This window comes from Spirosoma migulaei (genome assembly GCF_054776855.1).
In genome coordinates this window covers 1-56,780 of record NZ_BAAHBG010000003.1, presented here as the reverse complement: position 1 = coordinate 56,780, position 56,780 = coordinate 1, and the positions used below count along the sequence as shown (strand labels likewise).

Here is a 56,780-nt window from a genome sequence, read left to right as displayed (position 1 = left end):
CGAACGGGTGTCAGGAGATGGCTATGTACGACTACACTATTTGAGTCTGCCCGTATTAGTCGATTTTAGAGTAGCGAGGAAACTAGCTTTTGAAGTGGGTCCCGAATTAAATTACCTGATCAGTACGCCCCAATCTTTATACAATAATCCCGTTGATGTGGGGATAGACGCGGGGCTTCGCTACAGTTTCACTACAGCTTTTGAGCTAGGTCTGCGTTACAACTATGGTCTAGCCAGTGTGGCTACGCTGAATCTGGTCAGTGGTAACGGAGGATCGACACCGGTTCGAAATCAGGCGCTTCAAGTGTCATTAGCCTACAGTCTGTCTCGCCAATAGCACCCGTCTCCCAAACGGCGTAACTGGTTTTAAGTCTAGAAAAGGGACAATGTTTATCGAGAAATGGCTAAGATTGGATAACATCTGAACCATTTTATGAAAGCCACCTAATATAAAGTGTTTTAAGTCACTTATACGAGCCTTTTTGACACACCTTAGATTTTACTTGCCTTTGGTGGGTTCTCTTATTTTTGGGCAAAGAGCCAGTCTAACAAACCAGGCGTCTTTATGACTTCCTCCCAAATGCCGTGAGCGGCATCAGCATATTCTGTATAGTGGGGAGTACCCCCCGCCTTTTTTAGCGCAGTAACCATGTTGCGTGAACCGCTGACCGGTACATTCATGTCTTTAGCCCCGTGAAAAGCCCAGACCGAGATCCCAACCATACCAGGAGCCTGGCTAGGGTCGCCTTCTCCACAGACCGGAATGGCTGCCGCAAACAACTCCGGGTGCGTGCCAATCAGATGCCAGGACCCATAACCACCCCGAGACACCCCCGACACGTAACGCCTTTGGGCGTCAATTGAAAACGCCTTGTCCAGAGAACGAATGGCCTCAATGGCCAGTGGCGCTACGGAAGGGGTATTGGCTACGCCACCCCAGCCCGTATGGGGTGGACAGCGGGGCACAAAAACAAACGCAGCATACGTTCGCCTGTTTTCATCCGTGGCTAACCATTTGGCTATGGGACAGGCATCAATCTGGCGGGTATTGTCCGACCAGCAGGTGTAAGGCAGACCAACCACCAGCGGATAGCGTTTACGGGGATCGTAGTGAAGCGGCTTCATGATCCGGTATCGCAACGTATCGCCCTGGGGACCAATATAGCTTCCCTCCTCAAACGGCTTTGCCAAAGCCGTTTCTCGAGTAGAAGCATGCGTATGGTTGTAGTTATCTCCGATTAGCTGTATGGCGAGTACCGTGGTACAAATGGCCAGAATCGCAACCATCGCTTTGGCAATCAGTAACCCAGTTGGTAAATTGATTGGCTCCTTATCGCTGGAAACGCTGTTTAACTCATCGATAAAATTAAACAGCAGTAGAACCGGAACGATCCGGTCAGCCAGGCCCAGGTATTGCTGCATTAAATCGAGCGTGGCGTTTGGGGGATAAGGGGGTATATCCTTAAACCACATCAGGGCTGCCACCTGCGCCCCGGATAGGATAGCCACGACACTACCTGCCCACTTAAGCCAGGGTCTGCTCCCGGCGGGCGAAGTAGCTAGGGTTACCCCATACACCCCAAAAGCTAAAACCCCCATCCATATAGCCACTCTGAGATACTGACCAAGCAGCGGGTAGAGGGTTGCCAGTAGCAGATAGAGAAGCGTTGCCAGGGAGATTACGGTAGACACCAGCCCAGCCCAGAAAGCCGCTTTAAAGCGTTTTTGGTGATAATAGGTCAGGAGCAGACTAGCCGTTATGAGGGCAATGAAGTCGCCCACTAAAACCAGCTCCGAAACGAGGCTAGCCTATATAGATCAACGCCCCGCTGAACATGGAGCCAGCTTTGAAACAAGCCAGCCGCCAGGGAGAGCCCTAAGCTAGCGCAACTGGTTTGGTAGAAGGACTTTGTCATAAAGCCAGGTGTTGATCCACAAAGGCTTTATCCCAGAAGCTTTACTAGTAGTGCATTTATAAACTAGTACCGGACCGCCGGCGCGGAGCACGAGTTAGAATAGCGGTCATGCCCGGTTGGCCGACGTTCATCCCGCACCGGCGGACCGGTTGCTGTGCCATTCGCTATAGCTTTATGACTCCAAACCTGATCGACTATCGCTAATTGTGGGAAGCTATGTGAATCTTGCAGAAAGAGCGATTTTTGAGACGTATTTTCTTTACTATCTGTCCAACACTATCCGGAGCATACGCCTTACCAGCGAACTGTTTTTGGATCAACTCTCTGGTCAGAGTTGGTTGGGATTATACTGAAGTAGCACGGTTCCGCAGGGAAAAGGCATCGATTTTATAAGCGTGAATACTTGGACATCGTCGTTTGCTTGAAATAGGGTTACCCCCTTGCCCAAACGAAACGGATTCAGCAGAAAATAAAACTCATCGACCAACCCGGCCTGAATTAAAGAAGCCGCAAAAGAGGCTCCGCCATAGACCAAGATAGCGTTGCCTGCTGATTTTTTGAGCTTGCTTAGTTCAGTAGGCATGTCGCCACGGATTAGTGTGGTGTTTTTCCAAGGAAGTTCGGTGAGGGTATTTGAAAAGACGACTTTTGGGAGTTCCGAAATTCGTTGGCCAAGCGCAAAATCAGGATGACTTGAATCGGTCGCTACGTTATCCCAGAAGGGTATTAAATCCTGGGCGGTTTTACGTCCGAGTAAAATGGTGTCCACATTGTCGAGATTGGCAACACAGAATTTGATCACTTCATGGTCCCATTTGAAGTTTTTGCCGCCCCGCTCCATGTTTACGTAGTTGTCTAGGGACAGGTGCATTTGAAGTTTGATCGTTCTCATTTGCTTTTTTGATTTAGAAAACTGACTGATTACAAATTCCCTTTCGGCTTTCACAAGTTTGGATTTTCGAGCAAATCGGTCAGCGTTTTCGGCTTGGCAGAGACTTTTTGACAATACTCACTATCGACTTACGCATTACGATGGCCCCTGCTTGCGGTACTGCGCCGGACTCCGCTGGTAGCGGTGCCGGAACGCCGTGATAAAGTATTCGAGGCTGTTGAACCCCGACGCGAAACCGATATCCGTTACAGGTAGGGCTGTGTCGAGCAGCAGCCGTTCGGCGTGGGCCAGCCGGATGCTGATCAAATAGTGGTATGGCGTATATCCCGTGTGCGCTTTGAATAGCCTACCCAAGTGAAACGGGCTCACACAGCAGTGATCCGCTAAATCCAGCAGCGACAGGTCGCGGTTAAACTCCCGATGCAGATACGCCTTTGCCTGCTCGATGGCATGCAGATGAAAGCGTTTGTAGGGGGTTATCGGTTCATTCGGGTGGTGGTTTTCAATCCGCCCAACGACTTCCTGCACTAGATGCAGCACTACTTGGTCGCGGCCTAGTCGACTCATCTCCCCGCCCGGCTGCCCAAGCTGATAAAACAGGTAATCGATGACGGGTGTTGTTCTCAACCCCAGAGTGAGTGCGTTCGGATTACCGAAAAAGGAACTATGACGCAGTTGGTATTCATCGAGTAACTGTTCGTAGAAATCATCGGTAAAATCAATGATCGAAAAACGGCCCGTTGCCGGGTACAGCCGAAAATCATAGGTATGGCCTTTTTCAACCACCACATAACCGGTGTGGAGTTCATAGGGTTTGTTAGCTAAGTCGAATTTTATCTGACCTGAATTACTAAACACCAGACTAAAACAGGAACTGTCGCCTGTGTAGGGCAACCCCGCGCCCTTTGCGTCCAGGGTCCATTGTTTAAACAGATAAAAATCAGCCTCGAAAAGATATCGTTTCCAGACGGGATGATCAGGGTTTGGATCGAGGATAAGAGCGGGCTGTTCCACAACGAATACTACGGTTGTCCTTCCGCAAAGGAACCGTTTTTTCGCTGGGTAAACCTTAGAAATCCTGCTTTCTTTGTTAATGGTAATTGGTAAAAGCTAGCGAGTACGAACCAAACGCAAGATTCCTACCCCTATACTTGATTCATTCTACTTTCACGTAACGATTGGCAAATAGGGCCTCCCATTTCTCCCCACGAACCCTGGCTGCTTGAAACGATCAGGTTCGGATTACTGACTTAAAGTTTGCCGTTCGGCCATTGATCCCAATCTGGTTTATGGCTAACAACCGCCACGCCGGTCGGAATGCCAATCCAGGCCGGGCCGCAACACCGCCCGTGCGAGACCGTTTATTTTTAAGACCAGGCAACGGTCAACATTTTTCTTGCCAGGCCAGGCCTTTGTTTCGTCTCAGGAGGGAGTGTTTAAAGAGATTTAGTAATTAGCCATTTCAGCCAGCTAATCAGTCCGATTAAGTTGCATTCGATACGTTTACCCTGCAAGAATGATTCATTAAGGCCGTTGATTGGAGCGAGCATCCAGACGCAGGAATCGTGCTGCATTATTGTAAAAAATATCTCGTTTTTGGGCTGGGCTTAAATATGGAGCTTCCTCAATCGCTTTGATGCCCACTTCGATGGCCCCAGGCCAAACCATCTGATCAGAACCAAACATCACGCGCTTGCCAAAACCAGCATCCATAATCCGTTTTAAATATGAGTAAAACTCCACCCGGGGTAGAATAAAACAGATGACGCCTAAGTCCACATAGGCCTGAGGATGACTATAGAGTGTCGCTAACAGATCATCCAGCAGTGGCCAGCCAGCATGGGCAATCGCAACCCGTAGTTTAGGATGACGAATCATGGCCTCTTCCGCGGTAAAAGCACTGTGTAACCGTGCCCGATACTTGGGGGCACCAAAGTAGGCCACTCCAGGAGGCCCCGTGCCAATATGCACACTAACGGGCACATCAAATTCTTCGGCTAGGGCCAGGTAAGGGTCCACGATTGAATCCGACAGAGTGATACCTTGATACTGCAAACACAGCTCGCCAAATACCTTGACGGCTCCCGTCTGAAAATAATGTCGCATCGAGTCCAGGGTGAGGGTTGGGTCACCGATGGTGAACAAAACCCCGGGAATTATTCGGTCGGGGGCTTGTTGCTGCCAGCGTCGCACATAGGCTATGGGACCGCTGGCCACCCCGACAATATTAAGTTTTTTGAGCAGGCTGATGGTTTGGTTGCGTAAGGCATCATCGGAGGGGGCCGAGGTCAAGCAGTTCACACACATAGCAGATGATTTCAGTAACTGGTTCATATAGCCCATGCCCCCACCTTGTTTGGGGTCCTGAGCAGACCAGTCTCGATAGGGGGCACCAATCGTAACCGGTGGCGGTCCCTGATCGGTGTAGGGGATAGCATGCAGATGCATGTCAATAATGGGTAAGCGTTTTTGAGCCACCTGTGCCCATAGCTGGCCATTACCAGTGATTAGCAAGATTCCTATCGCGATTAGCCTCATAAATTAGGGGTTGGCTGAGGAATTAGCCAATCGATTAAATCTACTTAATGATAGCAATATAGAGGTAAAATTAATCCCTTCCACAGGGCTTTATTTATCGGAAAATGGGCGAGAAGGATGTAGCCTCAAGATACTGCATACGAGTCCTATCTGATTAATTCCTTCATGAATTGCCCACTGTGCTATCAAATTAAACGTCCCTTACCTCAAGAAGATACCTGAAGACTCCTTCTTCTCAGGTAGGAGCATTTTTTGAGACTCTATAACTTTGGGAACCCGACCCTGTAAGAACTACTGTCAATTAAAGTTATGACTTATTTTGCCCATACAGGCTAACGATAGATTTCGACTACCAAAAGCACGGGTTGGAATTTCCAACTGGAGTTGCCCCCTCGCTACGGCTCAAAAGACTCTGGTCAGTCGCTCCTGGTATAAAGCCAATCGAACTTCCTGATGTCCACCTCTACCCAACATTAAGTCCATTTGGGCAGCCCAATCTCGATTCTGGGTGGAGGCTGCGAAGGCTTCAAACCGGATCTCATCTACTAGCCAACTGAACCCATACCGGTTTGGCTCCCGGAAGGCTTTCACCACCAACGAGCCGTAGACCAGGCGGACCTGGTCTTTATCGGGGATCGAAGCCTGTAAATGAGTGAACGCTTCAAGTAGCTCATCTACTTGGCCAGTCATGGCTCCAACTAAGCAGATCAGTGGCTGGCTTAAGGAAGCCAAAGCGATATACCTTCTTTTTCTCAATCTCACTAGTACTAACTTTATCCAATCTCTTACTATCTGGAACCTAAGGAGCCAATTCACGTGTATCAGGATCGTATTGGGCTGACTTAAGGCAAAGCTTACGGACAAGCATTTACCAGTAGCACCATTTTGTTACTATAATAGTATATAGTATAAATATAACCAACTTATTGTATTAATCAGTAAACTACTACTTAATTAGATATTTTTTAACCGATAGATTAGGCAAGCTCTTTTTTCTCTATCCTAATTTCAGTCTATTTGGTCCCAACTTATTGAGTTGCCAACGGATTAACAGCTGACCTATACATTTCGGATAGATTTAACTAAAATTAGAATAAATGTTCTCAAAAAGAGATAGTCAGCCACGACTAGCGGTGGCCAACAGCGTCAACCAATAATTCGGGTGTTTAAACTAGATATTTTACTTATTATTGTCAAAACTTAACAATAAGTAACACCACCGAACTAGACTAATGTCGATTATCACTCGAAATAATGTGCACGTGCTTGGCAACACCTTGTCGGAGAAGACAATCATGTTTGCGCATGGATTTGGTACTGATCAGCAAGCCTGGCACGAGCTTATGGCGGCCTTTGTAGACGACTATAAAGTGGTGTTATTCGATTATGTAGGAGCCAATGAACTCACCACCCCCTTTTTTACTGCCTGGAAATATCAAAATCTCCATGCCTACGCCAGTGATATTCTAGATATTCTTGAAGCACTTGATCTCCAAAATATTACATTCATTGGCCACTCAGCAGGCGGCATGACCGGCGCGTTGGCCGCTATGGAAGAACCAAGCTGGTTTTCTCGACTTATCTTACTAAATGCTTCGCCCTGCTACCTCGATCAGACCAACTATACGGGTGGCTTCAGTTCGGCGGTATTAAGTGCTATTTTTGACCAGATGGAGACCAACTTCCACGCCTGGGCTAGCGGCTTTGCCCCCCTAATTATGGCCAACCCAGATCGTCCCCATCTGGCAACCGCTTTTTTTAATACACTTTCCGCCATGCAACCTGATGTAGCCTTAGCCATTGCCAAAGTCATTTTTCATTCCGATCACCGGCTTGATATCAGTCGGCTGACCCAGCCGACCCTGTTGATTCAGGCAACAGATGATGTGGCCGTTCCCCATGAGGTAGGCTACTTTATGGAAAAACACATCCCCCACTCCAGCTTAACATTTTTAAATACCCAGGGCCACTTACCTCATATCAGTAATACGGATCAGGTACTTAAGGCGATTAAACCGTTTCTACATTAATGGGCACGATCGACCATGATCGATTTAGCGAATCTTGAAAAACGACTACGGGTGATTTCTCAGCGCGGACTTAGTCCAACCCTATTGCCGGCTTACGTTTCCGAACTACTACCCGTACTGAGCGCTGATGGCGGCTATCTGATCCAGGAACGTGACGAATGGACGGCTTCGGTACTGTACTCAACCAATACCGAACTGGCCTTGACCCATTTTAATCCTGATCAAGTTAATCACTTAACGCGGTTATCCCCCTTCTTTTGGGAACTCAATTTCGTTGCCCGCCGGTCGTTAAAAGGATTACTAGGCCACTATAGCCACATCGCGGGTTTGCGGCTAAGTACTACCAGCTTTAAAGGCTGGCTTATCGTAGGATGGGGAGAAAAGTCAGATTTGTTCGTCGAGGAGGTCGAGCATGTCCTTTACCGCATTGGTGATAAAGTCTTACTTGTTACACTTTCGTATCAGCAAATCGCCTTAGATCAACAATACCAGTTTCTTTTCGGAGTAGTTCCGCAGGCAGTCGTATTGATCAATGAAGCCGAAAATACCAACTGGATCAACCAGGCTGCTCAGGCCTTATTGAATCTGAAAGCCAGTGGGCTTCGTACCTCGACCGCTAGCTTATCGGCGGGCATGCTTCAGCTGCGAAATCAGGCGCTTAATAAGGAGGCCATCAATCAAACCGCTTCCGAACTGATCCATAATCCAACCTTTGTCAGTAAAGAATGGATCTGGACCTTTCCTGACAAAGTGTTATCGGTGTTTACCAAACCTATTCTATCCACTTATTTTAAGGGCCGGATTTGGTTATTCACTGATGTGACAGAATTCTACGCCAAACACCAGCAACTGGCCGAAGCCCATCAGGAAATTGAAAACTTACTGAGTGTGATTGCCCATGATCTAAAATCACCCTTATCGACCATTAGCTTCGTTTTCAGCTTCTTACCGATGATTGGGCCGTTGAATGCGGAGCAAATTGAAAGCATTGAGCACGGCCAGAAGACCATCAGGCGGGGCTTAGACCTGATCGATAGTATTGTTTATTTCAACAAGCTAGCGAGCGCTACGGATTCCTTGGACACTGAAGACATCGACCTAACTAGTTTTATTCAAACCCTGGTCGATAGCTTTGCGGCCCAGGCTTATCAAAAAGAAATTTCAATTCAGGTTAAGCACAACCATCCCCCGCTTTATCTGCATACAGACCCAAAATCACTGGCTCGTATTCTGGATAACTTAGTCAGCAACGCCCTAAAGTTTTCGCCTTTTGGTCGGCGTATCTATGTGCAAACCGCCTTAAACGACCATCACCTCAGCATTGGAGTTCAGGATGAAGGGCCTGGTATTTCGGCTGAGGATCGTCTCAAGCTGTTTAAGCGATTCCAGCGCTTATCGGCCCAACCGACCAATAACGAAGGTTCATCGGGCTTAGGCCTCTCCATTGTGAACGTACTGACTCAAAAATTGGGCGCTACCATCGAGGTGGCAAGTACCTTACAGCAAGGTACCACTTTCCAGGTACAATTTCCCCTTGCCCTGATCCGACTAAGCCAGCAGGATAAAGTCGAGCAGGAAACTGTTACCCAATAAGAGGAGATGTATGGGCAAATAATGTAAAAGTCACGAGAGGAAGATCAGCCCCCTATCTGGAACTCGTTCACCGCTAATTATCTTCGGAGTTACTTTCACTTAATAGGACCGCTTTATAGGCTATCTCAATAGTCTCACTTTGGGGAGGGATTTGTTAGAAAGAAGCAAACGAGGCAACCAAAAGTAATAGGCTGATTGATACTTACCCAACCAACTGACTAAACGAGTTGCTTTTTAAACCCGAGCGGGCTGAGTACAACTTCTTTTTTAAAGAGTCTTGAAAAATAAGACGGATTGTCAAACCCCAGCGTAAAGGCGATTTGGGAGATACTCAGTTCGTTTTGCTTTAGCTGGTTTTTGGCTTCGCCCATCAGACTAATGTGAATCAGCTCGATGGCCGTTTTGCCCGTTTCCTGCTTCAACAGATCGCTCAAGTAACGCGGAGATACATTTAGTTGGGTGGCCAACTGGTGAACCGTAGGTAATCCGGTGGTCTGTAGTAACCCATCCTTGAAATAAACTGCTAAAGCTTGATTAAACTTAGATACTGTTTTGCCCGACAGTTCGGCACGGTTGACAAACTGACGTCTATAAAAGCGTTGACAATACGTCAGCAGCGAATCTAAGTGAGTCAGAATAATCAACCGACTATATTCGTCTGGATTACTGTAATACTCGTTCTCGATCTGGGTGTACAAGCCCCAACTAATTTGTTCTTCCCGTGGAGAAAGATGCAACGCTTCGGCTACTTCGTAATCGAAGTAAGAAAAGTGGCCAATCTGCTCGTGCAGTGGATGGCCGTGGAGGTAATCTTCATGCCAGAACAAAAGGAAACTGTCTTCCTCCACCTCCAGGTTTCGGAACTCAATCCGTTGGCGGGGTTTGACAAAAGATAGTGAGCCGTTGGTATGGTCGTAGGGTGTACGGCCGTACAACATGACACCCGCTTTAAGTTTTTTGAACATAACTCCGTAACAGTCCGTACTGAAGGCCTCCCCATCCAGGGGGCAGCTTTTTAGACCCCGCTCCAGGGATAGTTGGGGATGCTCGGGTGGAGACATGCCCAACTCCCGGCGCATGGTACTGAGGGTGTTGAAATGACGCATGAGTTCGCAGAAGGAGCTTGAGTTGGTAGACCGGGTAAATCTACACCCAAAAGCGATGTAGATTTACCTGGTCTCGTTTGTTAGACGCCCTGAGCAGCTGTCGTGACTCCCTCCCAGGCATCCCACTCGGCAAACCGGCTGTTATAACCTTGTTTGATTAAGGGATAAGCCAGCTTGCCCAGTAGCAGACGGAGCGGGGGCTGTTCACTTTCAATGAGTTGGAGTATCGCTGCGGTAGTGGCTTCGGGCTGCCCGACCGGCAGGTCAGCATAGCCAGCTTGCAGACGCGCCTTTAGAGGCTCATAAGCGGGTAAGGGTTGGGTGCGTACCGCCGAGGAGCCAGCATAGTCGGTGGCGTAGGGAGCAGGCTCCACCAGGCTGACATGAATGCCAAGATCGGTCACTTCCGATGCCAGCGTTTCACTCAGCCCTTCCACGGCAAATTTGGAGGCATTGTAGAGGCCCACATTAGGCCAAGTGATCAGGCCCAGCACGCTCGATACCTGAATGATGTGTCCTGATCCTTGTTCGCGCATGATAGGTAGGACGGCTTGGGTCAACCAGAGCAGGCCAAAAAAGTTGGTTTCCATAAGATCGCGCGCCTGTTGTTCGGAGGTTTCTTCGACGCTACCAAAGAGGCCATAGCCGGCGTTGTTGATCAGCACATCCAGATGGCCAAACTGCTGGTGGACTTGTTGAACGGCCTGGATAGCGGCCTCTCGGTCGGTCACATCCAGTTGAAGGGGCAGCAGTTGGGGCCCAAACTCGGCTTTCAGTTCCTTCAGGCTGGCCAGATTTCGGGCAGTGGCAGCTACCTGATAACCTTGTTGCAAAAAGGCTTTAGCCCACAGTTGGCCAAATCCGCGGGAGGCACCGGTAATCAAAATAGTTTTGCTCATGACTTTTTTATCGTTAAAAATGATGAGGCAAAGTTGGGGCTGGGTCGGGGATCTGGACTACAACAAAAGTGGGGAAAGCTACCACATTTTGACGTATCACACGGTTGGAGCGGTTCATTTCCTTTGATACGCGATCGATTGATTAGTAATCTGGTTGAAGCTCCCCCACTGGTGGAATAGGCCCAGTTGGCCGGTATGAGCCTGTCCAAGCTCAATAGGTTGTGCAAACAGTTCTTTGGTTGTGGCCCTTGCAGCTACTATCAAACGATGCGCCTGAAAAAAGCCGCTTCTTTACTGCGAGAGAAACAGCTCTCCGTTAGTGAAGTAGGTTATGGTTTAGGTTTTAGTAACCTAAACCATTTCATCCCGATGTGTTTGAAGATCACATCGGGATGAAATCCAAGAAATTTTCAGCCTCCTAGACAGGTAAAGCCTTCTTTTTTAACGCCCGGATTACGGGCACGCCAATCTCTCATCGTCTCAGATGGGAGGGTTTTCTAAGCCAATGCTTTTTTTACTAGTTTTCAACTACTGTACGTAGATACGATAAACTAAAGACTATAGAGGGCAAATTACCCCCTTATTTTGTCGTAATAGAACCCCTCGAGTAGGCGAAAGACTCCTAGATTTACGCTGGTTAATAAACAAATGCACGACCTCTACCAAGCAGTATGCAAAAACTAGTTCTTCTTGACATGTTAGCCCAAAACCAGACGACTTGTTCGTTTGCCTTCGATCAGATTACACCCCAAAATGCCACGCTTCGACTCAATCCCGATACAGCTTCGATCGGCTTTATCTATCGGCACACGGGCGAAATGATGCATCTGTTTGGCTTGTTTTTTGGTCTTCCTGTAGCGGTGCAAAATACGACCATGGGTCACACCGATACGGGCCAAGGCCAGGATACCGAACTCAGTAAGCGATTGATCGACGAAGGGTATCACCTGTTTAAAGCCTATATTGAGACGACTGCTGAGGATGCCTGGCAGGATTCAATTGAAACGCCTTTCTTCGGAACCGTCTCCCGAACCAGACTGTTGGGTCATGTGCTGTTTCACACGGCACATCATGCGGGGCAGATCTCGTTAACCTTAAGTAGAGGCCACCAATTTGACTAAGGCTTGTCGTAGGGGAGTGAGCTGTGTGCGACTGACAGGAGTAGACCGATCGTAAACCATCCGTGTCTGATATGCTCCGAGTATAGACGCAAATACAGGTACGGCTCTTCGTCTCATGTGGGAGCCTTTTTTGAGACTTAGTTACTTTTAATGTCTATCAACTACAGTTAGTAGCATATGACCTAACTTTGAGTATCCTGGCTTGTCTCGTCAAGAAACGGGGAAACGTAAAAAATCTGATCAAATCTCAAGAATTCGAAAGAACGCTTCCTCTCATAAAACTACGGACTCAGTTGGGGTAGGGCATCAGATTAGCATCTGACAAAGACGCTAAAAAGGCCAATTGTCGTCGGGCTGTTTACTACTGAATATTCCGGAGGCTTATTAAATTGTCGACTAGTTTAATTTTAAACTAGGTTAGGCCTGAAACAAACCGTACATTTCAACTCTGATTATCAGCCACTACATATAATAGCACGGATAGTTCAGTTCAGCCTGTATCAGCCATTTATTTGACCAGGGACATTGACCCGGTAAGTCCCCGCTCAACAACGATTCGACTAAGCATCTATTTGTTCGTCAAGGCGAGCAGGTCAAAAGTCGATACGAATCAAATTAAGTCCTCCAGGAGGCATCAAAGGTCCACACAGTTTCCCAATAGCCTGGCTATCGGGAAACTGAATTACGAATTGGTAGATAGGTCCCCTCTTTCCCTAAAAACGCTTATGCCAAATGACCTCTTCACTAATCCATATGCGTCTGACAGTCGTATTATTCGGCTAAATCTAGAGAATAAAGAATCATCTATTCTAGTCATAGACCGAAAAAATCCCTCGCATATTATGGAAGCTAAAGCTTTCGTCATGGAGGTAAACGGATCAACCAACTGCCTGAATCAAAACCGGGTTGTGTGTACCACATTTGGCAACGAGCGGGAGCGGTACGAATATAATATCGATGACATAGCGATTTATCGAAGCTTATAGTCGCAGCACCTATTCATTACCTTCGTTTAGCTTTTCGCTTCTTTCCATTTAGTCACACTTAGAACAGACCCTGGGAGGGTATTTTAGAGTACGAATACAAGAATTTCGGGTATGACCCGTGTGTAATTGCTGACTTATAAAAGGTCACCAATTTTTGACTTTTTCATGTCATTCTTCATCCCTGTACTCCTATGACACCTTTCGAAGAGTTTGAAGCGCTGAACCGAATATTTCAGGTAATTAAGGGGTATCGTCAGCAGCAGGCAGACAACCTTGATCCGCTAAACAGTGCCTTGGTCAAGGACTACATGGCCAAACATTTACTCAGTCAGGATTTACAACTCTGGCTTCGGTTAGAGCGCCAGGATAGTTTAGCGGACTTTTTACAAGGGGCTAATCTTAACTGGAGTCTTGAGCATTTATTATGTCAGTTTAAACGCGCGGCTCATGGCTTAAGGGAAGCTTGGCAGCAGTCACATAGTCTAAATTGAAAAACGTACTGTAGCGGGATGTGTGGCAAAAGTCGGTGAGGGTTTAACTAACTCTGCTTAACATCCACCTACCCTAACGGAAAAAATGCCATTCGGGAGAGTGACAACAGAACAGATAGTTCAGAGTCGGTCGAAGCCCAGATAGTCCAGGGTTTATAGGAGCATGATGCGTTACGTGCTGTCAACGACGATCTGTTACTTATGATGAGTTAACCAAGGAGCTGGTTAAGCTATCAGCTAAAAAGCGTTCCTTAAAGCTTCCCTTTTTTTGATATGACAACTCCCTGTAGTCGCTTAGTGAGTAATCTCGAAGAGTTAATTCAACTAACGCCCGTAACCCTACTTAGCTATTCCGTATCGGGCTTGCTTGTGGCTAAAGGCCAAGCGAAAGAATGGGTTTTCAACGACCCATTCCTTCTGATTGATTTGCGTGCTTTGGACATGCATCAGCTTGAAAGCTATTCGATAGACGCCACTGTTTTATCACTCTATTTTAATCCATAATCCCTTTACCCCGAGGTCAACTTGTTAACAGCTCTGCCTGTGAGTAAGCTGGGTAAGTTGATCTAGTAGCTCCCGATGAAATGTTTCCATTCGATCTATGGTTGCAACTACCAAAGCGGTACAGATTTTAAATGAAACTCGGTAATCCACCGCCCATTCAAGAAGTAGATAGATGAATGTTCCATCGTCTCAGATTGGAGCGTTTCTTGAAATTGAGTGAACAACCATTTACTAGTTAACCAGCTATCTACAATTTTCGTACTTTGTGAAGTAAAGTACGAAACCAAACTGCTCTGAAACAGCAAAATTGTCTCTAGTGGAATAGGTGAGTTTATTTTTTGTATTTTGTTGATTATCAGCAATATAGGCACGTTATTTGCACATACAATTAATGCTAATTGCCCTCAGGCATCTCTACATCGTTTTCTTACAATGTCATACGGGGCTGTTAGTCTACCTCATTCACTAAAAAAGCTATGAATACAAAGGAGTATGAAGACGAGCAGCTTATTCAATCAAATCGGCATCTGGGGGAATGGGCTAGTAACACTACCCTAGAGATAGAAGCCAGATATGTTATGGGTGGTAAGCATCGGGATGAACACCGTTGCCTGGCGTTAGAAAAAGATGATCCTAGTAAACGGGGGGTGCTATTAGCACGACATTTAGCGGAAATTCTAGGCTTAAAACTGAGTAATAGTACAATGCGCTTAGCTATTGAGGAACGTCATAGCCAAGAAAGGTATCATCTTAATGAACTCTTTGTTTAAAGATTTGTCACCACTACCGCGTTCAACGATTTGTTACCAGTACAATCTCTATTTTAGACTTGAAAAAGCATCTTTTAAGGTGCTTTTTTAATAGCCTGATAAACCTGCTTGAGGTATTTGACAATCATTAAATATAGCCAGTTTCGTTTAAATGCCTCTACTTCATTGTCAGGAAGCCTCAGTTCAATTGTTATATCAATCTCCTTAACCCAAATCGTAACAAAATATGCTCTTCTTCAGAAGATCCAGCATAGAGGCCGATCACATAGCCATAAGGCGTGTTTTGGCGAAATCCCCCCATAGGTTCACCATTACTAACCAGCCTGAGCACATCAGCCCGCACGGGCGGTCCCGTTGAATTCGGCGGTATACTTTCTTTTGGGGGGTTGGGATTGATTCATGGTTCACGAAGTTATGCAAGTTTCGTGTCCGGACTTTTAGGCCCATATCAAGTAGCCTAAAGATAGGGCGTTGAGCTACTCAAATCGGGATTTGAGAGTTCTTTATGTGAAGTTAGACCGCCAACCAGGCACTGTCATTAGCACAACTTTACCCTATGGGAGTTGCACAACAGCCGCGCCCCATTTTTGAAGCAGATGGATGACGATTCTATCGTCACATTTGGGAGCGTTTTTACGAGGCACTAACTTTTAATACCTGTAAAACTCAATCAGTCGCATACGTTATCTTTACTTACCGTTCCAGCGGCACAGTAACTTTTTTTTGATTTACCCAAAAGTCTCCAGTACGAACTCAGACCCCACTAAAAACCCGACTCTCCTTGCTTTAAAAGCAAAAAGAGCCGGGTTAAAGGAAAGGCGAGGGCCGCCGTGATTTGACCCTGCGTATTGATTACCAAGCCAACTAGAGACCGCCCATTATACAGCTTATCTTATAAAGCCAGAAAGGCTGATGGGGACTACCTAATAGCCTACTTTTCTATTACTCTTCCTGAGGGAAGCTTGTATAATGGCCCATGCTTTAATCTTTAGCTGCTGGTGTAGTTCTTTATCTCTGGGTACAAACTTGGTGCTGCGCACATTGCCAGGCTCAGACTTTGTTGCCCAGTATTTGTTATCCGAGGTATCAGGGATAGCGGTATATGTAGATTGACTCATAGTCAAAGGTAGCCTTTAATCGATGGCTAACCTACTGGGGTACTGGTTGAGGTCAATCTGGCAGGCCGTGGCCAAGGCTAAACGATGGCATTACCTCTGCATTTCCTGCACTGGCTACACTGATCCACAAAATAGGGTACCATAGTCGTTTCGTACACAATCCGTCACTTGACTTTGAAAAGTCCCTTTAGCAATAATGGACCGTTTCAGGAGACGGACAAAAAAATCGGCTCGATTAGAGACCCGATTTTTTAAATTTCCACCATTCACGACACAACTATATTCATGGGAACAGGGATACCGTTTTGTTCGTCTTTTCATTTTTTGGCCACGCCTGGAGTGGTCCATGTTAAGAAAATCCTGTAGTTTGGGGCATGACGCCTGTATTTAATTGTGCCTTCACCCTAGCCTGCAGCTCTCGTAGATTAAAGGGTTTTGTAATGAAGTCATCGGCCCCATGTTCTAAACAGTCAATTCGAACACTACTTTCTTCATTTCCAGATAGGATGAAAAAAGGGATGTACTTGCCAGAGGTACTCGTTCGTACATGTTTAAGTAAGCCAAGACCATCGCAGAAAGGCATTGATAAATCACTAATGATTAGGTCCGGATACGAATTTTTTTCTAACCCTCTAATAGCTTCTAAGCCATTCTTGTAGAGACTTAATTGGTAGTCTTGGTGAAAGGTTTGATTTAATAGGTTTAGGAGAAAATCGTTATCCTCCACGAGCATTAGATGCTTCATAGTATAAGTGAATAAGCCAACTTATGTAGAAGCTGTGAGTGTATTCCTTCAAATTAACCAACAATATACCTTTTTTAATTAATTATTGTACGAAAGGGTAACTATAGATCTACTTATTTTTATTAAATAAATCAGATCACGGACAACCGTGTGGTCCCACCTGGATAGCTCGAAGCCAGGTTGGGCTTTTTGTCGGGAATGAATTATCAGGAACCCAAAACTGGGCTGATCCATCCGGATTTGCCTATTTTCGGGTCCTACGGCCACCGAATTATCTGCGGTATGGACCACCCCACGTTTTATTAAACGCCCGAATTATCGACACTCCATCGTCTCAGTTGGGAGCATTTTAAGAGACTTTGTATTGATGGTTCACATAGCCGAATTTACCCGTGTGCCTAAGCATTTAAACTTGCAATTAAATGTTAAAAGCGCTCCGAATCAGTTCCGCTCAATATTGGATAGACCCATTGCTTTGACCGACTTCACCGTTGGATTTCCGCTATACCTTAGTTCACTGACCCCATCAGTCGTAGCCTTTAAGGTCCCACTTACCCTAATGTTTGCCTCACTAGCCCCATTCAGATCAATGGTTGCCCCATCTATGGTCAGTTCGCTACCCGTTAGGTGACCGGCTCCGCTTACCGTTAAATCAGCCCTGCCCGCCACCGAACCCTTCAGCGTAGCCCCTGAAGCAGCGTCTAATTTCAGTTTTGAATACTTCTATCTGCTGGATAATCAGATCATCGCTGGGTGTAGTGAGTTTGCCTCCATACTCTTTAATGGCGGTTTCTTTGTAGTCTGGTTGCATATTTTGCTCATAAGCTAACTCGGCCAAAGCAATGTATTTGTTTTGGGATAACAGAAGCAAAATAGTTTTTAATACGGGCCGTAACCGTTCTTTTTCCATAAACTACAAGAAGAAGCAACAAAAATATTCTCTTTAGACAACAACAGTGGCTAGTAATATCCGGAGCGGATCACTTTTGCAACAGCCACTATATTTATGTAAAGAGATTATAGTAAGTCCCTCGCTGATTTTATTAAGAACGCATTCAAGAAATAAGTCAATGAATGACTTTAGTTTGACTGTATTCTTCCGGCCCTTTTACAGAGTTAATCGTAGCAGTTAAAACAAATTCTCGTTCTGATTTTTCAGTCATCACCGGTCGAGAACCATAGCTAGTCTGGATCACAAAGTAATACTGCTTACCAGATTCAAAATGAATTGAGTGAGACTTACCATCAACCTCCAGCTCTAAGCTATCACCCACTGTTTGAACGACGACCCAAGTTCGTGCCTTGAGTATTATCGGTTTCTTCTCATCAAAAGTTGTTTTCACCACAGCATTCGTTCCTACTACTAAATTTAAGAAATGAACTTTAGCAGGCTGCAACGACTGAGCCTTACTTTCTAAACTTACAAAGCAAATAAAGGCCAGTATTCCGATTAGAGCTTTCATGATATTTCTGTTGTATAAGTGGCAATATGTTAGCCTAGGTTAAATGTAAGTTCCTGTCTTTGCTCATCAGGGATAAGATTTACTAACTCCTGAATTAACCGACAATTCTGTTCATACCAAGGCGAAATGATGCTATTACAATTGGCAACATACCATTTTGCCTGAGTAGTTAGGAAATGAATATCATGATCGACAAAGTCAGATTCAAATAATCAAACGGGGAGGTTATGAACTAATCCAGCTTCATAATAGCAGCTCCTATCAAGTCCTTTTCCTATGAATCCGTTCGTCTGCACATTGCGAATCCACGGTAAACTATCTCGCATCAACTCCAGATAGATGAGTTGCTTTCTACTGAATTTTTCTGTCTTTTCACCTAGCATTTCAGTTGTATAATTTGCGTGACTGTTGCAAAAGTCGGAACCAGCCTAGGCTTTAGGATTCTACCGGTCATTTTGGTCCCTAATTACGTGAAATAATGCCTTTTGGTAGGACAAAGAGAACGTCTTTAGACTTTTTGCCACTGCTATTAGGATACGTAAAGCCTCCGGGAAGCCTCCTTGGAGCCATTAAAAAGCCTATAAGGCCACTATGTTCTCTCATCCTGTAACATTGTTTGTCAATTCTTCAGGATGACCTTAAAAAACCAGTTCACTCAAAGCCCCTCGATAGGTGTTAATGACGTAAACATGATTACCGGCGACCAGCGTTTTGTAAAATAGAATGCCGTTGCGGTCATTCTGAGTGGCCGGACGTACCTGCCGACTCCAGTAATCATCATTTAAAGTTACGATTGAATAGCGGGCAGTAGTCCGGTTGGCGGTTGTCGAATAACGAACCAACTCGTCGCTCAAGGCCGAAATGGTCAGTGCCGGATTCTGATCGCTTGATACAAGGGTAGTTAGGCCTGACCCAAATAACACATCATTTCCTATCGTGGTCACAACGTGTTGCAGTGGAGCTGGGTTGATGAGCCCCGGCAATAACAGCTTTCCGTCGACAACTGACCCCTGGTTAATTGCATAAAGGCCAATATTGATACCCGCGCTACTCGAGTAATAAGCTACCGGCTGCGTGGCACCCGGTACAAAGAAGATGGAGTTAGTAGGCACCGGGGTAAGGGGCTTAAATGTATTGTCACTACTGTTGAAGGCCAGAATCTTCTGCGAAGATGAATTATACAAATACGTCTGATTACTGCTGGTAAAAACCTGCGGGTAACTCGGCAGACTTACCTCAAAATGATCGCTCAGGAACGTCCATTTATCCGCCGTTGGGTCATAAACCCATAAATTGTTCACCATCTCTGAGTTGCCACTGGTAAAATGCACGTATTCTTTGCCATTCGCGGCAAAGGCTACAGGCGGGAGTCCATTAAAATGAGGGGTCATGTCTACGCCAGATACCCGCGCTTTTACGTCCTGTTTGTGCACCCACTGATCGGCTATGGCATCGTAGGCAAACAGAGCACCCGTTGGATTAAGTACATACAGGGTGTTATTGATGGAAAACAAGGCCGAAAAATAACTGTCAAAGCCGGTCGGCAAGGTGGCCTTGTTGACAACCTGCATAGGGTTGTAGGTCGTCGTGTCGGTAGCCGGTACGGTGAATGAACTGACTCCAATATGGCGATTCTTACTCACAAACGCCCCTGCGTTATTACGGCCATAGTATACCCGACCGGAGCGAAAAATAGCGTAGGCGTCAATGTAATAGCGTTTACCTGCCTGTAATGCGGGTAACTCGGTCCAGAACAGACTCGAATTTATAAGCGCCGACGGGTTGACTTTAACGCGTTGCTGATTTGCATCGAGAATTGATAGCAACGTGTCGGAGTCGGATAGACAAAAGCCCACTTCTGTGATCGAATCCAGCGCTGCCGACCCGAAACCGGATAAGGCATAAGCCTGACTTTTTCCCGTTCGGAAGGTCAGGTCGATTCCATCAAAACTAAGAAATGGGCTAGTCTTGATGGTTTCGGTCAGAACCGGAGTGGTAGGAAGCGGAGTGGGAACAGGAGTCGTTTCGTGCTGGCATGCCGCCAGCCCCAGGCCAGCCAGTAAAGATAGGATCGCGAGTTTCATGTCCCAATAGGTCAAATGAACTAACTGCCTATTAACGAAAAAACAGGATTAGGGTTCCTAAAAATTGGTTAAACCCCAATTAAAAACAAAGGAATGATAGTAGGTGGTTGTCTATGAAAATAGTGGCTTCCTCGCTCACCAAGCGTCTGACAAACGGACTTTTGCAACAGCCACGCCCTTTTCTAGATACAGATGTATGAATACTGCTTCGTCTCAAGTTGGAGGGTTTCTTGAGAATAAAGACCCTTAGTTTCGGCTAAAACAATCTGAGATTTGGTGATGAGGGCTTAGCTATTGCTTGAGACATTTGTCGTATCAAAACAATAGCACAAAGTATTATGAAAATTATAATAACTGGTTCATTAGGCAACATCAGCAAGCCGCTTGCCCAGGAAATCATTGCCAAAGATCATCAGGTAACAATCATCAGCAGCAATGCTGATAAACAACAGAAAATAGAAGCGTTAGGGGCAATCGCAGCCATTGGATCGGTAGAAGATGTGGCGTTTCTGAAAACCGCATTCGCCGGTGCGGACGCCGTTTATGGGATGACGCCACCCAATTTTGGCGCTACGGATATGATCGGCTATTACCGCAACGTGGCCAATGCTTATGCCGAAGCCGTAAAAAGCGCAGGTGTTAAACACATCGTTTACCTGAGCAGTTATGGCGCCGATCTGGAAAAGGGTTCAGGCATTATTGTAGGATCGCACCAGGCTGAGGATATTTTGAATGAACTGGATGGTGTCGCCGTTACCTGCCTCCGCCCTGGCTATTTTTACTGTAACCTGTACAATTTTTTGGGTATGATAAAAAGGCAGGGGGTTATGGGAACCAACTTTGGTGGCGATGATAAACTGGTAATGGTTTCTCCACTGGATATTGCAGCAGCAGCTACCGAAGAACTGACAGAAGTGTTCCCTCAAAATAAAGTACGCTACATAGCCAGTGACGAACGCACCTGCAGCGAGGTAGCAAAATTAATTGGCGAAGCCATTGGCAAACCTAACCTGCAATGGGTAACGTTTACCGACGAGCAGGTAAGAAACAGCATGTTGGAGCAAGGCAGACCGCCGGTCATTACCGATCTACTGGTTGAACTGGGCGCTGCCATCCATACTGGTTTATTACGCGCTGACTATGAAAAGCACAAGCCTGCGCTTGGCGAGGTAAAATTACCGGAGTTTATCACAGAATTTGCCGCAGCTTATAACCTTAATTAAGTCCATTACATTATGCAGCTCATACGCATTAAAACTATCAGCGAGTATCACCAGTTTATGGAACTGTCTAAGCCGGAACATCCGCTGGTGAGTGTGACCAGGTTTGAGGATAGTAAACGACAATGCACTGCGCCGTTTAGCCGGATCATGGATTTCTATTCTATTGCCATTAAACGGAATTTTAATGTGAAGCTGAAATACGGGCAGCAGGACTATGATTTCGATGAAGGCATCCTGTTCTGCATGTCGCCGGGCCAAGTCCTGAGAGTGGAGACCGATCACACACAGGCACAGAAGCCTACGGGATGGCACTTGCTTATCCATCCCGATTTCCTGTGGAATACGTCGCTGGCCAAAACCATCAAAAAATACGCGTATTTCGACTATTCGGTAAATGAGGCATTGTTTCTGTCGCCAAAAGAGGAAGAGCTCCTGATCGGCATTATGCAGCATATCGACCAGGAGTGCCGCTCTAACGTGGATACATTCAGCCAGGCTGTCATCATCGCGCAGATAGAACTACTGCTTACGTATACCGAGCGTTTTTATCACCGCCAGTTCATCACCCGTAAGATGGCTAATCACAAGGTGCTGGACCGGTTGGAACAAGTACTTTCCGACTATTTTAACAGTGACGATTTAGGCAAACATGGCTTACCAAGTGTAGTCTACATTGCCGAAAAGCTGAATATTTCGCCCAATTACCTGAGTGGATTGCTAAAAGTGCTCACTGGACAAAGCACTCAGCAACATATTCACGCAAAGCTGATCTCAACCGCGAAAGAAAAGCTGTCAACCAGCGCTTTATCGGTCAGTGAGATCGCTTATGAGTTGGGTTTTGACCATCCCCAATCGTTCAGTAAGTTGTTCAAAACCAAGACTAATCTATCGCCGGTTGAGTTCAGGCAGGCGTTTAATTAAAAACGTGTAAGAGACTGTCATACTGGTTTCTGAAACATTAAGATAGATTCCCTGTCTCATTAATCACCCGAAGCGTTGGCCCGTCCATTTAAGAAGCAGATGCATGAAAGCTCCTTCGTATCAAGCTGAGAGCCTTTTTATAAGACGGTAATCTTTTAGTAGCTGTTCAAAACAATCCGTCGCATACGCCACAAACCGGCAAACTTAGTAGGCTACCGTGACCTAAAGAACCCAGCAGGGAAAATCAGGTAGTCAACTGTTAAAACAAAAACCCCTACGCGTCAGGTTGGAGAACCGCTACGTAGGGGACGCGTGGACAAGGTTACCAATCAAGCCCACCGAGGTAAAGGTAAGCCCATTCTAAACAACATCTAGTCTACATGCCAAAAACACCACTCTACCTCCAAGGGGTTCTATGCCACTTATTCGTCTCGGGTGGGAGGGTTTTGTGCGATTGAACTATTAAAACCTTTGGATGAGAATCTAGTTGTGTTGAGCGTCATCCCCTAAATGCACCATTGCCTGTCCAGGATCGTACAGAAACTGTCCAGAAACGGACAGTAGTCTGTGGTTAAAAGGGCTATTTCTGAGCGGAATAGCCCTTTTTCTATTTGGCAACAGATTTGTACGATAAAATGCAAACTAATGGGACAAGGCAATGCGTCGAACGTATTTGGGCGAGTTTGAAGAGGTGGTGCTCCTGATGGTAGCTATCCTTGACGGGGACGGCTATGGCGTAACGGTCAGTCAGGCTTTGGAAGAACATACGGGCCGACTCGTCACCTTTGGTGCGGTGCATAATACGCTCATCCGACTGGAAGAAAAAGGCTTTGTACAGTCTGAATTGGGTGGCGCTACTACTGAGCGGGGTGGTCGGCGCAAGCGGCTGTTTCGGGTTACGGCGCTGGGTAGCCGAGCGTTGCAGGAGATTCAGCAGCTTCGTCAGGAGCTTTGGCAACTGGTTCCGCCCCACTCAATCCGACTCGGGGGCTTATGAATGCGCCCCTCCCTACCCCTCCGCGCTGGGCACAATGGCTGCTTCGGTGGCTGCACCCTGCTGAAACCCTCGAAGAAGTAGAGGGCGATCTGGACGAATTGTATGCTCACGCATACCATCGGGTAGGCAAGACCCAGGCCACTCTATGCTACGTGCTCAATGTGGTATCGGTGCTACCCCCTTTTGTGCGAAAGCGAGAAAAAAAACGACAACTTCAGCAATACGCCAATCCAACAAATACGACTATGCTCCGCAACTATTTAAAAATCGCTTTTCGCAATCTGGTCAAGAACAAGGTTTATTCGGCCATTAATATTGGCGGGCTAGCCGTGGGTATGGCCGTGGCCATGCTCATTGGCTTGTGGATAAATGACGAGCTATCATTCGATAAGTTTAACTGCAACTATAATAGCGTTGCCAAAGTAATGCTACATCAAACGGTTGATGGCACAACTACTACCAGTGAAGCTATTGCCCTGCCGCTGGGGAAGGCGCTAAAAAACGAATATGGCACCGATTTTAGCCACGTCGTACTGACGCATGGTACAGGCGAGCAGATTCTGGCTCACGACACCAATAAATTCACGAAACGGGGCTATTACGTTGAGCCTGAATTTCTGAAAATGCTGCCTCTTAAGCTCTTGGAAGGCACATCGACCGCCCTGAACGACCCCACGTCTATGCTGCTTTCCGCCTCTGTAGCTAAAAACCTTTTTGGCGATACCGATCCCATTAACCAGATCGTGAAAGTCAATAATCAGCTAGCCGTTAAGGTATCCGGTATTTACGACGACTTTCCAGCCAATTCGGAGTTTAAAGACGTGACCTACCTGCTGCCTTGGGCGCAATTTGTTGCCGATCAGGGGTGGGTGAAACGGGCGCAGGATGAGAATAATTGGACCTTGAACGCATTTCAGCTTCTCGTCCAGATTGCGCCTAACACCGATTTTGACAAAGTCTCGTCCAAAATCGAGCGAGTTAAAGCGACTCACGCCAAAGACGAAGCCAAATTCAAGCCCAGGGTATTCCTGCATCCCATGAGCCGCTGGCATCTCTATTCGGACTGGGAAAACGGTTTACCAGTACGGGGACGTATCCAGTTTGTCTGGCTGTTTGGGATCATTGGTGCTTTCGTCCTGTTGCTGGCCTGCATCAACTTTATGAACCTCTCAACAGCTCGATCCGAAAAGCGAGCTAAAGAGGTAGGTATTCGCAAGGCCGTTGGATCGGTGCGAAGTCAGTTAATTAGTCAATTTTTTAGTGAGTCGTTTCTGGTTGTGGCTGTGGCTTTTGCCTTGTCATTGCTGCTGGTGCAACTAATGCTACCCTGGTTCAATGAAATTGCCGACAAACAGATGGTTGTTTTATGGGGTAATCCGTTGTTTTGGGCACTAAGTCTGAGTTTTAGCTTACTGACAGGGTTAATTGCAGGCAGCTATCCGGCCTTTTATCTATCTGGTTTTCAGCCAATAAAGGTACTCAAGGGCACATTTAGGGTAGGTCGTTTAGCGGCTCTACCACGCAAGGTGCTGGTGGTGGTTCAGTTTACGGTGTCGGTCACCATCATCATAGGTACCATCCTTGTTTTCCGGCAAATTCAATACGCCAAAAACAGGTCTATTGGTTATGATCGGTCTGGGCTGCTGAGTATCCGTATGAACACCCCTGATCTAACAGAGCATTACGAGATTATCCGCCATGACCTCTTACAAACCGGTATGGTCAGTAACGTAGCGGAATCATCGATGCCAACAACCGGCGTTTTTTCGAGCGACTACCGACTAGACTGGAAAGGCAGAGACCCTAACCAACCGGTCGATTTTGACGTGGTGGCCTGCACCCATGATTTTGGCAAAACGGTAGGCTGGAAAATAAAGGAAGGGCGGGATTTCTCCCGCGAATTCAAGACCGACTCCGTTGGTCTGATCATGAACGAAAGTGCTATTAAATACATGGGGCTAAAACATCCGATTGGCGAACGAATAAAGTGGGCGAACGAAGAGTATACCATTATTGGCGTCGTTAAAGACCTGGTAACGAACTCGCCTTTTGAGCCCGTCAAACAAACGGTTTTCAAGCTAAATTATCAATGGACCAATTTCATTACGATTCGGTTAAATTCGCGGGTAAGTGCCAGCGAGGCTCTTGCAAAAATGGCGCCCATTTTTAGGCAATACAACCCTGGCGGTCCATTCGATTATAAATTCGCCAGCGATGAACATGACCAAAAATTTCGGGATGAAGAGCGTATTGGCCAACTCGCCAGGTTGTTTGCCATCCTGACTATTTTCATCAGTTGCTTAGGCTTATTCGGATTGGCTTCGTTCATGGCTGAGCAGCGTACGAAAGAAATTGGCATGCGGAAAGTGCTGGGCGCATCAGTGTTGAATCTGTGGGGGTTACTCTCGAAAGACTTTGTGATTCTGGTAGTCATTGCCTTTGCTATCGCAACACCCATTGCTTATTATTTCCTGAATAACTGGCTCCAGAAATACCAATACCGCACTGAGATGTCGTGGTGGATCTTTGTCGCTTCGGGCGCGGGAGCTTTGCTAATTACGTTGCTGACAGTGAGCTTCCAAAGTATAAAAGCGGCCCTGCTGGATCCCGTCAAAAGTTTGCGAAACGAATAAGGGAAGGGCATTCCGTTTTTAAAAGCATCGATTAAATTTCAATTTTTTGTTCTTGTCTAACTCATAAAACGCCCGAATTATAGATACTCAAATCGCTCTTTGTCTCACTGGGGAGCCTTTTTGTAAGATCATGTAACCGAAGTCACCTGATTATGGTGAGAAAAACCAATGTCTGGTAAGATCATTACCAATACATTGGTTAAGCCTTTAGGAGGATTTTTTGGGCAGACTGTTCAGTAAGCTCCTGAACCGTGGCTTCTGAGGGCGAAGCAAATTCGGTGATCCCTTCCAGAGACTCTGCGAGTAGAATGACAGCTCTGGCCCGCATTTGGTTTTCATAGGCAGCAATAGCCGATTGTAAATCCATAAATTCACTACGCGTCAGAAACTCAGTTAAATCCAACGCATCCAGCAAAGCCGTATTGACACCTTCACCGGAGGGGGGCATTAAATGAGCCGCATCGCCAAGTAAGGTAATGGTTGCTTTCGTTTCCCAAGGTTGATCCAATGGGAAATATGTTAAAGGCCGGGGCACAAAGCGGTTACAGGCTTTAAAAAGCGTATAAAATACTGGATTCCAGCCTTCATAAAAATCGATTAAATACGCATACACGTCGGTTGAGCTGGTAAAATCAATGCCGCTGGTTTTAATCCAGTCTTCGGGGTATAGCGATGAGGCATAAAACGTTAAGCCGCCATCCCCTCTAGGTTGAGCAGCAATGGATTTGCCCAGACCGATGGCCATCAGGTTGGCTTTGTCAACCAACTCATACATCTGGGGACAATCGGTTTGGGGATGATCGATTTCTCCCTGGATAATGGTTACACCCGAATACAAGGCTTTTACGTCGGTCACATAGGAACGGATTTTTGATCGGTAGCCATCGGCTCCGATGACTAGATCAGCCATAGCTGTTGTCCCATTTTTGAAGGTAAGGTGCCAGTTAGTAGCTCCCTCTTCGAGACTCGTCAATTGACGATCCCAAACGACGGTGCCCGGTAAAAGAGCCTGTAATAGCACATTCCGAAGTGCCCCTCGGTCAATCTCTGGCCTAAAGTGTTCATCCTCAAAATCGGCAGCCTCACCTTGCGCATGTTCTTCCACGCAAATGGTGGCATGCTGATCCAGGGTACGAAACTTATCAGCTCCTGGCATGTAAGCTGCTTTAAACGCTTCCAGCAAACCAGCGGCTTTGATCACTTTCAGGCCCGAGTCGTAATGCATGTCAACAATGGCACCCTGAATGCGTGTTTCGGAGCTACAGTCCCGTTCATATACGGTCACATTAGCGCCTTTGCGCTGTAAAAGTAGAGCGAGTGTTAAACCACCGGGGCCACCGCCAACGATGGCTATGCGTTTATTATCTAGTAAATTTAATCTGTTCTCTGTGTTCATTTGTATACCTGTTTAGTGGCTACAAAGGAACGGGTAATCGGAAGGATACACCAGATCGATACAAGGTAGGTATAGGACTAATCGAGGTTTTTGCGCCGAAACGCCAGGGGTGTCATGCCTGCAGCTTTACGAAACAGCCGAACAAAATACGAGTAATCCTCATAGCCCAGCTCAGCGGCTATCTCCTTGACTGATTTATCGGAATGATGAAGCAGGCGCTTTGCTTCTAGTACGATCCGTTGCTGGATGTGAAACGAAACCGAATGACCCGTCGCCGTTTTGACACATTCATTCAAATACGGAGTCGATAGGTTTAACTGTTCGGCGTAGCTGGCTGGACTTTTAAGGGTTGTAAATTCTCGTTCCAATTCCGATTTGAACGCTTTGGTAATCCCGTCAAACCGAGTGTAGGTGTGGGTTGGTTTAGCCTGGGCCAGATACTGCGAAGCCACTAAAGCGACTAATAGATTACAGCTTTCTTTCAGGAGCTGGTAATGGAGTTTCTCCTGCTTTCGTTCGGATAGTTGGAGGCAGAGCGAAGCAGTTTGTGAAAGAATGGCGAGCGGGTCTGTTCGCAGCGGCAAAGGATCGACTGGGGAGAGTTCTTCTAACAGTTGCAGATATTCTGGTAGGAGATTGTCATTGGTTATAATCCAACTGCAAATGGTAGCCTCTTTAAACTCGACCAATCGATGCACTTGATTAGGATGCATGTATAGCACAGCGGGTGCTTCTACCTGATAGAGTTGAAAGTCAACTTCGATATGCGTAACGCCTTTTTCCTGTAAGAAAAAGGAATGTCCACCGTCCCGGTGTGCTCGGCCTACTTCCTTGTGATCGGGTGATCCATTGAAGGAACCTCTGGCAATAATAATTCCTTGGCCAATGCCAGTAGGCAGTTTGATAACCGGGATATCGTTGTTTTTAGGAGCCATCGTATTGCGATCACAAAGCTAACCTGAGTCAGCATATATGGTAAGTAGATATGAGTAATCCTTCTTGGCTCGTATTTCATTTTATGAACTTAATTGACCTAATGACCATCTCTTTAATTGCCTGTTTGTCCAACACAGCCTATCTTTATCTCAGAACTTACCCCCGGACATTATTAGCAATCTCAAATTGCCGTCTCATGAATCAACTGCGTATTCTCACTGTGGAGATGAGTTCGTGCGACATGTACGAGTAATTGTAGCTGTCTTGTCCTGAGTGGAAACCGATGAGTTTAAGACACACTTTTTGCAACCCTCTCCGTTTCCTCTGTCTAACCCGCAAACTGGAAAAGCTGGTTTAGTAGCGCTGTTTTCTTCATTAACAGCGGGTCGGGATAATAGCCATGTTGGGGCTCTTTTTGAAGGGAAAGTAAACTAAACCAACTCCCAAACTGCTCAACAAAGCGCCAGCGGTATATCCGCTCAAATTCTAACCAGTAACCTGACAGCCGACCAGAGGGTATCGGCTCCCGTAAATGAGGAAAAGCTTGTTGAACTTTAGCCGCATAAAAATCCATGTTGCGCCATTCGCTTCCGTACCGATCTACCAAGTAGAGGGAAAAAGCCCAACCGAACTGGCCCACCTGGGTCTGGGTATCATCCATGTAAGCCCAGTTAAAACGAAGAGTATAATCCTGGAGTGTTTGCCGGAAGCGTAAAGCTCGATGCTGGCCCATCGCCTGTTTACCCAGTTTGGTCAGCTGGAGGGTATTGTGCTGTTTCTTGGCATAGGGACTCAGCGAGAGGCAGACTTTAAGCGCCTGAAGAAAGGCCACATTATCCTCAGAAATCTTTTTGGTAATGCCTCGTTCGATATCATCCTGCACCAATAGCTTTCGGTCATACAGCTCTCGGCACAGGGCCAGGGGGAGATTACCCTTCGGGGTTAGCTTGATAGCTTGATGGGTGAGCAACTGCTGATAGAGCACCTCCATCAAGACAAAGAAGGGAATTTGATCCAATAATGAATCGGTCAGTCCCTGCTGTAAAGAGAGACATAATCCGCTGCCCAGCGGCTCGCTCAGCAGTACATGCATTTGCTGAGGGGAGAGTCCCTCGAAATCGGGAAGAGGCTGCTAATTGCGGGCTTGGGTGAAAGCGGCCATCTTCAGGTTTACTTCCTCCAGGGAGAGATGTCCTTTGGTCACTTCGGGGTGAGCAGCGATGAAAGCTTGCCAGATTTCTTGAGCGACTCCCATACGATCAGGTGTCAGACCAGTTGGTGAATAAGTCAAAGATATCCAAATTCAGGAAGCGTTCTCATCAATACTGAAAGCGAAATTTGCTTTTTTAGGTTTGTAACATTTTCACAATGTCCAATGCTAAAAGGTTTCCTAGCCACCCCTTTAAGGCCACATTAAGCATTTGCAATAGGCTTACTTTTACGCGTATAGACGTGAATCAGGGGGTAGTGAATGCATTTGGGGCATGTAGATCCTACCCTACTTACTATCTGATTTCTATAAGGTAATAGAATATGCTTACATTCACTTTAAGTTCGGGGCGTTAGCCTAAACCCATTGACGGCATTGATGCGCTGCCATGAAACCTGAAATTCACTACATCACCACTGACCTCGACCTTCGGGCCCCCGTCGATTTGACCCCCCTTTCCCAGGCGCTGGAGAAACAAGGGCTTTGGGTGTATCTCAGTGGCCCCTGGCAGGGTTTGTGGTCCGCCCGAATCGGGGCCGATGAGTCTTTTCCTGAACCAGATCTTTACATTGCGGCCATGCTCACGGCCATTGAACGCCTAGACCAACCAGCCCGGGATCTCTGGTCGGCCTGTACGATCCGTGAATTCAATATCGGGTATGATTGCGGGGATAGGCCCTGGGCCTATCATCAGGAACTCTTGCCGGCCACACTCGCCCGGATTGCCCAGGTTGGTGCCAGCCTAGTGATCACGATCTATCCGATCATCGAAACCGATGCCGTTGAAGCGGCTATTGCTGTTCTAAAAAAAGATTCCTGGATCAGACGGCGTCGGGGTAAAGCCAATGGGTATGGCGTTCATCCTGCGGATTCGTCGTTGCTAAAGAAAAACCAGGCCGAGGTGAAGGTAACGCTCTACGGTAAAAAAGAGTCGGTCTACGTGCATTGCCTGATGCAACTGAGTATGGAAGGCGACTGGGTACTCCAAGAAATCGTCAAAAAAGAAGTATGGGTAGGGTCCTGTAGCCTTAAGCCCCAAGCGCCAACCGACTAGGTTAGGGGCGACTCTTCAGCATCTTATTGCTACAGCCTAGAAACCGGTTAGCTGTAGATGTATTTAACATTTATTAAACGAACCTTTAACTAAGGTTTCGCTTATATCGTCTAGATGGAGACCCATAAAAGTAAATCGACTTGGTAATCTTCTGTCACTGTTTTAAGTAGTGCAGCGCCACACTGCCGGATTTGAACGCAATCGTATCAACCAACTTTAAATTAAGCCTTTCCTGAAGGCTTCCCCCATGAAGCAAGGGTCTCCCCTGCCCCACCATCACCGGATGGACTACCAACTGAAATTCATCGATCAGTCCGGCCTGGATCAATTCTGGCAGTAAGCTGACACTGTCAACCGAAATTTTGTTGCCCCGTTGCTGCTTCAGTTTTAGCAGTTCTTCGGCCGGATGGCTCCCAACAATGCGTGTTTTATCATCGACGCTGTTTAATGAGCGTGACATCACCACTCGGTCGATCGCCGTTAGTCGTTCAGCAAATCGATTTTCAGCTGCTGTGCCGGATTGGTTTTGGGCCACATCCGCCCAATAAGGAAACATAAGCTGATACATGACACGACCGAAAAAGAGCAGATCTACCCCCCTCAACGTTGCCGTGAAATACTCCATTACCTCTTCACTAGGATTGAACATGGTGTGATCGCAATAGCCGTCCAGGCTAATGTTCATAGTGAATGATACTGTTCTCATGCGATTAGCTAGTTGTTTACTGTTTATGCAAAAGTAAACGGGACGAGCTACGCTAATGAGGGTCAATCGCGACAAAGTAAGGGCGTTTTATGACCATATGCCCTGTTGAAAGCTGTCATTGTATGCTCTTAACAATCGATCTAGGGATACAGACGCTTTAAAGGTTCTATATTATACAGATAGCTTGGGGCTCGTAAACGACCTTACCAACTAATGGACGGTAGTGGGTGTCACGATATAAGCATCAGTCAAGTTTGGCGGGCGAAACGCTCAACGGCTCTTGGATGTGCAGTTGGGGATAAGCTGTTTTACAAATGGCCCGAAACGTTTTTTCTTTTTCTTTTGGTGAGTCAACCCCAAACAGGATACGAGCGAATTCGGCTACGGGTACACCAGCCTGGTTGACAAGTTGAGCTTTGAACAAAAGTGCGGCCATGGATAGTGATAATGGTTACCGAAAGATAGCCGAAAACCTGGTCGTTATAAAAAGAGATACTCTTCAAAGTGTATTTATCTTCTTGTAACATTTTCACAACGCTCGTTGTGAAAATGTTACAAAGACACTATTTTTGTCTATCTCCGCCAAAAGAGTGATTGGAGCAAGCCAAATTTTATTTGGAAAGGGGGGTAAAGTAGTATTTTCGATCCCCTTTTCAACCCTAACCTATATACGTCTTAACACTCGATGAAATATGTCCCTTACTACCGTGTCTCAACCGCTAGCCAAGGCAAGAGTGGATTAGGGCTATCAGCCCAGCAGGATATTGTCCAACGCTTCCTTAAAGTGGGCGATGAGTTGCTCGATGAGTTTATTGAAGTGGAGTCAGGGAAGCGAGCTGATCGGCCCCAACTGGCAGCTGCCATTGCCCATGCTAAACAGCACAAAGCGCGACTGCTCATTGCCAAGTTAGACCGGCTCAGCCGGAATGTCTCGTTTATATTTTCGTTGCGTAATTCCGAAGTTGACTTTGTAGCCTGTGACATCCCCGATGCCAATACCTTGACGGTGGGCATTATGGCAGTATTGGCTCAGCATGAACGGGAGCTGATCGGCGAACGCACCCGAGCGGCCCTAACCGCTAAGAAAGCACAGGGGCATAAACTGGGTATGCCAAATATTACCCCGGAGGTGACTCGTCGTGGGTTAGAGACTCGCCAGCAAAATGCTCAGGTTAATTTAGCCAATCGACAAGCGGCTGAATTGGTTAGGCTTTACCGCAAAGATGGCCTGACGTACCGGGCCATTGCCGATCGGTTGAATCAAATGGGCTATCGGACCCGGCGAGGTCAAGAGTTTTTGGCCATGAGTGTTAAGCGGCTTGATGCATAGAACGTATAGAATCAGCCATAATTCTTTGATTAATAAGAGTAATAAGGGATAGTTCTGCCTAACCCGATGAACAAACTTAGTACAATCGCTACCGCTATGGCTCAGTGCCTGTACCAATAGACAACGGTGAGCAGCTCCTATGAAACGCGAAATTTTCTACATTAACACTGATCTTAACCTGTTGGCTCCGTATGACCTGGCTCCACTGGCCGAGGCTCTGGTGAGGTATGGCGTGCTCTGCTCGCTTTACGTTGGACCGGCGCAGAACGGCTTGTGGTCGGCCCGCTTCGAGACCAGTGGATCCTGCTCAGAACCTGACCTGAATATCGGTGTCATGTTCATGGCAATTGATGCCTTGGACGAGTCCTCCCGTAAGCTGTGGGCAGCCTGCACCCGTCGCGAATTCGATAATGGCTATCAATGCGGAGATGAGCCCAGGGAGTTCAGTCACCATCTTTCGACCACGATACTGGCCAGAATTGCCGAAGTTGGTGCGCGTGTGGTGCTTACGCTCTATTCAGTCGAGCAGCATCCGGGAAGTATACTGGATGAGAAGTAGGTCATTAAGGGGTTACTTTGCCGTTGCGTTGGGCCGCGCCACGGTGGCCGCCGGAGCCATACGAAACGGCAAAACCATTCTGAATTCTAACTAAACTAGCAGATTCGGATCTCCAGTACTTCATGAAGAAAAACAATGAGTTTAAGCTTGACGACTTGGTTACACTGATCGACCCGCAGGCTGCTCAGGAGTTAGCTGCAGCTAACAGTGAAATTGACTGGCCTGTTCCGGTCATCAGTCAATATGGGCAGCGGGTGCACTGCTGGAACAGCCAACGGCGCGAATTTACGATCACCCTGAGTGCGACTGAGATTAGGAAAGTGAATTGACTGGAGAGTTTACCACCCAAGAGGGTTAGAAAGGGGAATAATAAAATTAGTGTTCTACTTCATACAACCCTTTCCAATTATATGAGCTTTCGCTGAACCTATCAGATTTAGATAATAACTAATCGTTAGAGCTGTTCATCAATGGAAAATCTAAATCATTAAACTACTGATTATCAATACAATATTTGATTGTCATTGACAGCTGGTAGTAAATAAGTTCAAATCCCATAACGTGCGTCATGGCTTTGTTACGTAAAAACGATCATATATAAATCACCTGACAGGTTGGCAGCGAGGACCGTTTTGTCACAGTTTATGTAAAATGAACTACAAATTGTAAAACTTTAGATGGTGGCTACTTCAGCCAGGCCAAAAAGACTAGCTTGCCGGTATGAATATAGATAAACAACCTATCCCCCCGGATGCGGATGAAGAACTGGACGATCCCTATGTACACATCGTTTCCACAGAGGAGTTTGTCGAAACCGTGGAGCAGGCTAGTCAAGAAGAACGCAATACTGGTTTAGTGCCTAATAAAGACTAAACGTTAAACCAACGGGCGAGGCCACAAAAATGAATCATTTTGGGAATTACTACACCTAACTAGTTGAGCAAGCATGGAACCATACGAAAAAATATATTTATACCAACGAATTGTTCGGGCAAAACTATTTATTGACAAGCACTATGCGGACCAGATAGACCTTGACAACATTGCCGACCAAGCCCATTTTTCAAAGTTTCATTTTATTCGATTATTTAAAACACTCTACGGAAAGACACCCAATAATTATTTAATAAACGTCAGAATGGACCACGCAAAAATTTTATTAGCGCAAGGTTATTCCGTACTAGAAACAAGTATGCGCGTCGGTTTCGAGAGTCCAACGTCGTTTGCCGGCATGTTTAAAAAAAATGCCGGGCAATCACCTTCCTTATTTCGACGAGAGCAGCAACTAAAAAGAAAAGAAATACAGATAAACCCGTTCCGATTTGTTCCGAATTGCTTTGCTGAAACGTACGGTTGGACAAAATAGCAAGTTTGAAGAGGTAATAGGGACAGACAATGCGCACTTTTGAAAAAAAATTGCACAATGATCACCAAAATTACCCATACCTGCATTTATGTCCTGAATCAGGATAGTGCCTATGATTTTTATGTAAACAAACTTGGGTTCAAGGTCCATACCGACGCACCTATGGGCGAAGGGGCCAGATGGCTTACGGTTACCCCCCCTGAGCAACCTGACTTGGAACTAACGCTTTTTCTGGTGGCTGAAGGGGCCATGTTTGACCCCGAAACGGTCCAGGCAATGACCACATTAATTAAGAAAGGTACTTTCGGGGCTGCTGTATTTTCCTGCCAGGATATTCTGGCTACGTATGAAGAATTAAGAGCGAAGGGCGTAGTCTTTAAGAAGCCCCCCACAAAAGAGTTTTATGGTTTTGAAGCCTTATTCATTGATGACTCAGGCAATTGGTTCTCATTGGCACAACTAAATCCGTAGACATGAAAACCGTATTTGACAAGAGTACAAGAGACGAATTGCTTGGACGAATTAATTTGCTCACGGGAAATTCGATGGCTCAATGGGGAAAAATGACGGTTTATCAGATGCTGACCCATTGCACCCGGTGGGACGATATGATGGTGGGCAAACTACAAGTAAAACGGATGTTTCTTGGGCGATTAATTGGCAAAATGGCGTTGAAAAATGTGCTAAAAAATGATAAGCCATTGGGCAAAAATTCACCAACCGCTACTGAATTAATCAGTACAGAAAAAGCAGGTGATATTGCGTTGCAAAAAGCGGAATGGGGTAAACGAATCAACGACTATGCGAGTTTTACTAATTCAAATTTTATCCATCCGTTTTTTGGTCCAATGACGAAAGAACAAGTTGGACAATTTGTGTACAAACATCACGACCATCATCTGAGGCAATTTGGGGTATAAAAAAATGAACCACTACTAAATATTGCTCAACAGGTAGCTGACGCCATTGCATCAACCCGTGTAGGGACGAATTTCAATTAGTCCCCCTTTCGTAGTATAAATTTTTAGGGGACTATCTTTTAGGGTAGCTCCTACCGCTGGTCCTGATGTGAACGCATAGACAAACTCTGCACGTGATTGAGTTGTAAAGTCAATGAAACCACATGCTGCTAAAAAGGATAGTGAGTGTAGTAGCCGGGTACGCCATTTTCGTCGTTTCCTCCCTCCTACTTTTTACCTTAGCTGGGCAAAAGCCGCATGCCCAGGCGACCACTAGTTTTCAACTGCTAACTGCCTTGTACGGTAGTATTTTTTCTTTTTTAAGTGGCTTTGTCGTACCCCTGATTGCTAAGGAAAAAACGTTACGATTAAACGTTATACTTGGGTTGATTATAGCCGGTTTTGCCTGCTTTTCATTGATCAAGTCGGAAGGCAGCCATTGGACGCAGGTATTGGCTATTTTTATATTTACGCCCGTTTCGCTGGTCGGCGGCCTATTCTGGCTGAAACGAACTGGTAGGTAATAGATAACACTACCTAGCCAACTCATTGGCCAATACATCACCTCTTAAAAGACATAGCGGCCAAGCGTACCTAAATAAATAGAAACTCCTCCACCAGCATCAAGTAGTTTAGGATAGACAAACGAACTTCTCTTTATGGGACTCCAATTGAAGAACCATTAGGTGAACGCTTGCAGGCAGTAATTGCTAAATTCAGACTATTCCTCTGATCAACATATAGCGTCCATTTGGCCAAGGGTTTTCGTGAACGACTTAATCAAAACTATAAATTGTACTTATTTGAGAAATGGCCAAAAATTATTTCTCTAAATTTGATGTCCTGTAAATGGTACATTTCGAATATTGGAATTACTACAAGTTACTGGACAGCAAGATCAGGCTTAATAAAGTGTCCAATTTAACGCAGCAGATCCTGATTCGGCTCGGACTGTATTGCTGGGCTACCCAGCTTAAACACCTGTTTTGAAATTGTCAGAACTCCTTGACGTAAGTTTAAAGCCAAGTTTAATTCCATTCCCTAACTACCTGAAAGCTTAATTGAATGGTTGTCTAACCCGGTTGTTTACCGAGTTCAACAAAAACTCCCCATTTTCGGGTAAATAAGACCCCATGAAGAATCCAGAATTTTTCGCGTTGGACGGCCAAAGCCGTTCGTTTCAACCGCTTTAGAGATTATAAGCCCCTCTTTGCTACACTGGCATGATTTTAATAGATTTAATCGTAGTCAGTGCAGGTGTAAGTGCCTTGTTACCGGCTGACCATTCCCCATTCCAGCCACTATTCCTCCTGACTATTTGCATGAATGCGACTGCCCTAGCCGAAGTCCAGTTTGTAACTGCTTTACAACAAAAACGATCATCCGACTTTTCCCTCTTATATAATGCCTACGCGCCAGCCCTGTTTGGCGTTTTGTTTCGACTCGTCAACGATCGAGAGCAGGCGGAGGATTTATTGCAGGATGTCTTCATTAAGATCTGGTCGAATAGTCATCAGTATGATCCTACCCAGGGACGGCTATTTACCTGGTTATTAACCATTACCCGGAACGTGGCCATGGATCAACTCAGAGCCCGGAAGGTTCAACTGAAAGCCGCCACCTATCTGCTGGAACAATCCGAACGGATTACCTCAACCGGCGTAGTGGAAGGAATGATTGATCGTTCGCTGTTGGCGCTCTTAGCCCCTAAATATCAGGCCGTCATCGAGCTCATGTATTATAAAGACTATACAAGCCTGGAAGCCGCGAAGGTCTTGAAATTACCCATCGGTACGGTGAAGACCCGGGCCCGGGCAGCTTTACAACAACTGAAAGACTATCTCCGATCCGATATCCAAAACTACCGAACCCGGATTGGTACCTATTCGGCTTAAACAGACCTGCACTTACGTGACTGGAAACCTTTTGCGGGACACGAAGTAAACGATCTTACTTTGTGCCTTAAGAACCATGTCCAGTTAACCGTCACCGCTATTTATTATACCTGCGACAGTACGTTCATGGCTACTTTTTCCCGACAAAGGCGAGAAACAGGCCCATCACCAGCACGGCGGCACCTACACCAATCAAGACCTTTTCTCGAACCTCAGTCGCCTTTGACAAGGCAGGAATTTCGGATTGCGATTCATAGCGACCCTCCGTTACGGCCAGAATCAGGGCCACCGTTTCAGCAGGCACATCCAATTGCGGAACGTGCCCGCAATCCGAAAACCAGTGTAGACGAGCGTCAGGAAACCGCTCCAAGGCCAGCCGGGACTGACTGGGCAGACAAATCCGGTCCTGCCGACCCCAGCCAATGACCAGGTTCGGGATAGAGCCAAGGGGTGCCCCCTGCTGGGGGGGACCATGAGCCAGACTAGCCAGCAGTTTGGTAAAGCTGGGGGTGGGCAAAAACTCCCGAAATTCATTCTGGGCTACCCGCGCCGGAATTGTCCAGGGATGCGCCGAAAATTGAGCGAACAGCAGCGTTCGGCTGATCGGATTGCCCACCAGGGGTGGTAAGATCGGTTGGATAAGGTTGGATAGGTGAGCCGACAGCCGAACCGACTGGTAGAAATAGGGTACCTGCCAGCCTTGCCAGAACCCACCTGGATCCAGAGACACGACGGCCCCGACCACATTACCCCTCCGGGCAAGTTCGAGCACCAGTCGAGCCCCCATTGAATTGCCTACGGCATCAATACCTAAGAGCTTGACCTGAGTTAAAAAGTCGGTTACCGCATCGGCCAGCGTGTCAATGGAGACCTCCCCAATGAGAGCCGGTGATTGACCGAAACCAGGTAAGTCTACGGCAATCACATCCCGTTGAGCAGCCAGCTCATCGATAATGAGATCCCAAACCTTTAGGGAACTACCAATTCCGTGGAGCAGTAATAGGGGTTTACCGACCCCGCGCCGGACATAATTTAGTGTCATTCGTATGGAAGTAAGGCTGTGGTTTAAAGTAAGTCAGCGTCAGCTAAATCAGCGTAGGATGAATGGGATAGCCAGCTTATAGTATATGGCTTTTGCTCCGTTGGGGAATGAATGTTGTAAGTTCAATCAACTGAACACTCAAAAAATGCTTATCTAGCCTGGCCAAAGGGCAGCGACGAACGAATTACGATCCATCCGGAATTAGCCTTTGGATTGGCGGGTTCGTTGCTTTTTTTATGTAATGCAGACACGCTGCCGAACGTAGCTGGGGAGATGGCTAACTGGACATCAACGCATGAAAACTTGGGTCTCCCACGTGATCCGGCCCAGACTAGCCCGTACTCGCGGGTTTGTACACGAGTGAGTACGGGCTGATAGGTTCCCGCTCTCGAACCGCATCTTGGTACCTAGTTAACCACCCGAAACAGGTGTGGGTAACTAGGCACCGTACGGTTAATAACGTCGGCTAGCTACCCAGTTGACCTAGAATCTGTTTGGTCAGGGCCACGTGCTCTTTAAACACCGCTAAGGCTAAGGTGGCCAAATGTCTCGTTTGACTTTCAGCAGGGCTGGTTTTACCCATCGAGTTCTTTAAATAATCCTGAGCCAAATCCCGCAGAAATTCATGATTTTCGAGTTGCGCTTGAATATAGGCTTTATCAAAAGCCGCTCCCGTGGTCGTCTTTATTTTGGTTAGCGTAGCTTGGGCCTTAGCGTCCATTGCCGGTACGGGGGTGCCCAGATCTTTGAGCACCGAGGTGACGGCCTTCGCTTCCTCTAACTCAAAGCCGGCAAACTCCCTGGCGTATTTATTGGTGGCTTTGCTTACCGCCAGCTGGCTGGTGATCAGCGAGAGCTCAGCGGGCCCAATCACACCCTGACGAAATTCCTTTTCCGTGGCGGCCGTTGGTGATCCTTGTAGGGGTATAGCCGCTTCGGCCGTAAGCGATGTTACGATAGATGCCAGTAAGGGCACCGCTGCACCCAAAGCCAGCGTACCCGTGACTGACTTTTTAAGAAACTCTCTGCGGGGTGGCGTTACATTCGCTTTCATACACGTTGTTTAGTATAGACTTACCAGTCAGTAAACCCAATTTTAAAACGGAATTGCCCCTTTAATGTTCATATTCTCATTCAGAACTATCATTCCAGAACCGTTTGCCTATAGACGCGTCTTCATTTATGGTATAAACGGGTGTTCATTTCAGTGAAATTGGCCACCAGATTCCGCGAGCGCCTGACCAGTTGATTTCGGGATAAACTGACCATCCTTTACTTCTTTTCATCGCAGCGGCGATCCGACAGTCGATTAACTTCTATTTGATGAAATGTATTCACTGGGCAATTGGCAACGAAATCGCCTGGTCTATGCCAGTGAAATCTCCAATCAGGGGTAGACTGGGGGTTATGCTGGGTGGGTTATTGGCGGAAAAGTAACCTTTCCTCAACAACGGTGAATAATCAGGATCCAGGAGTAGATAGGTCGATAAAAAGGGGCCAATGTAGTTGCCATTGCTCGGCCAGTAGCCCAAACATGGTTAAGATATCGCCCAGGGAAGGCGGCTTCGTCAGAAAGCCATTCGCACCCAGTTGCAACGCCTTTTCCTGATCTTCAGGTAGAGACGAGGTGCTTAAAACCACGACCGGCAAGGTTTGATACGCCGGCTGAGACCGCAGCCATCGCAGCGTTTCGAAGCCGTTCAGCCGGGGCATGTTCAAGTCCAAGATGATCAGCTGCGGCCAGCGATTTCATGGGCACGGACCAGGCCATTTGGATTAGCTAGCGGGCAAAATAATGGACACCGTAGTGCCTTGGCCAACCTCCGAGTGAAGCTTGATCAGCCCCAGGTGATTGCGGATTATTTTATGACAATAAGCTAAGCCAAAGCCCTGCCCTTCCCGAATTGTCGTCGTGGGTAATTGGGCAAACATATCGAAAATCTTTTCGAGCTGAGCGTGGTCAATGCCGATCCCATTGTCGGTAATCTGAATGGCAACGTAGTTGGTTTCGCTCGACAATGGCTCGCTCCGTTCCAGGGGAGTTACCAGCCGGCAGGAAATCGACAACAGAAGGGGTACCCCTTTTTTCGCGAACTTAATGGCATTATGCAGGAGGTGATAGAATAGCTGTTCCATTTGCAGGGGTACCGCTTGCAAGGAGGGTAATACATCCGCCTGAACAGTGGCCTGTTTTGCCTTTAATTGCGGACTCAATTGGGAACAGACCACGGCCAAAATGTCATTCAAATTGGTCAGTTCCACAAACGTATCATCATCATCCAGAACCGAAAAGTCGGATAAATCCTTAATCATCTTGGCGAACTTTTCGGCCCCTGAATTGATCTTCAAGGCTAGTTCTTCGGCTTTATCGCGATCGTTTTTCCGAACTACATCCACTAACATACCGCTAAAGAGCCGGAGTTTGCGCAGCGGTTCTTGCAGGCTATGATTGGAAATATGGCGGTACTGCCGATTTTCATCAATCGATTGAGTCAGCTGGCGGCTTAAGTATTTAACCGCCTGATCGCTCTGCTCGAGTAAGTCGGTTTGCTGTAAATGAAAGGAAATCAGATCCGCAAAGGCCGCGAACATACCGGTGATCTTGGCATTGTCAAGTTGAGCCGGTTTGGGATCAATGGCGCAGAGGGTTCCAAAAAATTCGCCTGTTTTCAGAATAATGGGAAAGGAGATGTAACTCTGAAATCCATACAGTAAGGGGGTCGTATGGTTACAGAACAGGCCATTTTCCTGCACATGATCAATGACGACGGGTTGATGGGAATCCCGAATTTCATTACAAATGGTGGTTTCTATCCTCAGCTCTCCGCCCGCAACGAGGCCGAACTGGATATCGTCGCGCACACTACAGGTGATCCATCGGTCCTGGGTGACTCGGGCCACGGCGGCAAAGCCCCTGCCCGTGGTCTCACAGATCACATCCAGCAAGGAAGGAATGATGGGTATTCGCTTGACGCGTTCAATATCTCTGGCTAGTTCACTATCCCGATCATCCATGCCGTAGATTGGTTATGATACCACTCAAAGATACCGATTTATAGATGCTATCGGGTTGAAACAGACCACTGTCTAGTTAGGGCCGCTTCTGATACACGCTGAGACGGTAGACAATCGGTTTGGGTCTACTCTGTAGTAATCCAGTGAATTTGGCGTTCAAAAATAGTACTTTACTACGATGATGGTGAAGTTATAGTCCCCACTAAAAGTTTTAATATTTTGTACTTTTTATAGTTTATGTCCAGACAAAGCCACCTTTTCGTGAACGCTTTCAGGCACTAGTAGCAAGAGCCATACTATTTGTCTTGTCAATAAATAGCGTCCATTTGGCTAAGCCTTTTCGTGGACGGAAATGCCTGATCCGACATTTGCACTAAAGCAATAAGTAGCGCTGAGTTATGTGTTGAAACTTTTACTGCCCATATAGCACATTGTCTAGATTGCCCCTACTGCCTTTTACTGAAATATACAGTAACGATCGTAAGGTAGTGTCCAGCCAAAGGTAGCAAGTCCAGTCGGGTAGGAATAGTGATAGTCGGACTTTAGATACGATAAAGCCGGAGATCGTGAGCTTGGTGAGCAAAGAAAAACCAGCCGAGATTCTTTTTGTCGAGGATAAACGATCCGATTGAAAGCAGGTGACAATAAAGCGATCACACTAGAAATCACAGTTAATAACGGGACGGTCACTTCTGGCTTACATCAAATCATACTTATAACGAAGTAACAAATGATTCTTTTCAAGAAGAACAAAACCAGGGTGTCTTTCTTTAAATGTGTCAAAATAACACTAATGGTACTTGGGGGTGCACTGAGCGCGTTGGGACAGTCCAATTTTGCCAGTAAAACAATTGGCGTAGGGGTGGTAGTTACCGACCTCGAACGCTCGCTGGACTTTTACGTGAATGGCATCGGTATGGTCAAAACCGGCAGCTTTACCATCAATGAAGAGTTCGGCAAACGTTCCGGCCTGACCAATGGTGTAGTCACGAACGTAACCATCCTGAAGCTCGAAAACAGCCCGGAAGCCACCGACTGGAAGTTGATGAGTTTGGGCAGTAAACCGGCGCATCCGAAGCCCAAATATATTCAGGACGACACGGGCATGCAGTATATCACCATTCAGGTGAAAGCCCTGCAACCCATTATCGACCGGCTTACGCACCTGAAGGTGCCGTTTCTGGGTAGCACCCCTACACCCCTGAATGCCAAAGCGCACTTTGTTTTTGTGCAGGATCCCGATGGTACATTCATCGAGTTAATTGGTCCGCTTCAATAAGCTTGAAAACTTGATTCTAACGGCGACGCTCTTGGCCAAAAGCGGCCAACGCTTTTCATATTCACGCTCTTTATGTTCAACTGAAAAACAAGCGCTTTCGATTTGGTCTGCAAGCGAGTGTGCTGCTGTTTAGATGCGTTGCATGGATGGGGTAGCTCACACAGTTGGAGTAACCAATGGGCTACGAATCTGTTTTTACCATGAGCTACGGTCCCGCTCCGGCGTACCGTAGCAACCGGTACGTTATCAGAAAAAGAGCCGTATAGTACAGTGAAGCCGTGACCGCTCTTGCGGCCAGACGCAATCGATACGGTCCACTCTGGCGGTGCCGATCCAGGACGGACTGTGTTTTTTTTAGAGGTGGGACGCCACGGCGCAGGTCTCGCCGTGCCTTTTTGTCGATGTACCCCATATCGGCAGCAATTGACTTTCCATTCGGCATTGTTCTCTAGGGTATTAGTTCACTCGATAAACCCCTTCACTTGAAGATGAAATTTCCTAAAAACAGCAACGGCAATTGGTGCCATTCCCTGCTGTGAGGGTACACGTCAGAGAACCAGGATCGACACAAGCCGTATACGGGTTAATGCTGATTCTTACTCAGGAGGGTATAGCTTATCACAACTTTCCACTCCCGGCACCAACCAGACCCTGAATGTAACCGTGAGCGGAGGGGTAAACCATTTGGTTTAGTCCAGCTAGCGCCGATAAAGGGCCCTTCAGGAACGAGGCCATACCGGATGTGAGGAATGGGAATTCGTTGGGTCGCTGATAGACTGAAATAGCCAGGTGCCGTATAATAATAAAAATCAATTTTTCTAAACAATCACTTTAAACAAGGGTTACCCCAACAGAACGAATAACGGTTTTACGTATACGTTTCTTTCGCCTGGTTGCCCAGTTGGGATCATTTCCTCCGGACGGACCGCTTCTGCCGGACGTAGAGCTCTTGCCTGCTCAACCATGATATCTCCTGCCCAGTCAGAGTCGGCTCCGCTAGGCCAACTCGCTTCCTTTCTGGCTGCCCGGCGCCCAGCGCTGCTGGCCAACTGGCGAACCGCTTGTGAGACCGATCCGGACCTGAGAAGCATCAGCAACTTAAGCCCCGACGAGTTCACCAACCAAGTCCCATGCATGCTTAATGTGCTCCAGCAGCAGTTGCAGCATCAGGATGAAGAAGCCCAGGTGGACCGCTTAGCCGCTGACCATGGCCTGCTTCGCTGGCACAAGGGCTATGTCCTAGCCGAATTGTTGGCCGAGATGCACTATTTAGACCAGTTCATGCTGGCCGAACTGCGGGCCTTCTGGCAACTCTACCCCGCAACCGATTGCCCCATGATCACCCAGGCCTATGAGCACTTCTTTGTATTTGCCAGTCAGATCAACACCGGTAGTGTGAGCCAGTTTACTCACTTACAACGCACGGCGGCTGCCAGCCGGGTCAATGTACTGGAAAAAGCACTGGCCGAACTTCAGGAGCTCAGCCAGCAACGCTCACAGCTCCTGCGCCATTCCTCCCATGACCTGCGGGGTACCTTCGGGGTTATTCTGAGTGCAGCTGCGTTACTGGAACTGGTGATGGACTCTCAGGAGGAGCGTAAACAGATACTGGACATGTTGCTGCGAAACCTGACGACTTGCCGCTCGCTGGTTACCCAGTTGATGGACCTGGCCCGCCTAGAGGCCGGACAGGAAGCCCTGCACATTCAGTCCCTGGATGCGGGTCAATTATTGACCAATCTCGTGGCGAGCTACCAACCGCTGGCCACCGAACGGGGTCTTTTACTCAAAGCGGATGGGCCGGCCAGCTTGCCGGTCGCGAGTGACCCTCTTCAGTTTCAGCGCATTATTCAGAACCTGGTGCTCAACGCGCTCAAGCACACGCCTACCGGTTGGGTATCGGTCTGCTGGAGTCGAGAGACTGAAACGCGCTGGATGGTCAGCGTACAGGATTCGGGACCGGGCCTGCCTACTGCGACTCAGGCAGGTTCACCCCCTCACCGGAGACTTCCCTCCCCCGAAACTACTGCAACCTATGATTTCGCGGATGCTCAGCAAGTGGATACCGCCTTTTCCTCCCGCTCCGGGTTTGCCCACCAGGGGGAAGGCGTGGGCTTATCCATCGTCAAGGGCTTGTGTGAACTGTTACGGGCTAGTCTGGAGATCGACAGCCAGCCAGGCGTAGGCACTCTGTTTCGAATACGGCTGTCCATTCAGAAGCAGCTTTGAAGGCCACCGCTGCCCTCCCATGGAGGTGACCTTCAAACCCCATAGGGATTGCCCTTCCTGTTTCTTCCAGCCCAACGGCACAGTTCATTTTTTTTAGTTGCGCCCGTACCCTCACTTTTTCAATACGACTTTAACTTTATTGTTAAACAAAAGTAGTGTCCAGACAAGTCGACGGTTTGACGAAGGTGGGTGAATCTCACGCTACGTAAATCGTTACCAGGACTTGCCAGTACAGCCCAGACCACGCTGATAGCGGTAGTTATCAGAACAACAACGCACGACCACACCCCAGAATGGTCATTCTGGGGTGTGGCGATAAGGTGAATGGGCTTGTCCACAGCAGACACTATCTGTCTGTTAACCAAGGCTACAATGGTCTGTAGTTGCTCAGTCTAAAGGGAAAAACGATACAGATCGTGTTAACGGGCTTGCCCGATACACACGACACGCCCTGCTGCTAACCCAAACGCTTACCGAGCGAAGCGTGGGTCTTATCCTGGAAGAACCAGTTGATGTTGCGCCTTTTTAGCCTACTGCTTAGGTAGGTATCTAAACCCGTCATTGTCGCGGCTGGACCCGTTTTGCCGTTAGGGCAAACGCTTAAGCTAACGTCAAGGCGGCATGACAGCTTGAGGTCTTCAGTAGAGTAGTTCAATCACCTTTAACGACAGGAAGCTATGTTAGCAATGAATTTTCGCGGTCCCCGCCAAATCAGGCTGGACCGTAACAAACCCGAGCCGGAGATCAAGCATCCCTATGATGCCATTGTCCGGGTCACCCGATCCCTGATTTGCGGCTCAGACCTGCACCTGTATCACGGTCGTGTGCCCGATACCCGGGTAGGAATGACCTTTGGCCATGAGTTTACCGGCGTTGTGGAAGCCATAGGCTCGGGCGTTCAAAAATTGAACGTGGGTGACCACGTGCTCGTGCCGTTTAACGTGGCCTGCGGCAGTTGCCCGCATTGTAAGCAGGAACTCTACGGCAACTGCAATGAGTCAAATCCGCAAGCCACAGCCGTCGGCGGCTTTTTTGGCTATGCGCACACCGGCGGTGGTTATGATGGCGGACAGGCCGAATACGTTCGGGTACCGTATGCCGATGTGAGCCCCACCATAATCCCTGCCGGCATGGACCTGGAAAACGCCGTCCTGCTGACCGACGTGGTGCCCACGGGTTACCAGGCGGCCGAGCAGGGGGGTATCCAAAAAGGCGATACCGTGGTGGTGTTTGGAGCCGGCCCGGTCGGTCTGATGGCGGCCCGCTTTGCCTGGTTTTTCGGGGCGGCCCGGGTCATTGTGATTGACCACGTCGACTACCGCCTGGAGTTTGCCCGCAAGTTTGCCTTCGCCGAGGCGTACAACTACCGAGACATGAAAGACCCGGTGTTGTTCGTAAAAAAAGCCACCGATTACTTTGGCGCGGATGTCTGTATCGATGCGGTGGGCTGCGATGCTTCCGGCAGTGCCCTGCAAGACATTACCGGCAAAGGACTACTCCTGCAAGCCGGCAGTGCCACCGCCCTGCACTGGGCGATTAACTCCGTTAAAAAAGGCGGCATTGTTTCCATCATTGGCGTATACGGTCCTCCCTGGAACCTGGCACCCATTGGCAGTCTGATGAACAAAGGGGTTACCCTACGGGCCAATCAGGCCTCGGTGAAACGGCTGCTGCCCAAGCTGATTGATCACATCATGAGCGGCCGGATCAACCCAAAGGAAATGATTACCCACCGGATACCGCTGGAAGACGTGTCCGATGCCTACCGCATGTTTTCCAGTAAGCTCGACCACATCATCAAACCCTTATTAATTCCGCCACGTGCCCATGCGGCTTAAACCCTTGTCTTATGCAAAACGTATTAGAAAACACAATAGCCGAATTTCAGGACCGGATTATTGCGGATCGAAATTTGGATACCCGTACCAAAGACATCCCCGGCTGGGGCATGGATGCCGATCCGGAAAATGACCCCACCTACCCCATGAAGCATTGGAACGGGGCGGACCACGAGCGGCTCAATTATGAAAAAGCGCCCCAGCAGCCCATCGACATCGAGGTCTTGCATTCGGTGGAGCGACCAGGCGTTACCCGTGTCTTTGGTACGTCATCACCGCCTACGGGCTTAAGTGGGGCTATCCGTCGCTATGCCTATCAGTATAGCGAAGCGACCGCTACCCACTGGATGACACTGATACTAGCCGACCGGGTCAACGTCCTTGAGGGCAAGTTAACTGACTTAACACACGGCATTCTTCCCAACCCCTGGATTGAGAGGGGCTGGCGAGCGGAATGGAGGCACAACCGCCCTGCTTTTGTCCGAAAGGCAGCGACTACGGCCTTGCTGATCACGGCTGGCCTGATGCTGCTGAAAAAGAAAAATAAGCGTAAGTAGGTGTTAGTAAGCGGATAGACTTAATTGTATCAACCCGAAAGTTGGTAGTACCTGAACAACGTTTGGGTTGATCCGTTTTTGATGCCTTCTCTTCCAACGGAAAGTGGATTTTAAACCCGTCTTATGCACAATCATCGGCCAACCGATCGGCTTGAATATTTTAGTGACGCTGTCTTAGCGATTGCAGCAACATTACTAGCTACCGAACTGCCCAAACCAGAGACCGATACAGGTTTGCTGCAAGCCATCGCCAACCAGTGGCCTCATTATGCTGCATTCGCTGCTTCCTTCCTGTTTATATGCATTGCCTGGTCCAACCATCACAACATGTTTATTTATTTAAAGCAGACGGACCAGTACCTCCTGATTCTAAATAGTTTGTTTTTAATCTTCGTAACACTTCAGTCGTTTACCACCGGCTTGTTGGCCCGGCATGTGGGTAAACCAGACGAGCGAACGGCAGCCTTGATCTATCATGCGACCTTGGTGTTGATGACATTTTTATATAACTGCACCTGGTGGTACGCCCTTAAAAAGCCCGAACTTTTAGAAGACGGTACAGAAAGAAGGCTCATTCGTCAGTTAACCAAGGAATATGCCATTGCCCCTGCGCTGCACCTGGTTGCCTTACTCATTTGTTGGTGGAGCGTACCCTTTAGTATTGTGCCTGTTTTGCTGTTATACAGCTATTTTGCCTTGCCACGGGCAAGTGAGACAAAGGCAAAACGTAAGTAAGAAAAAGCAGGGGTAGGAACGTATTTATTGGCAACGCATTTAAACTTACCAATCATGAGTACATACAACAATCAACTTGACGAAGTGTTTTCAGACGATACCTACCAGTTAACCGGTGTGGCGATCGCAAAAGACGGGCGTCTGTTTAGCTGTTATCCGTTATGGCCCGGACCACACCAGTACGGTGTGGTCGAAATCTTCCCCGATAACCGGGTGAAACCTTATCCGGACGAACGGTGGAACAGTTGGCAGGAAGGGGATAATGGAAAAAATAAATGGGTTTGTGTGCAGGCCGTGTACATTGACGCCGAGAACAACCTGTGGGTGGTGGACCCGGCCTGCCCGAACATGGAACAGGTATATGATACTAGTTTTAAGCTGGTCAAGTTCAACCTGGCGACCAATACAATCGAAGAAGTCTACCGGTTTGAGGGCGTACTAAGCAACAAAAGCTATATTAATGATGTACGGGTCGATACCCGTAGAAAGGTAGCGTATTTAACGAACTCCAATGAAGGGGGCATTGTGGTGGTTAATCTGGAAACAGGAACTAGCCGGGAGGTATTGAGCCATCACTATTCAGTGAAACACGACCCTTCCTTTACCCTGATCGTGGACGGGAAAGAATTTAAAAAGCAGGGTCAGCCGGTACACCTTCAATCCGATGGCATTGCCTTAACACCGGATGGCGAATGGCTGTATTACAAACCGCTCACCGATACGAAACTCTACCGCATTCGCACGGAATTTTTGCGGAACGAAGCATTGACTGAAGATCAACGGGAGGCTGCGGTAGAAGATTTGGGCAGGTTTGCCGTTTCGGACGGGATGATCGTTGACAAAAACGGCAACCTGTATCTGGGCGATTACCAGAACTACAAACTGGTGCAACTAACGCCTGCGCTTAAGATGGAAGATGTCGTGTCCGATGAAAGGCTGATCTGGCCGGATAGTTATTCCATTTCGACGGATAATTATTTGTACATCAGTTGCTCTCAGATCAATAAGCAACCCGATTACAATGAAGGCGAAAACAAACGAACCACACCGTATGCCATTTACCGGATCAAGCTGCCTGATGCCTAAATCAGCCTTCCTCCTAACCCTGAATTGAACGGGGCTGGAGAGCTGAATGGAAGCACATCTGAAAGGGGTTTGTGCAACAGGCCGCTTTCACCGCCACAGATATGATTAGTATTATCTGATGGATAAACTGAAAAAGACCTCGAAAGATAAACGCTTGACGCATGGCTATGTAGCGCAGTAATGGTATATGCTGGACAAGAAGTACGTAAGAAGGCAAACAAACCTTATTTGATCTGTTACCTTTTACTGGATAATACGTTAGGAGTGTTTTCTATACTGTCCAGTAAAAGGAAGCCAGTTCGATCACGCGGTTAACGAAAAAGCGTATACGTTAACATTTTTTAGTAATCTCGCCAAGTATCTTCTTTTCCCATGGCTCGACGAACAAACGCCAACGACCAGGACGATAAAGCCGCATTCGGATATGTCCGCGTACGGGGGGCACGTGAGCACAACCTCAAAAATATCGACGTCTCAATACCACGAAATCAGCTGGTGGTTTTCAGCGGTGTCTCCGGTTCGGGCAAGTCGTCCCTTGCCTTCGGCACCCTCTTTGCCGAAGCACAGCGACGGTATCTTGAATCGGTTTCCCCGTATGCCAGACGGCTGATCGATCAGGTCGGCGTGCCGGATGTCGATGCCATTGACGGCCTGCCGCCCGCCGTCGCCCTACAGCAACAACGCGGCACGCCCAATGCCCGCTCGACCGTAGGTAGTCTGACGACACTCTCGAGCCTGGTGCGCCTGCTCTACTCGCGCGTGGGTACATACCCCCCCCGCCAGACGATGCTCTATGCCGAGGATTTTTCCTTCAACACCCCGCAAGGGGCTTGTCCCCGCTGTCAGGGTATGGGCCGGGTGCATATCATGACCGAAGAGTCGATGGTGCCAGATCCGTCGCTGACCATCCGCCAGCGGGCCATTGCCGCCTGGCCCACGGCCTGGGGTGGTCAGAACCTGCGAGACATTCTAGTCTCACTGGGCTATGACATCGACCTACCCTGGAAAGACCTGTCCAAAACCGATCGACAGTGGATTCTCTTTACGGACGAGCAGCCGACGGTTCCTGTCTATGCAGGCCTCACCCCAGCCGAAACGCGTCAGGCTCAGCGACTAAAGATGGAACCGAGCTATCAGGGAACCTTCAGCAGCGCCCGGCGAAATCTGGAGCACACGCTGGCCAATACGGAAAGTGCAGCCATGCGCAAACGCGTGTTGCAGTTTATGATCAGTAGCCCCTGCCCGGTATGCAAGGGCAAGCGCTTAAAGCCCGAGGCACTTTCGGTTACCTTTGCCGGCTACGACATCGCCGATCTCTCGCACCTCTCCCTGGACCAACTGGCAAACATTATCCGGCCGGCAGCAAATGGCGAGTTTGCCTCCGACATAAATCCGTCAACGTCGCTGGTGAGTCGCCAGGCGGCAAAAGCTGCGCTGGATAAGCGCCAGCAGGCAGGTGGCTCGGCGCATAAGGGCGCTCCTGATGTGCGCCGTACGGATGATCTCTCGCCTGAAAAGCGCATTGCTGCCCAGCGCCTGTGCGGTGATCTGCTGGATCGCCTGACCACGCTCATCGAGCTTGGCCTGGGTTACCTGTCGCTTGACCGCAGCACGCCCACCTGCTCATCCGGTGAGTTGCAGCGGCTGCGGCTGGCCACTCAGCTCTGCTCCCAGCTTTTTGGGGTCATCTATGTGCTGGACGAGCCGACTGCCGGGCTGCACCCGGCCGATGGCCATGCGCTCTTCGACGCACTGGACAGGCTCAAAGCGTCGGGTAACTCGCTTTTCGTGGTCGAACACGATGTTGAGATGATGCGCCGTGCCGATTGGCTGGTTGATGTTGGTCCTGAAGCGGGCAGCGCGGGCGGACGCATTCTCTACAGTGGAGAACCACAAGGCCTTAGGGAGGTCAGCGAGTCCCGCACCAGGCCCTACCTGTTTGAGGAAACAGCCCGGCTGGCCTCCCCCAACCGTCCCCCTACAGGCTGGCTGGGCCTGGAAGGAGTCCGACGAAATAATCTCAAGGGCGTTCATGTTTCGTTTCCGCTGGGTTGCTTTACCGCCGTGACCGGTGTCTCGGGGTCCGGCAAATCCAGTCTGGTGAGCCAGTCGCTGCTGGATCTGGTGGCAGCGCACCTGGGCATGAGACGGGAAGAGGCCGAGGAAGATGCGCTTGAGGAGGCCCCGGCCGAAAAAACCATCGGTCGACTGGGGGGCGATGTCGAGGCCATACAGCGACTTGTTGAGGTGGATCAAAAACCAATCGGACGAACACCACGCTCTAACCTGGCCACCTATACCGGCCTTTTTGATCAGGTCAGAAAACTCTTTGCCGCCACGCCGGAGGCCCGTAGGCGACACTTCGATGCCGGCCGCTTTTCCTTCAACGTCGCCAAAGGGCGGTGCCCAACCTGTGAGGGAGAAGGCCAGGTCAGCATCGAGCTGCTGTTCATGCCGAGTGTGTATGCCCCCTGTCCGACCTGTCATGGCACCCGCTATAACGAAAAGACGCTGGCGATTACCTGGAATGGCAAATCCATTGCGGATGTGCTGGACATGACGGTTGACGAAGCCTGCCTGTTTTTTGCCCAGGAAGCGGTGGTGTTGCGGTCCCTGGACACCTTGAGGGATATTGGCCTGGGTTATCTCAAGCTGGGACAAAGCGCGACCGAACTTTCCGGTGGTGAGGCCCAGCGCATCAAGCTCTCCACCGAACTGCAACGTACGCAACGGGGCACCACCCTCTACGTGTTGGACGAGCCGACCACTGGCCTGCATCCACGCGATGTCGACCGTCTTCTGGTTCAGCTGAATCGCTTGGTTGATGCCGGTAATACCGTTATCGTTGTCGAGCATGATATGCGCACGGTCGCCCAGTGCGATTGGGTCATTGATGTGGGGCCCGGAGCGGGGAATAACGGCGGCACGATCGTTGCGGCAGGAACACCCGCCGAGATCGCAGAGAATAAGGCGAGTCGCACGGCACCTTTCCTGGCGAACAGCCTGAAGCCAGCGCCAACTCCCCCCTAATCAACGCCACAACAAGTCTATGCGCTTCCAAGTTAGTTTCTGGTAACCCCCATAGCCGACATCAAATAATGATTTATCTAAATCATCCCGATGGACACCGGCAGCGAACTTGCGGATCGTTTAATTAAGCTCATCAAACCATACTTTTATCCGTTTATAAGAACGTCATCGCTCGTTGTCATCATGAAAGCCGGGGATTAACTTCTACTGGAGAGCGACCGGAAAAACGCTGCCTTTACAATTTAGACTATAGTACAGTGCCCGTCCGATTAAGGAGTTACTGCTTTGTTATAGGACAGCCAATTTTTACTCAAAACAGCTTTTAAACGCCTGAAAATCCGTTGAACAAGTTGCTCCGTCGATTACTCAAAACGTACGCAGATATGGAAGATTTTAACCCGGCAGAAAACCCATACGTCACCCTTTCAGGAACCATGAATGAACTACGCAAGCAAGGCTACGTAGAAGATTTTAATTTGCTACAACAATGCCTTGTATGCCGCAACGGTCAGTATAAAGTATTTGCGGATGAGTTCACGGTAGACAGCTTCTATCGATTTGAAGGCCCCAGCGACCCGTCGGATCTGGCCATTCTGTACGCCATCTCTTCGGAACGCTATGGCCTGAAAGGGTTGCTCGTCAACGGTTATGGCATCTCCAGCGATTCTGTTACCGACGAGATGTTGCAAAAGCTAACGGTGGGGGGTAGTGGTCTAACGTAATGCGCTCATAGCTATTTGTAAATAAACTAGCAGCACGCTAAGTAGTAGGGTATTCAGGCTTATTGTAGCGGTTATTGAGATAACCTTCAGGTAAAAGGCGAATGTCCGGCTCACTTAGTGGGTAAAGTCACCGGCTGATTCAGGCTGGTCGATGAGCTGGTTGATTCGAACGTTCACCGAACCAAACGGGGTAGGCAGGCTGGTTCGGGTGTCGCAACTACAGCACAGTAATGCAGTGGCTAAGGATGCGAAAATGGAAATCTGGTTTTGCCAAGCGTTGGCCTCTTTAGGATAGACTGAGCAAACATCCAGTTTCCGGCCCGTATCGACGTATTCCATCACTTAACGGCTTAGGCCTACGCCTGAACTTAATAAACCCACTGTACAATACCCACCTAAGATGAATCCGGACTTGTAGCCAACCACTTAACTCGACCGATTATGTATTCCCCTGATGTAGCCATGGGTTTAGGCAGTATCGTCTATGCTCTCTGTAAACTCGACGGCCAACTCCACCAGCTGGAAACGAAGGTGGCTCGTGACCTGCTGGCCGAATCGCCCTATAATGATTTAGCGATTTGCGCCCTGTTTCTGCGGGACAATGTGGACGAACCCGCCGACGAAGCGCTTGCCTTTGGCCTGTGTCGGATAACCGACAAGCGAATCGAGCTCACGAAGGATACCAAAAAACGGTTCGTCAGTCTTCTGCTGCGCGTAGCGCGGGCCCACGACGGGATTTCACGGAAAGAACGGGTCTTCATTCGTCAGTTTTGGCGGGAACTGCAACGCACCTGAGCGGGTAAATTACCCGCCTTCAGTTGGGCCGCTGCCTTGTTCAGTTCGTTGTCACAAAACAATCTGGGTCAAACCTGCTTGACTACATAACATGGACATAATCAACCAGTTAATTCCCTTACTGACCCTGATAGTGCTGGAAACCATTCTGGGGATTGATAACATTATTTTCATCTCGATTCTGGCCGGCAAATTACCCGCTGGGCAGCAGGCCCGGTTTCGCTACTGGGGGCTTGGCCTGGCGATGCTCATGCGGCTCGGCCTGCTGACCCTGATCGCCTGGATTATGCAACTGAACACCACCCTGTTTACGGTGGCATCCATCGATATGAACGGGAAAGGGCTTATTCTGCTGGCTGGCGGCCTGTTTCTGATCTACAAAAGCACCGCCGAGATTTATCACAATGCCGAAGTGGGCAATAGTGCCAACACACCCGATACCAGGAAGGCGTCATTTCGCGATTTACTACTACAGGTACTACTACTGGATCTGGTGTTCTCCCTTGATTCTATCATTACAGCTGTGGGCATGATCGATCAGCTTTGGGTAATGTACACCGCAGTTGTCGTGTCGGTCGGGATCATGCTGGTGGCGGCCAAACCCATCAGCGAGTTCATTACCCGGCACCCATCGTTCAAAATTTTGGCCCTTTGCTTTTTACTGATTATTGGGATGTCGTTAGTGGCCGAAGGGGTGCATGTCGAGATACCTAAAGGCTATATCTACTTTGCCATGGCCTTCTCCTTTCTGGTTGACTTCATTCAGATGAAGACTGTACCAAAATCAGGCAACGGATAAAGCCGTATGCTACTAACTGGTGTTGATAGTTAGTAAAAAATAATCGCCCCATAAAAACCCCTGCTATAATGATCGGGGTCAAGACATTACCCTTGTAAAAGTTATATCTTCTAAACCTTCTTAAGCGTCTTTTGAATTGGCCTGAATTAAACAAAGAAAATACTAAGCAAAGATGGTCAACCAAATACGACGAGCCATACGGAAGAAGAAAGGTGTTAATAAGATCAAGGTAGGCACTAGCCCAATCAGGTAGTAGTTCAAATCTACCTTGAGCCAGATAACCACAATTAAAAAGGTCAGCAATGTCCAGATTGTAAAGAAGGCATAACTAACGAACATAGAAGCCCAATAGAAACCAGGTTCAGGCATAAAGTTGAAGCCACAGTTGGGACATTTGGGATGCATATCATCAAAGTGACGAGAAAAAGCACTATTGCTAACAAAGAAATTTCCTTTGTGACAACGGGGACATTTGTTGAACAAAACACTATATAATCGGCTGTCCTTATTCATGGTTATTACTCAATTCCTGAAGTAGATCAATATGGCTACTACCTTAATCAAGAGTAATTTACTCTTGATTAAGGTAGTGTTCGATTGTTAGTAAAGCTCACTTAAATCAAGCCAAGTATGTGATAAACCAACGATAAGTTCGAGGGTATTTTGAGAGTAAAATACATGTCGCTTGATTTGTAACAGGGTAGTGACGTTCATACTTTACTTCCCAAACTTCGAAAGTCACCACCTTGTCATAAGAGTTACTTAACAGCAAGCAATTCAAGGTGTTCGATCACAGGGGGCACACTCAGTAGCGTGTCAGCATTTGCCAGCAACCCCTTCGCAATTTCACCGCTCAGGTGGGCTTGCCGGTCGTCTTCGGTGGCAAAGGTGTCGAAAATACCAAACGTATTCTCATTGATCTTGAAGGCATACCAACGAAGGGTGCCCGCTTCCCGTTGAGCCAGGGCCAGCGCTTCTTTCAGAAAGTTCTCGACAGTAGCTTCTTGGCCAGGTTTTGCTTGAACACGAGCCAGTAATGACAGTTTTTCCATGATATATAAGTCTAAAGAGTTGTAATACGGATGATCGTTAACAAGGGTACGACGTTAGTCATACGTTTTGTCATTCATTCAAGACACGGGATAGAGACAATAGATTGTATCCCTTGAAACACAACAGTAAAGAAGCCAATGCAGGAAGCTTCTAGCGCTCAAGAAGGAGTATTTTATGGAATTAAGGCAAACGGCCTTTGTCTGTTACAGGCACCATCCAATTTTCGTACTTTACTTCCCAAACTACGAAACGCAATGGAAATGGATTGCTTTTATAAGTCGCTAGCCGGATGAATACATTCAGTCCAGTAGGCTATGATCAGCAAACGGAATGTCAACGAAGCTTAGCGTCAGTTTCATCGTGTTGTTTGGAAAAAGAAATACGTCATCTGAATTGCGGTGATCAGGGGCTTAATACATCACTGACGAACCGTTTTTCCCTTTTCGAGTGCCGCGGAGCAGTTGGCGGGATGATTGCTCATTGCTGGCTTGCCAGTCGCTTAACTTATGCTTTAGAGAAGGGCAATTCATAGCGAATTGCTGGTGGACTTAGGTATTTTACTCTACGTGGATCATCAAAGCTGGGATTAAGTAAAAACTTGACCGACAGCTAAGAACGCAAGACAGAGACGGAGAAGACCCTAGGATTGGCTAGGTTGCAGACCGATAACTAACTTATCAGCAGTTACGTTCGTAACATCCTGAAAATAAATTATTTACTACATACAAGCTACAAAAATCAGTGGCCTATTAGCAACACTATTGTAGTTGCATCAGAGATCAACTGTTCGTATGTGGAGGGCTGCTATTGATTGGCACTTTGGTTAGGTATGAGTGGACAATCTTCTCGTACAGAAATGGTTATGTGTTTAAGACTCTATATATTAACTGTTTATGGCTCTTCTGCCGTATCGTACATTTCTTCTTAAAGCACGAAAATCGGTACTTGATTGACCTTTCCCCCCATGAAACTTACTAGTTGGTCGGTTTGTACTGGATTTATTTTCGTATTTACTAGAATCGTACGAAAGGTAGACTGAGTCACAATAAACGCCCATTTCTTGCAGCAGATACATGAAGATGCCATCGTCTCATGCAGGAGCATTTTCTGAGATCAGCCTCATTCATCCCTAGCCCCAACAATCGTGGGAGCTAGGGGT

The 56,780-nt window shown here is 47.8% G+C and carries 59 protein-coding genes (1 of these 59 running past the window's edge); 33 read left to right on the top strand and 26 right to left on the bottom strand.

Going from position 1 to position 56,780, the window contains the following annotated elements; genetic code table 11:
- Nucleotides 1-337, top strand: the 3' portion of a protein-coding gene (locus tag ACYVGO_RS04630) for a porin family protein (protein ID WP_460967903.1). 251 nt of this gene lie to the left of the window's left edge; 337 of the gene's 588 nt are visible here — the last part of the coding sequence; its start codon lies beyond the left edge, outside the window; its stop codon occupies nucleotides 335-337.
- A gap of 185 nt (nucleotides 338-522) precedes the next feature.
- On the opposite strand, the gene ACYVGO_RS04625 is transcribed toward ACYVGO_RS04630, so the two are convergent.
- The 6 genes from ACYVGO_RS04625 to ACYVGO_RS04600 form a co-directional block, all read right to left on the bottom strand.
- A complete protein-coding gene (locus tag ACYVGO_RS04625; protein ID WP_460967901.1) occupies nucleotides 523-1,782 on the bottom strand; it encodes a carboxylesterase family protein in 1,260 nt (419 codons plus the stop codon).
- Entirely contained in the window at nucleotides 1,782-1,916 is a 135-nt protein-coding gene (locus ACYVGO_RS04620) for a hypothetical protein (protein ID WP_460967900.1), read from the bottom strand. The genes ACYVGO_RS04625 and ACYVGO_RS04620 overlap by 1 nt, the downstream gene beginning before the upstream one ends.
- 328 nt (nucleotides 1,917-2,244) lie before the next feature.
- A complete protein-coding gene (locus ACYVGO_RS04615; protein ID WP_460967898.1) occupies nucleotides 2,245-2,808 on the bottom strand; it encodes a dihydrofolate reductase family protein in 564 nt (187 codons plus the stop codon).
- Nucleotides 2,809-2,943: 135 nt separating this feature from the next.
- Complete coding sequence (locus ACYVGO_RS04610) at nucleotides 2,944-3,822, bottom strand: helix-turn-helix domain-containing protein (RefSeq protein ID WP_460967896.1); 879 nt, start codon at nucleotides 3,820-3,822, stop codon at nucleotides 2,944-2,946.
- 510 nt (nucleotides 3,823-4,332) lie between these two features.
- Nucleotides 4,333-5,346, bottom strand: coding sequence for an amidohydrolase family protein (locus tag ACYVGO_RS04605; protein ID WP_460967894.1), 1,014 nt, complete (start codon nucleotides 5,344-5,346; stop codon nucleotides 4,333-4,335).
- A gap of 402 nt (nucleotides 5,347-5,748) precedes the next feature.
- Nucleotides 5,749-6,036 carry a hypothetical protein gene (locus ACYVGO_RS04600; protein ID WP_460967892.1) on the bottom strand — a complete coding sequence of 96 codons (288 nt, stop codon included), beginning with the start codon at nucleotides 6,034-6,036 and terminating at the stop codon, nucleotides 5,749-5,751.
- A 542-nt stretch (nucleotides 6,037-6,578) separates the two neighbouring features.
- Here ACYVGO_RS04600 and ACYVGO_RS04595 point away from each other — a divergent pair.
- Nucleotides 6,579-7,376 carry an alpha/beta fold hydrolase gene (locus ACYVGO_RS04595; protein ID WP_460967890.1) on the top strand — a complete coding sequence of 266 codons (798 nt, stop codon included), beginning with the start codon at nucleotides 6,579-6,581 and terminating at the stop codon, nucleotides 7,374-7,376.
- 15 nt (nucleotides 7,377-7,391) lie between these two features.
- A complete protein-coding gene (locus tag ACYVGO_RS04590) occupies nucleotides 7,392-8,969 on the top strand; it encodes a sensor histidine kinase (protein WP_460967888.1) in 1,578 nt (525 codons plus the stop codon).
- A 218-nt stretch (nucleotides 8,970-9,187) separates the two neighbouring features.
- On the opposite strand, the gene ACYVGO_RS04585 is transcribed toward ACYVGO_RS04590, so the two are convergent.
- Nucleotides 9,188-10,075, bottom strand: coding sequence for a helix-turn-helix domain-containing protein (locus ACYVGO_RS04585; protein WP_460967886.1), 888 nt, complete (start codon nucleotides 10,073-10,075; stop codon nucleotides 9,188-9,190).
- Between the two features lie 80 nt (nucleotides 10,076-10,155).
- Nucleotides 10,156-10,974, bottom strand: a complete 819-nt coding sequence (locus tag ACYVGO_RS04580) for an SDR family NAD(P)-dependent oxidoreductase (RefSeq protein WP_460967884.1) — start codon at nucleotides 10,972-10,974, stop codon at nucleotides 10,156-10,158.
- 186 nt (nucleotides 10,975-11,160) lie between these two features.
- On the opposite strand from ACYVGO_RS04580, the gene ACYVGO_RS04575 reads away from it, so the two are divergent.
- From ACYVGO_RS04575 to ACYVGO_RS04550, 6 genes are all read left to right on the top strand, one after another.
- Entirely contained in the window at nucleotides 11,161-11,370 is a 210-nt protein-coding gene (locus ACYVGO_RS04575; RefSeq protein ID WP_460967882.1) for a helix-turn-helix domain-containing protein, read from the top strand.
- A gap of 275 nt (nucleotides 11,371-11,645) precedes the next feature.
- Nucleotides 11,646-12,095, top strand: a complete 450-nt coding sequence (locus ACYVGO_RS04570) for a DinB family protein (protein ID WP_460967881.1) — start codon at nucleotides 11,646-11,648, stop codon at nucleotides 12,093-12,095.
- An 842-nt stretch (nucleotides 12,096-12,937) separates the two neighbouring features.
- Nucleotides 12,938-13,081: a hypothetical protein gene (locus ACYVGO_RS04565; protein ID WP_460967879.1), complete on the top strand. Its 144-nt coding sequence runs from the start codon at nucleotides 12,938-12,940 to the stop codon at nucleotides 13,079-13,081.
- 191 nt (nucleotides 13,082-13,272) lie between these two features.
- Entirely contained in the window at nucleotides 13,273-13,572 is a 300-nt protein-coding gene (locus ACYVGO_RS04560; RefSeq protein WP_460967877.1) for a hypothetical protein, read from the top strand.
- Nucleotides 13,573-13,845: 273 nt separating this feature from the next.
- Nucleotides 13,846-14,076, top strand: a complete 231-nt coding sequence (locus tag ACYVGO_RS04555; RefSeq protein ID WP_460967875.1) for a hypothetical protein — start codon at nucleotides 13,846-13,848, stop codon at nucleotides 14,074-14,076.
- A 476-nt stretch (nucleotides 14,077-14,552) separates the two neighbouring features.
- On the top strand, nucleotides 14,553-14,846 hold the full coding sequence (locus ACYVGO_RS04550; RefSeq protein ID WP_460967873.1) for a hypothetical protein: 294 nt from the start codon (nucleotides 14,553-14,555) through the stop codon (nucleotides 14,844-14,846).
- A 1,467-nt stretch (nucleotides 14,847-16,313) separates the two neighbouring features.
- On the opposite strand, the gene ACYVGO_RS04545 is transcribed toward ACYVGO_RS04550, so the two are convergent.
- The 5 genes from ACYVGO_RS04545 to ACYVGO_RS04525 form a co-directional block, all read right to left on the bottom strand.
- Nucleotides 16,314-16,697, bottom strand: a complete 384-nt coding sequence (locus tag ACYVGO_RS04545) for a response regulator (protein WP_460967924.1) — start codon at nucleotides 16,695-16,697, stop codon at nucleotides 16,314-16,316.
- Between the two features lie 453 nt (nucleotides 16,698-17,150).
- Nucleotides 17,151-17,378: a GIN domain-containing protein gene (locus ACYVGO_RS04540; RefSeq protein ID WP_460967871.1), complete on the bottom strand. Its 228-nt coding sequence runs from the start codon at nucleotides 17,376-17,378 to the stop codon at nucleotides 17,151-17,153.
- On the bottom strand, nucleotides 17,362-17,619 hold the full coding sequence (locus ACYVGO_RS04535) for a hypothetical protein (protein WP_460967870.1): 258 nt from the start codon (nucleotides 17,617-17,619) through the stop codon (nucleotides 17,362-17,364). Before ACYVGO_RS04535 ends, ACYVGO_RS04540 begins: the two co-directional genes overlap by 17 nt.
- Before the next feature lie 157 nt (nucleotides 17,620-17,776).
- Nucleotides 17,777-18,172, bottom strand: coding sequence for a hypothetical protein (locus ACYVGO_RS04530; RefSeq protein WP_460967869.1), 396 nt, complete (start codon nucleotides 18,170-18,172; stop codon nucleotides 17,777-17,779).
- A gap of 638 nt (nucleotides 18,173-18,810) precedes the next feature.
- On the bottom strand, nucleotides 18,811-20,256 hold the full coding sequence (locus ACYVGO_RS04525) for a Kelch repeat-containing protein (protein WP_460967867.1): 1,446 nt from the start codon (nucleotides 20,254-20,256) through the stop codon (nucleotides 18,811-18,813).
- A gap of 338 nt (nucleotides 20,257-20,594) precedes the next feature.
- Between ACYVGO_RS04525 and ACYVGO_RS04520 the strand changes: the two genes are divergently transcribed.
- From ACYVGO_RS04520 to ACYVGO_RS04505, 4 genes are all read left to right on the top strand, one after another.
- Nucleotides 20,595-21,479 (top strand): NAD(P)H-binding protein, encoded by an 885-nt coding sequence (locus ACYVGO_RS04520; protein WP_460967865.1) that lies wholly within the window; start codon nucleotides 20,595-20,597, stop codon nucleotides 21,477-21,479.
- 12 nt (nucleotides 21,480-21,491) lie between these two features.
- Entirely contained in the window at nucleotides 21,492-22,400 is a 909-nt protein-coding gene (locus ACYVGO_RS04515) for a helix-turn-helix domain-containing protein (RefSeq protein WP_460967863.1), read from the top strand.
- Between the two features lie 658 nt (nucleotides 22,401-23,058).
- Nucleotides 23,059-23,397 carry a PadR family transcriptional regulator gene (locus tag ACYVGO_RS04510; RefSeq protein WP_460967861.1) on the top strand — a complete coding sequence of 113 codons (339 nt, stop codon included), beginning with the start codon at nucleotides 23,059-23,061 and terminating at the stop codon, nucleotides 23,395-23,397.
- Complete coding sequence (locus ACYVGO_RS04505; RefSeq protein ID WP_460967859.1) at nucleotides 23,394-26,030, top strand: ABC transporter permease; 2,637 nt, start codon at nucleotides 23,394-23,396, stop codon at nucleotides 26,028-26,030. Before ACYVGO_RS04510 ends, ACYVGO_RS04505 begins: the two co-directional genes overlap by 4 nt.
- A gap of 199 nt (nucleotides 26,031-26,229) precedes the next feature.
- Here the strand turns inward: ACYVGO_RS04505 and ACYVGO_RS04500 are convergent, their stop codons facing one another.
- From ACYVGO_RS04500 to ACYVGO_RS04490, 3 genes are all read right to left on the bottom strand, one after another.
- On the bottom strand, nucleotides 26,230-27,426 hold the full coding sequence (locus tag ACYVGO_RS04500; RefSeq protein ID WP_460967857.1) for an FAD-dependent oxidoreductase: 1,197 nt from the start codon (nucleotides 27,424-27,426) through the stop codon (nucleotides 26,230-26,232).
- Nucleotides 27,427-27,503: 77 nt separating this feature from the next.
- A complete protein-coding gene (locus tag ACYVGO_RS04495) occupies nucleotides 27,504-28,361 on the bottom strand; it encodes an AraC family transcriptional regulator (RefSeq protein WP_460967855.1) in 858 nt (285 codons plus the stop codon).
- A 329-nt stretch (nucleotides 28,362-28,690) separates the two neighbouring features.
- Nucleotides 28,691-29,455 carry a hypothetical protein gene (locus ACYVGO_RS04490; RefSeq protein WP_460967853.1) on the bottom strand — a complete coding sequence of 255 codons (765 nt, stop codon included), beginning with the start codon at nucleotides 29,453-29,455 and terminating at the stop codon, nucleotides 28,691-28,693.
- Nucleotides 29,456-29,960: 505 nt separating this feature from the next.
- On the opposite strand from ACYVGO_RS04490, the gene ACYVGO_RS04485 reads away from it, so the two are divergent.
- A complete protein-coding gene (locus ACYVGO_RS04485; protein ID WP_460967852.1) occupies nucleotides 29,961-30,626 on the top strand; it encodes a hypothetical protein in 666 nt (221 codons plus the stop codon).
- Nucleotides 30,627-30,780: 154 nt separating this feature from the next.
- Here the strand turns inward: ACYVGO_RS04485 and ACYVGO_RS04480 are convergent, their stop codons facing one another.
- Complete coding sequence (locus ACYVGO_RS04480) at nucleotides 30,781-31,332, bottom strand: dihydrofolate reductase family protein (protein WP_460967851.1); 552 nt, start codon at nucleotides 31,330-31,332, stop codon at nucleotides 30,781-30,783.
- A 244-nt stretch (nucleotides 31,333-31,576) separates the two neighbouring features.
- The gene (locus ACYVGO_RS04475; RefSeq protein ID WP_460967849.1) at nucleotides 31,577-31,768 is read right to left on the bottom strand and encodes a hypothetical protein; all 192 of its coding nucleotides are present in this window, start codon (nucleotides 31,766-31,768) and stop codon (nucleotides 31,577-31,579) included.
- 249 nt (nucleotides 31,769-32,017) lie between these two features.
- Between ACYVGO_RS04475 and ACYVGO_RS04470 the strand changes: the two genes are divergently transcribed.
- From ACYVGO_RS04470 to ACYVGO_RS04430, 9 genes are all read left to right on the top strand, one after another.
- A complete protein-coding gene (locus ACYVGO_RS04470) occupies nucleotides 32,018-32,662 on the top strand; it encodes a recombinase family protein (protein WP_460967847.1) in 645 nt (214 codons plus the stop codon).
- Between the two features lie 139 nt (nucleotides 32,663-32,801).
- Entirely contained in the window at nucleotides 32,802-33,221 is a 420-nt protein-coding gene (locus tag ACYVGO_RS04465) for a hypothetical protein (protein WP_460967846.1), read from the top strand.
- A gap of 122 nt (nucleotides 33,222-33,343) precedes the next feature.
- The gene (locus ACYVGO_RS04460; protein ID WP_460967844.1) at nucleotides 33,344-33,550 is read left to right on the top strand and encodes a hypothetical protein; all 207 of its coding nucleotides are present in this window, start codon (nucleotides 33,344-33,346) and stop codon (nucleotides 33,548-33,550) included.
- A 391-nt stretch (nucleotides 33,551-33,941) separates the two neighbouring features.
- Nucleotides 33,942-34,094 carry a hypothetical protein gene (locus ACYVGO_RS04455; protein ID WP_460967842.1) on the top strand — a complete coding sequence of 51 codons (153 nt, stop codon included), beginning with the start codon at nucleotides 33,942-33,944 and terminating at the stop codon, nucleotides 34,092-34,094.
- Nucleotides 34,095-34,167: 73 nt separating this feature from the next.
- On the top strand, nucleotides 34,168-34,587 hold the full coding sequence (locus tag ACYVGO_RS04450; protein ID WP_460967840.1) for a helix-turn-helix transcriptional regulator: 420 nt from the start codon (nucleotides 34,168-34,170) through the stop codon (nucleotides 34,585-34,587).
- Nucleotides 34,588-34,644: 57 nt separating this feature from the next.
- Nucleotides 34,645-35,058, top strand: coding sequence for a VOC family protein (locus ACYVGO_RS04445; RefSeq protein WP_460967838.1), 414 nt, complete (start codon nucleotides 34,645-34,647; stop codon nucleotides 35,056-35,058).
- Between the two features lie 2 nt (nucleotides 35,059-35,060).
- Nucleotides 35,061-35,507 (top strand): DinB family protein, encoded by a 447-nt coding sequence (locus ACYVGO_RS04440; RefSeq protein ID WP_460967836.1) that lies wholly within the window; start codon nucleotides 35,061-35,063, stop codon nucleotides 35,505-35,507.
- A 203-nt stretch (nucleotides 35,508-35,710) separates the two neighbouring features.
- Nucleotides 35,711-36,070 carry a hypothetical protein gene (locus ACYVGO_RS04435; RefSeq protein ID WP_460967834.1) on the top strand — a complete coding sequence of 120 codons (360 nt, stop codon included), beginning with the start codon at nucleotides 35,711-35,713 and terminating at the stop codon, nucleotides 36,068-36,070.
- A 699-nt stretch (nucleotides 36,071-36,769) separates the two neighbouring features.
- A complete protein-coding gene (locus ACYVGO_RS04430; protein ID WP_460967832.1) occupies nucleotides 36,770-37,441 on the top strand; it encodes an RNA polymerase sigma factor in 672 nt (223 codons plus the stop codon).
- A 130-nt stretch (nucleotides 37,442-37,571) separates the two neighbouring features.
- Here the strand turns inward: ACYVGO_RS04430 and ACYVGO_RS04425 are convergent, their stop codons facing one another.
- The 4 genes from ACYVGO_RS04425 to ACYVGO_RS04410 form a co-directional block, all read right to left on the bottom strand.
- Nucleotides 37,572-38,483, bottom strand: a complete 912-nt coding sequence (locus ACYVGO_RS04425; protein ID WP_460967830.1) for an alpha/beta fold hydrolase — start codon at nucleotides 38,481-38,483, stop codon at nucleotides 37,572-37,574.
- A 466-nt stretch (nucleotides 38,484-38,949) separates the two neighbouring features.
- The gene (locus ACYVGO_RS04420; RefSeq protein WP_460967829.1) at nucleotides 38,950-39,537 is read right to left on the bottom strand and encodes a DUF4142 domain-containing protein; all 588 of its coding nucleotides are present in this window, start codon (nucleotides 39,535-39,537) and stop codon (nucleotides 38,950-38,952) included.
- A 407-nt stretch (nucleotides 39,538-39,944) separates the two neighbouring features.
- Entirely contained in the window at nucleotides 39,945-40,217 is a 273-nt protein-coding gene (locus tag ACYVGO_RS04415) for a response regulator (RefSeq protein WP_460967922.1), read from the bottom strand.
- 42 nt (nucleotides 40,218-40,259) lie between these two features.
- Nucleotides 40,260-41,498, bottom strand: coding sequence for a sensor histidine kinase (locus ACYVGO_RS04410; protein ID WP_460967827.1), 1,239 nt, complete (start codon nucleotides 41,496-41,498; stop codon nucleotides 40,260-40,262).
- 793 nt (nucleotides 41,499-42,291) lie between these two features.
- Here ACYVGO_RS04410 and ACYVGO_RS04405 point away from each other — a divergent pair.
- Entirely contained in the window at nucleotides 42,292-42,777 is a 486-nt protein-coding gene (locus ACYVGO_RS04405) for a VOC family protein (protein ID WP_460967826.1), read from the top strand.
- 205 nt (nucleotides 42,778-42,982) lie between these two features.
- Here the strand turns inward: ACYVGO_RS04405 and ACYVGO_RS04400 are convergent, their stop codons facing one another.
- Nucleotides 42,983-43,219, bottom strand: coding sequence for a hypothetical protein (locus tag ACYVGO_RS04400; RefSeq protein WP_460967824.1), 237 nt, complete (start codon nucleotides 43,217-43,219; stop codon nucleotides 42,983-42,985).
- A gap of 521 nt (nucleotides 43,220-43,740) precedes the next feature.
- Between ACYVGO_RS04400 and ACYVGO_RS04395 the strand changes: the two genes are divergently transcribed.
- The 7 genes from ACYVGO_RS04395 to ACYVGO_RS04365 all read left to right on the top strand — a co-directional run bounded on the left by ACYVGO_RS04395 (nucleotide 43,741) and on the right by ACYVGO_RS04365 (nucleotide 52,974).
- Complete coding sequence (locus tag ACYVGO_RS04395) at nucleotides 43,741-45,006, top strand: sensor histidine kinase (protein ID WP_460967822.1); 1,266 nt, start codon at nucleotides 43,741-43,743, stop codon at nucleotides 45,004-45,006.
- Between the two features lie 677 nt (nucleotides 45,007-45,683).
- The gene (locus ACYVGO_RS04390) at nucleotides 45,684-46,844 is read left to right on the top strand and encodes a zinc-dependent alcohol dehydrogenase (RefSeq protein WP_460967820.1); all 1,161 of its coding nucleotides are present in this window, start codon (nucleotides 45,684-45,686) and stop codon (nucleotides 46,842-46,844) included.
- 11 nt (nucleotides 46,845-46,855) lie between these two features.
- A complete protein-coding gene (locus ACYVGO_RS04385; RefSeq protein WP_460967818.1) occupies nucleotides 46,856-47,401 on the top strand; it encodes a hypothetical protein in 546 nt (181 codons plus the stop codon).
- Nucleotides 47,402-47,524: 123 nt separating this feature from the next.
- On the top strand, nucleotides 47,525-48,136 hold the full coding sequence (locus ACYVGO_RS04380; RefSeq protein WP_460967817.1) for a TMEM175 family protein: 612 nt from the start codon (nucleotides 47,525-47,527) through the stop codon (nucleotides 48,134-48,136).
- Nucleotides 48,137-48,190: 54 nt separating this feature from the next.
- Nucleotides 48,191-49,222, top strand: coding sequence for an L-dopachrome tautomerase-related protein (locus ACYVGO_RS04375; RefSeq protein ID WP_460967815.1), 1,032 nt, complete (start codon nucleotides 48,191-48,193; stop codon nucleotides 49,220-49,222).
- Nucleotides 49,223-49,594: 372 nt separating this feature from the next.
- The gene (locus ACYVGO_RS04370; RefSeq protein ID WP_460967813.1) at nucleotides 49,595-52,252 is read left to right on the top strand and encodes an excinuclease ABC subunit UvrA; all 2,658 of its coding nucleotides are present in this window, start codon (nucleotides 49,595-49,597) and stop codon (nucleotides 52,250-52,252) included.
- Between the two features lie 383 nt (nucleotides 52,253-52,635).
- Complete coding sequence (locus ACYVGO_RS04365; protein WP_460967812.1) at nucleotides 52,636-52,974, top strand: phosphoribosylpyrophosphate synthetase; 339 nt, start codon at nucleotides 52,636-52,638, stop codon at nucleotides 52,972-52,974.
- A gap of 114 nt (nucleotides 52,975-53,088) precedes the next feature.
- On the opposite strand, the gene ACYVGO_RS04360 is transcribed toward ACYVGO_RS04365, so the two are convergent.
- On the bottom strand, nucleotides 53,089-53,313 hold the full coding sequence (locus tag ACYVGO_RS04360; protein WP_460967810.1) for a hypothetical protein: 225 nt from the start codon (nucleotides 53,311-53,313) through the stop codon (nucleotides 53,089-53,091).
- 102 nt (nucleotides 53,314-53,415) lie between these two features.
- On the opposite strand from ACYVGO_RS04360, the gene ACYVGO_RS04355 reads away from it, so the two are divergent.
- Both ACYVGO_RS04355 and ACYVGO_RS04350 read left to right on the top strand, forming a co-directional pair.
- The gene (locus ACYVGO_RS04355) at nucleotides 53,416-53,769 is read left to right on the top strand and encodes a TerB family tellurite resistance protein (protein ID WP_460967808.1); all 354 of its coding nucleotides are present in this window, start codon (nucleotides 53,416-53,418) and stop codon (nucleotides 53,767-53,769) included.
- Between the two features lie 91 nt (nucleotides 53,770-53,860).
- Nucleotides 53,861-54,568 carry a TerC family protein gene (locus tag ACYVGO_RS04350; protein WP_460967806.1) on the top strand — a complete coding sequence of 236 codons (708 nt, stop codon included), beginning with the start codon at nucleotides 53,861-53,863 and terminating at the stop codon, nucleotides 54,566-54,568.
- A 162-nt stretch (nucleotides 54,569-54,730) separates the two neighbouring features.
- On the opposite strand, the gene ACYVGO_RS04345 is transcribed toward ACYVGO_RS04350, so the two are convergent.
- Together ACYVGO_RS04345 and ACYVGO_RS04340 are read right to left on the bottom strand one after the other, a co-directional pair.
- Nucleotides 54,731-55,081, bottom strand: coding sequence for a DUF983 domain-containing protein (locus ACYVGO_RS04345; protein WP_190889271.1), 351 nt, complete (start codon nucleotides 55,079-55,081; stop codon nucleotides 54,731-54,733).
- 245 nt (nucleotides 55,082-55,326) lie between these two features.
- On the bottom strand, nucleotides 55,327-55,620 hold the full coding sequence (locus ACYVGO_RS04340) for a putative quinol monooxygenase (protein ID WP_190889270.1): 294 nt from the start codon (nucleotides 55,618-55,620) through the stop codon (nucleotides 55,327-55,329).
- Nucleotides 55,621-56,780: the final 1,160 nt, after the last annotated feature.

Coding starts and splice junctions, on each gene's coding strand:
- ACYVGO_RS04620 (WP_460967900.1), bottom strand. CDS start 1,916: ATGACAAAGTCCTTCTACCAAACCAGTTGCGCTAGCTTAGGGCTCTCC.
- ACYVGO_RS04615 (WP_460967898.1), bottom strand. CDS start 2,808: ATGAGAACGATCAAACTTCAAATGCACCTGTCCCTAGACAACTACGTA.
- ACYVGO_RS04605 (WP_460967894.1), bottom strand. CDS start 5,346: ATGAGGCTAATCGCGATAGGAATCTTGCTAATCACTGGTAATGGCCAG.
- ACYVGO_RS04600 (WP_460967892.1), bottom strand. CDS start 6,036: ATGACTGGCCAAGTAGATGAGCTACTTGAAGCGTTCACTCATTTACAG.
- ACYVGO_RS04595 (WP_460967890.1), top strand. CDS start 6,579: ATGTCGATTATCACTCGAAATAATGTGCACGTGCTTGGCAACACCTTG.
- ACYVGO_RS04590 (WP_460967888.1), top strand. CDS start 7,392: ATGATCGATTTAGCGAATCTTGAAAAACGACTACGGGTGATTTCTCAG.
- ACYVGO_RS04585 (WP_460967886.1), bottom strand. CDS start 10,075: ATGCGTCATTTCAACACCCTCAGTACCATGCGCCGGGAGTTGGGCATG.
- ACYVGO_RS04580 (WP_460967884.1), bottom strand. CDS start 10,974: ATGAGCAAAACTATTTTGATTACCGGTGCCTCCCGCGGATTTGGCCAA.
- ACYVGO_RS04570 (WP_460967881.1), top strand. CDS start 11,646: ATGCAAAAACTAGTTCTTCTTGACATGTTAGCCCAAAACCAGACGACT.
- ACYVGO_RS04565 (WP_460967879.1), top strand. CDS start 12,938: ATGGAAGCTAAAGCTTTCGTCATGGAGGTAAACGGATCAACCAACTGC.
- ACYVGO_RS04560 (WP_460967877.1), top strand. CDS start 13,273: ATGACACCTTTCGAAGAGTTTGAAGCGCTGAACCGAATATTTCAGGTA.
- ACYVGO_RS04555 (WP_460967875.1), top strand. CDS start 13,846: ATGACAACTCCCTGTAGTCGCTTAGTGAGTAATCTCGAAGAGTTAATT.
- ACYVGO_RS04550 (WP_460967873.1), top strand. CDS start 14,553: ATGAATACAAAGGAGTATGAAGACGAGCAGCTTATTCAATCAAATCGG.
- ACYVGO_RS04545 (WP_460967924.1), bottom strand. CDS start 16,697: ATGCTCGTGGAGGATAACGATTTTCTCCTAAACCTATTAAATCAAACC.
- ACYVGO_RS04535 (WP_460967870.1), bottom strand. CDS start 17,619: ATGGAAAAAGAACGGTTACGGCCCGTATTAAAAACTATTTTGCTTCTG.
- ACYVGO_RS04530 (WP_460967869.1), bottom strand. CDS start 18,172: ATGAAAGCTCTAATCGGAATACTGGCCTTTATTTGCTTTGTAAGTTTA.
- ACYVGO_RS04525 (WP_460967867.1), bottom strand. CDS start 20,256: ATGAAACTCGCGATCCTATCTTTACTGGCTGGCCTGGGGCTGGCGGCA.
- ACYVGO_RS04520 (WP_460967865.1), top strand. CDS start 20,595: ATGAAAATTATAATAACTGGTTCATTAGGCAACATCAGCAAGCCGCTT.
- ACYVGO_RS04515 (WP_460967863.1), top strand. CDS start 21,492: ATGCAGCTCATACGCATTAAAACTATCAGCGAGTATCACCAGTTTATG.
- ACYVGO_RS04510 (WP_460967861.1), top strand. CDS start 23,059: ATGCGTCGAACGTATTTGGGCGAGTTTGAAGAGGTGGTGCTCCTGATG.
- ACYVGO_RS04505 (WP_460967859.1), top strand. CDS start 23,394: ATGAATGCGCCCCTCCCTACCCCTCCGCGCTGGGCACAATGGCTGCTT.
- ACYVGO_RS04500 (WP_460967857.1), bottom strand. CDS start 27,426: ATGAACACAGAGAACAGATTAAATTTACTAGATAATAAACGCATAGCC.
- ACYVGO_RS04495 (WP_460967855.1), bottom strand. CDS start 28,361: ATGGCTCCTAAAAACAACGATATCCCGGTTATCAAACTGCCTACTGGC.
- ACYVGO_RS04490 (WP_460967853.1), bottom strand. CDS start 29,455: ATGCATGTACTGCTGAGCGAGCCGCTGGGCAGCGGATTATGTCTCTCT.
- ACYVGO_RS04485 (WP_460967852.1), top strand. CDS start 29,961: ATGAAACCTGAAATTCACTACATCACCACTGACCTCGACCTTCGGGCC.
- ACYVGO_RS04480 (WP_460967851.1), bottom strand. CDS start 31,332: ATGAGAACAGTATCATTCACTATGAACATTAGCCTGGACGGCTATTGC.
- ACYVGO_RS04475 (WP_460967849.1), bottom strand. CDS start 31,768: ATGGCCGCACTTTTGTTCAAAGCTCAACTTGTCAACCAGGCTGGTGTA.
- ACYVGO_RS04470 (WP_460967847.1), top strand. CDS start 32,018: ATGAAATATGTCCCTTACTACCGTGTCTCAACCGCTAGCCAAGGCAAG.
- ACYVGO_RS04465 (WP_460967846.1), top strand. CDS start 32,802: ATGAAACGCGAAATTTTCTACATTAACACTGATCTTAACCTGTTGGCT.
- ACYVGO_RS04460 (WP_460967844.1), top strand. CDS start 33,344: ATGAAGAAAAACAATGAGTTTAAGCTTGACGACTTGGTTACACTGATC.
- ACYVGO_RS04455 (WP_460967842.1), top strand. CDS start 33,942: ATGAATATAGATAAACAACCTATCCCCCCGGATGCGGATGAAGAACTG.
- ACYVGO_RS04450 (WP_460967840.1), top strand. CDS start 34,168: ATGGAACCATACGAAAAAATATATTTATACCAACGAATTGTTCGGGCA.
- ACYVGO_RS04445 (WP_460967838.1), top strand. CDS start 34,645: ATGATCACCAAAATTACCCATACCTGCATTTATGTCCTGAATCAGGAT.
- ACYVGO_RS04440 (WP_460967836.1), top strand. CDS start 35,061: ATGAAAACCGTATTTGACAAGAGTACAAGAGACGAATTGCTTGGACGA.
- ACYVGO_RS04435 (WP_460967834.1), top strand. CDS start 35,711: ATGCTGCTAAAAAGGATAGTGAGTGTAGTAGCCGGGTACGCCATTTTC.
- ACYVGO_RS04430 (WP_460967832.1), top strand. CDS start 36,770: ATGATTTTAATAGATTTAATCGTAGTCAGTGCAGGTGTAAGTGCCTTG.
- ACYVGO_RS04425 (WP_460967830.1), bottom strand. CDS start 38,483: ATGACACTAAATTATGTCCGGCGCGGGGTCGGTAAACCCCTATTACTG.
- ACYVGO_RS04420 (WP_460967829.1), bottom strand. CDS start 39,537: ATGAAAGCGAATGTAACGCCACCCCGCAGAGAGTTTCTTAAAAAGTCA.
- ACYVGO_RS04410 (WP_460967827.1), bottom strand. CDS start 41,498: ATGGATGATCGGGATAGTGAACTAGCCAGAGATATTGAACGCGTCAAG.
- ACYVGO_RS04405 (WP_460967826.1), top strand. CDS start 42,292: ATGGTACTTGGGGGTGCACTGAGCGCGTTGGGACAGTCCAATTTTGCC.
- ACYVGO_RS04400 (WP_460967824.1), bottom strand. CDS start 43,219: ATGCCGAATGGAAAGTCAATTGCTGCCGATATGGGGTACATCGACAAA.
- ACYVGO_RS04395 (WP_460967822.1), top strand. CDS start 43,741: ATGATATCTCCTGCCCAGTCAGAGTCGGCTCCGCTAGGCCAACTCGCT.
- ACYVGO_RS04390 (WP_460967820.1), top strand. CDS start 45,684: ATGTTAGCAATGAATTTTCGCGGTCCCCGCCAAATCAGGCTGGACCGT.
- ACYVGO_RS04385 (WP_460967818.1), top strand. CDS start 46,856: ATGCAAAACGTATTAGAAAACACAATAGCCGAATTTCAGGACCGGATT.
- ACYVGO_RS04380 (WP_460967817.1), top strand. CDS start 47,525: ATGCACAATCATCGGCCAACCGATCGGCTTGAATATTTTAGTGACGCT.
- ACYVGO_RS04375 (WP_460967815.1), top strand. CDS start 48,191: ATGAGTACATACAACAATCAACTTGACGAAGTGTTTTCAGACGATACC.
- ACYVGO_RS04370 (WP_460967813.1), top strand. CDS start 49,595: ATGGCTCGACGAACAAACGCCAACGACCAGGACGATAAAGCCGCATTC.
- ACYVGO_RS04365 (WP_460967812.1), top strand. CDS start 52,636: ATGGAAGATTTTAACCCGGCAGAAAACCCATACGTCACCCTTTCAGGA.
- ACYVGO_RS04360 (WP_460967810.1), bottom strand. CDS start 53,313: ATGGAATACGTCGATACGGGCCGGAAACTGGATGTTTGCTCAGTCTAT.
- ACYVGO_RS04355 (WP_460967808.1), top strand. CDS start 53,416: ATGTATTCCCCTGATGTAGCCATGGGTTTAGGCAGTATCGTCTATGCT.
- ACYVGO_RS04350 (WP_460967806.1), top strand. CDS start 53,861: ATGGACATAATCAACCAGTTAATTCCCTTACTGACCCTGATAGTGCTG.
- ACYVGO_RS04345 (WP_190889271.1), bottom strand. CDS start 55,081: ATGAATAAGGACAGCCGATTATATAGTGTTTTGTTCAACAAATGTCCC.
- ACYVGO_RS04340 (WP_190889270.1), bottom strand. CDS start 55,620: ATGGAAAAACTGTCATTACTGGCTCGTGTTCAAGCAAAACCTGGCCAA.